Source organism: Candidatus Neomicrothrix sp., assembly GCF_035329545.1.
Classification (GTDB): Bacteria; Actinomycetota; Acidimicrobiia; order Acidimicrobiales; family Microtrichaceae; genus Microthrix; species Microthrix subdominans.
In genome coordinates, this window is record NZ_DAOLGP010000003.1 from 57,360 (window position 1) to 115,030 (window position 57,671).

Genomic DNA, 57,671 nt, shown 5'->3' on the forward strand with positions numbered 1-57,671 from the left:
ACCGGGCTCGACCACACCCTCGATCGGGTGATCGAGTTGGCGGTTGTCCATGCCGATGGACTCGGCGCCCTGACCGACACCTTCACCTGGCGCACCCGACCCGAGGACGGCCGACACGGGGCCGAGCACATCCACCACATCAGCGAGGCCGACCTGGCCACCGCTCCGCCGTTCTCCGCAGTCGCCGACGAGGTCAGCAACGCGCTGCGCGGCCGGACGCTGGTGGCGCACAACGCACCCTTCGACACCCGCTTTCTGTCTCGCGAATACCGGCGGGCCGGGCGGCCCATCCCCGCTCCGCTCCTGCGACCGTTGTGCACGCTGGAGTTGGCATCCCGCTTGAGCATGGCCCCCCTTCGTCTGTCCGAGGTGGCGCGGGCCCTGGGTTCGCCTCAACCCGGCACGGCGCATCGGGCCGCCGACGACGCCGTGGCCACCGCCCAGTTGCTCGCTCCTCTGCTCAACCGGGCCGGCATCGCCCAAGCCAGCGAGCTACCGCTCGTGGACGGCAGCGCGCCGCGCTCCGCCTCGCTCCGCAGCTCGCGCCCGGCCGGTCGACGCTCCGCAATCTGACGACCCGTCAGCTCTTGGTAACCTGCCCCCGAGCACGGCCGGCCGGTTGCCCAATTCCGCCGGCGCCGCCCGGGAGGCCCCATGGATCTGGAGTTTACGACCGAGGAGCGAGAGTTCCAGGACCAGGCTCGCACCTGGTTGCGCGAGCACCTCCCGACCGAGGCGCGCCCACCGATGGGGCAGCCGATGCGCGACTTCGATCTCGCCTGGCAGCGCACGCTCTACGAGGGAGGATGGGCGGGCATCAACTGGCCAAGCTCCTACGGTGGCCGGGGTCTCTCCGACATCGAGCAGATGATCTGGTACTCGGAGTTCGCCCGGGCCGATCCCCCGTTCACGCTCAACAACAGCTGCACCTTCGTCGGCAACAACCACGGCGGCCCGACGATCATGGCGTCGGGCTCCGACGAGCAGAAGGCCGAGCACCTGCCCCCGATCCTGCGCGGCGAGGTGGTGTGGTGCCAGGGTTTCTCCGAGCCAAACTCCGGTTCCGACCTGGCCAGCCTCTCGACCAAGGGCGTCGTCGATGGCGACGAGCTGGTCGTGACCGGCCAGAAGATCTGGACGAGCTACGCCGACGTGGCCGACTACCAGGAACTGCTGGTGCGCACCGACCCGACCGCCCCCAAGCACAAGGGCATCTCGTGGGTGATCTGCGACATGTCCACGCCCGGCATCGAGGTACGCCCGATCGACACGATGGCGCACCACACCGACTTCGCCGAGGTGTTTTACGACGAGGTCCGCATCCCGCTGACCAACGTGGTCGGTGAACTCAACGATGGCTGGCGGGTAGCGATGAGCACGCTGAGCTTCGAGCGGGGCACCGCCTTCATGGCCGACCAGATCGAGCTGGCCGCCACCGTCGAGGAGCTGATCGTCGAAGCCCGCAACCGCTGCGACGCACGCGGCCGGGCCCGCATCGACGATGACGAGATCGCTCGTCGTCTGGCCACCGCTCGGGCCGAGGTTGCTGCCCTGCGATCGATGACGGTCGCTGGCATCAGCCGCACCCGGCGATCCGGCATGCCGGGGCCGGAGGGTTCGCTGATTCGAGCGTTCCACGGCGAGCTCCACCAGCGGGTGTACCAGCTGGGTATGGAGATCATCGGAACCGACGCGCTGGGCCTCACCCCGATCGACGGCGACGGCAACTGGACGGGCCCATATCTGCAGAGCTTCGCCTACACGATCGGCGGTGGCACCACCGATATCCAGCGCAACATCGTTGGCGAGCGGGTGCTCGGCCTGCCCAGACCACCCCGCTGAGGCTCCGGCCTCCTCCGCCCCTAGCCCTACGCACCCCGACGAACTGTTCGAGAGGACCCCCAGTGGACCTGCTTCCCACCGATGAACAAGCCGAGATCGCCTCGACCGTGCACAACGCGCTCGAGGCCGCCTTTCCGCTCAACGACCGCGACCGTTTCGATGTGATCGGAGCGCAGGAGACGTTGTTGTCCGGCGAGCGACCCGGTGGGGGCGATCCGCTCATCGACGACGCCCGCTGGGCCGGTTTCGGGGAACTGGGCTGGTTCAGCCTCGGGCTCGCCGAGGCCGACGGAGGCGTGGGTTACGGGCTGGCTGAGGAGGTGCTGTTGGCGGAGGAACTCGGTCGCCAGGTGGCGCCCGGCCCCTTCGTCGCCCAGATCGTTGCCTCCCGTCTGGCCGCCGCAGCGCAGCTCGATGCCGCAGCCGATCTGGCGGCTGGCACCCTCCGGGCGGCATGGGGCGAACCGGTGGTGTCCACCGAGGGTTCACCCGCCGTCATCGGCGACCGAACGACCGCCGACCTGTTGGTCCAGCACGCCGAAGGCGCTGCTTGGATCGTGGTGGTCTCAGGCGACGAGGCCGTCCTCATTTCGAGTGAAGACGTCGAGGTTCTCGCCGACGTCGCCCCGCTCGATCCGTCAACCCCGCTGCGACGGGTTCGAGCCAACGCAGTCATCCCAGGTGCGAGCGACCCGTCGGGAGCCACCGCCCGTTGGGCGACCACGTTGGTGTCCGCACAGATGGCCGGCCTGGCCGAGGCCACCTGTGCGATGTCGGTTGAATACGCCAAGGAACGCGAGCAGTTTGGGCAGCCGATCGGCTCGTTTCAGGCGGTGAAGCACCGCTGTGCCGACATGGCGGCCCGAGCCGAGGCCGCCATCACCCAAACTCGATGGGCCGCACTCACCGTCGACGCTAGCGGACCCGACGGCGCATTCGAGGTGGAAGCCGCTCGCGTGATGGCTACACGTGCCGCTCTCACCAACTCTGAAGTGAACGTGCAGAACCACGGCGGGATCGGCTTCACCTGGGAGCATCCCGCCCACCGCTACGTCACCCGGGCACGGCTTCTCGAGCTCACCGGCGGTTCGTTGGCCGATCACCAAGCGAAGCTGCTCACCGCCCCCACTCCCGCAGGCTGAGACGCTCCCGACTACGCAACCCCTCCCAACTGGGGAGCCCGGAGTGCCGTCCGGGCGCGCTCTGAACTCCCGACTTGGCAGCGTCCGAGCGTCAGCTGCGGGGCAGGTTCTTGAACACCTCGGTCTTGTCGGGCCGGGGCTCGGCAGGTAGCTCAAGCACCCGGTCGCCGATGATGTTGCGCTGCACCTGATCGGTACCGCCGCCAATCCGTGGGGCCCACTGCGACAAGAAGACGCCGGTGTACACGCCTCGGTTGGGATCACTGTCGGACCACAACGTGCCGTTGGGCCCCTGCAGACCCATCAGCACGTTACCGACGTCCTCGTAAAACGCAGAGACGGCGAGCTTCATCACCGAACTCTCCGGCCCGAGCGGATCGCCCCGAGTGATCGCCGTGCGCACCCGGTAGCCGAGGAAGCGAAGCAGCTCGAGCCGGGTCCACAGCCGAGCCAGATCCTGGCGATCGAGCGGACCGGCGCCACGTTCACGCGCAAGATTCATGATTTGAGGCCACTCGATCATGCCGCCCCCACCGATCGCCGACCGTTCGAAGTTCAACATGGTGAGCGCGACCCCCCACCCGGCATTGAACCCTCCGAGGAGGGCCCCGGCCGGCACCCGCACCTCGTCGAAAAACACCTCGTTGAAATGCACCGCTCCATCGATCTGGCGGAGTGGTCGCACCTCGATGCCTGGCGAGGACATGTCGACGAGGAAGGCGGAGATGCCACGATGCTTGGGGACGTCCGGATCGGTGCGGGCCAGCAGAATTCCGAACTCGGCCAGGTGCGCGCTGGTGGTCCACACCTTCTGTCCGGAGACGATGTACTCATCCCCGTCGGCGACGGCCCGAGTCGCCAACCCGGCGAGGTCAGACCCCGCTCCTGGCTCCGAGAACAACTGGCACCACATCTCTTCGCCCCGCAACAGGGGGCTGACGAAGCGCTCCAGCTGCTCGGGTGAGCCGTGGGCCATCAACGTCGGGCCGACCATGGCGAGCCCAACCTGGAAGTAGCGTGCCGAGACGTCGTAGTGGGCCTCCTCCTCGGCGAAGAGAGCGGCCAGATGCGGGCTCAGGCCCCGACCCCCATGCTCGATGGGCCACGACGGTGCTCCCCAACCGCCGTCGAGCTTGGTGCGCTGCCACGCGGCGGCCCGGGCCCGATGCTCGCGATCGGCGGCGATGCTGGCCGGACGATGGTTACCCAGATGGGAGCTGTCGTGGTCGGCTCGCCTCGTGGCATGAGCGTCCAGAAAGCGGCGAGCCTCCGACCGGACGGCTGCTTCTTCCGGGGTATCGTCGAAATCCACAGGATCGCCTTTCGGGAACAACTGGTCGTGCCCGATTACCGGCACCGTCTCGGGCTCCGGCCAAGAGTTGGTCGGAAGACACGATGGCCGCCGGATCGATGCTGATTCGGGGAGTACAGTTTGACATCGTGACTGAGCGGCGCCCGTACTCGAGCTCCTTCGAGACCGATACTTCGGATCAGGCCACCGCGGACGAGTTTTTTTCGGAGGACGAGCCGACGCCACCGCAGGGCACCGATGTCGTCGACCTGCCCTTCGACGTACCCCCTATGCCCGACCGGTCTGTCCTGCAGCCCCCCGAGGTGGTTCCCCACGAACGGTCCGATGGTCCGTCCAGCGAGGACACCGCCGTGCTTCCGGTCGTCAAGGTTGACTTGGCTGCGGACGCCGAAGGCCCCTTGGAGGATCTACCGGTACCCGCCGGAAGAATCAGCCCGATCAACCCGATCAGCCCCGATCCGCCGGACCCGTCGGCGTTTGCCAGAGAAGACCCCAGCGGTTCGCCGAGGCCAACCGAGGCGTCGACACCTACCGGACAGATCGATGCGCTGACCCCGGAAGCGATCGCCGCCTTCGCCTCAGCGACCGACGACTCTTCCGGTCCTTCCGAACGGGCCAACCAGCACGGCGTGCTCCCCAGCGACGCTGACCCGACTGCGGTCACCACCGTCGTCGACGCCGTGCTCGCTGAGGATGATCTCGCTCCCCTTGACCCCGACGACGGCGCCCAGACGCCCCCCACCATCGGCCAACCCGAACCGGATGCTGAGGCCGGGCGGCCGCCCGTCGCTCCGACCCGGAAACCAGCAGCGCCCGCCACGGCCGAGTTTTCCATCTCCGACATCCCCTCCCAGGGCGAGCCCGATCGAGCGGGGGACACACCGCTGCCTCCCCCGTCCTTGGGCAACGAACCGTGGCGGCTCGACGAGGACGCGCCGCAGCCCGAGACCGCCCAGATCGAGGCCGTCGAGATCCAGCCCGTCGAGCCTGAGACCGCCCAGATCGAGGCCGTCGAGATCCAGCCCGTCGAGCCTGAGACCGCCCAGATCGAGGCCGTCGAGATCCAGCCCGTCGAGGTAGAGGCTGTCCAACTCGAGGCCGCCGATCTCGAACCTGCACGCATCGAGGGCGTCGAGCCCGGCACCATTGACCTCGAATCGGACAAGATCCAGTCCGACGAGATCGAGTCCTCGGAAATCAAGCCCGAGATCGAATCCTCCGAGATCGAGAACGAGTCGTTCAAGTTCGAGTTCGAGTTCGAGTCCCTCGAGTTCGCAACCGTCGAGCCCGAAACCACTCAGTCCCGGGCTGAACCGCCCAAGGTCGAGGGTCCGAACGACGCAACGGCCCCCCCGAAACAACGTGGCCTGTTCAGACGTCGACGCGATCGTCGTCGTGCTGCGCTCAACGAGGCGGCCGATCGGGGGCGGCTGGACGCCGTTCGCGAGAAACCGACGACCGAGGACGAGCCGGTCTTCATCTCTGCCAGGGAACCGTTGTTCACCGAGCCCGAGCCGGACAGCGCGCCAGCCGACGAGCCGCGCCCCCGCCGGAATGTCACGCTGCCGCCCGACATCACCCCACCCGACTCGTGGGTCGAACCGACCCAAGCGGAACCAAACGAGCCGCTAGACGGGCCAACGGTGGCAGCTACGACACCGTTTGACACGGACGAAGGCCTCTTCGCCGATCGACTGCCGCCGTCTGACAGCCCCGCTAGGCCCAACCACGAGGAGACGATCGGTTGGAGGAGCGACGAACCGGAGACGGCGCCTTTGGGGCAGCGCTTCGATCTCTTCAAGGAAGAACACGAACCGCAGGTCGATCCTGAGGACGAAACCACGCCGACCTCCACGGCTGAAGCGATCACCGGCCCACCGACCGAAGCCGAAGACCATGTCGACACCGAGACCGAGAATCACGCCGACCCCAGCCCGATAGCCGACCCCGTTCAGCAAGTCGACACCGACGCCGGCCCGCCAACCGAAGCCACCCAGCAAATCGACACCGACGCCGATCCAACGACCGAAGCCGAAGACCACACCGTCACGGCCGCCAACATCGGGGACGACGACACCGGCCCGCCGATCGAAGCCACCCAACAGATCGACACCGACACCGGCCCACCGACCGAAGCCGAAGACCATGTCGACACCGAGACCGAGAATCACGCCGACCCCAGCCCGATAGCCGACCCCATTCAGCAAGTCGACACCGACGCCGGCCCGACCGAAGCCACCCGGCAGATCGACGCCGGCGTCGACACCGGTGACGCACAGGACGACGGCCCCCCGACCGACACCGAAGACCACACCGCCACTGACCACGACATCGGTGACCACGACATCGGTTACGGCGACATCGGTCCGCCGAACGGAGCCATCCAGCAGACCGACACGGACACCGACACCGACACGGACACGGACATTGGTGACGACGACACCGGCGCGCCGACCGAAGCCACCCGGCAGATCGACGCCGGCGCCGACACCGGTGACGCACAGGACGACGGCCCCCCGACCGACACCGAAGACCACACCGTCACTGACCACGACATCGGTGACCACGACACCGGCCCGCCGACCGAAGCCACCCAGCAGATCGACACCGACACCCCCGATCCCCACCCGGTCGACGACGATTGGGTTTCCGAAGGGGCTGACGGTGGCTGGAGCGAACTCGATCAGGCCCATACCGACCACGACGAGGATCCCGGCAGCGAGACGGATTCGAACCTCGTGCTCTTTCCAGACGAGTTTCCGCCGCTGCCGCTCGACGATTCCAGCCCTTCGGCAGCGGGGCTCACCTCCGAGCTCAACACCGATTGGGCGAGCATTCCCCTCGACGATCAATCGGCGTTGGATTCACCGGACAACCTTTCGCTGTTCACCACCGACGAACCGCCCAGCTCGGATGCCGACCGCCTCGACCCCCAACCACGGTTCAGGACCGACTCCGAGTTCTTCAGCTTGGAAACGATGCTGGCCGGGCTACCCGAACCGGATGAATCCGCCGGCCTCCCGCTGACGTCAGATCGAACCGATGTCGCGCCAGACCACCAACGCGATCGCACCCCCGACCCAACCGAGTCGGTCGCCACCACCCGGCCGCCGGCTGATGACTTCGTCGAGCTCCCGGTGCCGTCAGGTCAAACCGACGTCGTGCCAGAACACCATCGCGATCGCGCACCCGACCCGACCGAGTCGGTCGCCGTCACCCGGTCGCTGGCAGACGACTTCGTCGAGCTCGCCGAGCTGCCTGAGGAACCCGGGAGGTTGCTCGAAGGAGCGACGACCAGACCTACCCCCAGGGATGACGTCTTTGGCGAGCTCGCCGAACTCGATGACCGTTTCATCGACGATCGCACGGACGACGAACCCGATGAGGACCGGGTCGGCGAACGGGTCGAACGTCACGATTGGTGGGACTACGACGACACAACCCAACGCAACGACGACCGCGGTGGCTTTCGTGCAGCGGCCAACGCCACCGAGGCGGTCGACCTCAATGGTACCGAGCAGATGCGACTCGAGGCCTCGGACCTGGCCGCGCCACCCACCTCTACCAAACCGAGCGACCTGGATGCGCTCGACGGGCCCGATTCCGACGCCTACGAGGCAGCGCTGTACGCGTTCTTCGACGCCCCCAACCGGGATGAACACAGCGCCGATGAAGCCGGCGACAGCGAGATCGACCCGGAATACGACGACGGGCCGACGCCGAAGGCTCGGGGCAAAGGTGAGCGCAAACGCAAGCGCTCCAAGACTCCGAAGGCTGAGGACACCTCGCCGGTCGAGACCGACCTTTTCGTCGAGGACCAGGCGTTGGTCGAGGACGATCGCGACGACGTCGACCGATGGGTCGAGGGCACGACGGACACCCACGCCGACTGGCTGGAGCGATCCAAACGATCGACCTTCGCCAACCTGTTGGGCCTCCTGATCGCCTTGACGGCCGTCATCGGCGTCGTGCTGGCCACCATATGGGTCGTCAGCAACATCTAGACCGGCGCAGCGGTCGCTACCGCTGTGCGATGACACGGCTTCGGCGCTGCTGCTTCGTCACGGCGTCGAGCAGGGCGACCCACTAGCGTCTGGCTCGCCCCCGCCCGAAGATCCACTCACTCCTTCAGGGACACAAATGCGACGTTGGACCACCTTGATGATCAGCGCCGTCTTTGCGACGAGCATGTGCCTGAGCGGCTGCGGAGGATCGATATCGAAAGAGGACTTCGCGTCCAACTTCGCCAAATCGACCGGCAGCCAATCGTCCCTGAGCGAGGAACAGGCCATCTGTATCGGTGAGAACATCTACACCGAGGCCGGTGAGGAACAAATCACCGAGATGGACGGCCAGCTCAGCGAAAGCACGACGATTCCGAAGGAGCTCATCGCACCGGTCGCCAAGGCCGGCCCTCGATGTGCCGGAGCCGGCGACGTGTTGAGAGAGCAGCTGGAGACCCAGGACATCACCGCCGAACAGGTGGATTGCATCGTTGAGGCGATCAACAGCGATGAGGAGCTGAACCAGCAGGTCTGGGATGCACTCGCCGCTTCCTACGGTGGCGACCAGTCCAAGGCCGCTGCGCTCAAGGAAACGATCGCCAAGACCGCCACGTCCTGCGTCGTCGGCTGAGGCCCATCTCCGCTCCTCGGCATCACCACGCCCGCGCCACCCGCCTTCGCATTGTGGTGGCCTTGCTCACGGCGAGACCGGTCCGGTCGACCGTCCCGAAGGTCCCGTTGCATCGGTGGCCGGGGTGACCGATGGTGACACGCTGAGCGTTGAGGTCGATGGCACACTCGAGCGGGTGCGCCTGATCGGCATCGATGCCCCCGAGCACGGTGAGTGCCTGGCCGACGTCGCCTCCGAGCGGCTGACAGAACTGCTGTCCGGGGGCAAGGTGCGCCTAGCCGCGATCCGGCACGTTTCTTTGTTGGTGGCGGTCTGAAGCCTGTTTTGGTGTGATGGCGGGTGGGTGTGGGTGTGCTGGAGTGCTCGGGGTGGGTTTGGGTGTTGGTGGCTGCCTGTTTGGTGAGGTGAGGGCCATTCGGGCTGGTCTGTGGGGTCGGTGAAGCAGCCCGGCGGGGTGTTCCCGGTGGGCGACAGGTTGCTCGGAGCGGCTGGCGGTCAGATCCGGAGGGGTGTGGGGGTGTTCATGGTGCGGAGTCGTCGTCCGGCGGTGCGGAGGTGGGGGTTCCATGGCCAGTGTTGGGGCCAGAGGGTCCAGGTTTGCCGGTTGCGGACGCGGAGGATCGCCGGTGTGGCGAAGAGGCAACGTCTCAACTTTTTGGGGTGGGCGTGTTCGAACTCGGTGCCGGCGAGGAGGTCGAGTTGGAACCAGCGGCAGAGGGTGTGGGCCCAGCCGACCAGGTCCAGACGCGGTTGCGGGCGGTGTCGGGGAACGGGAACCGCTCCAGGCCGGTGGTCTTGAGCCGTTTGATGTTCTCCTCGACGTGGGCGTGTTCGCGTTGGAGCCGGTCGATCTCCAACGGGCTGTCGTCGGGGAGGTCGCAGATGATGATGGTGTGACGCCAGCCGTTTGTGTCGAACATCCGCTGTTGGGCTCCGGGGTGTAACGGTTCGCGTCGGATGACGATCCGGGTGCCTGGCGGGTAGTGAACATCGAGGTCGTCTTTGGGTCGCTTCTTGGGGCCGACCCATTTCGCGATGGCCGGGTAGTTGGTGACCTCGACCACCTGCGCAGCACGGGCGTCGACGTCAGGATCGTTGCCGTCCAAGTCGACGTTGTGGGGTCGCAAAGCGTTCTCCCAGCCGGTGTTCTCATCGAATCCGAGGATCACCGAACTCAAGATGTTGTTCGACCGTCCGGTCACACAGAACCGCAGGTTGCGGTTCCACATGTCCCACAAGAATCCGAGGGTGTGCCCGGCCGAATCGGAACGAACGAGGATCTCGTTGGCCGCGTCAGCAGCCATAGCCCCGGGGCGATGGGACCGGGCGACGGTTGCGGGGAGCGCGTCGAGGCCGGCGTCGATGATCCCAACCAGATCCGCAATGGTGTTTGCGCCGGCGTTGCCGGGCCGGTGCTCAACGGCGAGGGCTTCGCCGGAGCAGTCAGCGAAACACGCGACCGGGTGGAACCCGAACCCTCGTTTGTAGTTGCCCTTGGCGTCTTCCTTCTCCGAGTGCACACGGGTGAGGGTGGCGTCGATGTCCAAGGTCACCCGACGGCCGGGATTAGACCAGCCGTGCTCTGCCCACACCTGGGTGCGGACCTGCCGCATCACGTCGTCGATGGTGCTGGTCGACCCGGGTGTCTCCGCGAAGTCGGCGACCATCCGCCGGAACGTCGTGTCTGAACCAACATCACCCAACACGCCTTCGGCGGCTTGGAGCATCCCGAGGTCGGTGCAGCAATCCCCTCCGGCGTTCAACATCAACAGGCTATGGACCAACAAGCCGCCCCGGTCAACGACCGGTATCCCCGGTCCCCGATAGGGCACAGCGTCTGCGAATCCGCCGGTGAGCCCAAGCCGGTCGGCGTACTCGGCGACCGGTCCCAGCCCGCCCAACGCGACGATCTTGTCGGTCTCATCGTCGCCGTCATAGCGCACCGATTCCGACGCGCTATGTTGCACCTGACAGATGCGTTCCATCCCAGCCTCCTTGTGGTTCTCAACACCCTCAAGTTTGCTGGAACGGAGCGCATTTGTCGCGTCCGAACCCAATTCTTCACGGTCTCAGCGTGCCGGATCGAGGCTAGAGACCGACACCACCGATCGCGATCGATACGGCCGCCTACTGCGCTACGTCTACGTCGGTGACACCTTCGTCAACGAGGTGCTGGTCCGCGACGGGTTGGCGATCGCCCGCCGCTACCCTCCCGACGTCGCTCGTGCTGACGCGCTGGCCTCGGCCCAGGCCCAGGCCGACGCAGAGGCTGCGGGTCGTGGCATATGGAACCACCGCGCCTTAGCCGACGCCGCAGGGCTTGAGCTGTCGGCGCTGCCGGCCGATCCACCCGGCGTCGACAATGACGACCTCAACGGCGAATGGGTGGAACTCACCAACACGGGCCACTCGACCATCGACCTGACCGGATGGGGTCTCAAGGACGAGTCCGCGTCGCACCGCTACGGGTTCCCCGACCGCTTCGAACTGCCGGCGGGGGCCGCCGTGCGCGTGGCCAGCGGATGTGGCACCGACCGGGCGGACCACCTGCACTGGTGCATGTCCAACTCGGCGGTGTGGAACAACTCCGGAGACACAGCCTTCCTCCTCGACCCAAACGGCAACATCTTCGACACGTATCGCTACGACGCCACCGGGAGCCGCCGCTGAGGGTCAGGTGAACATCGGCCGCTTCTTCTGGGCAGCCCAGGTTCGCGGAAAGCGCGCTTCCAACGGTGCCCCGCCTGCGATCAACACGGCGTAGTGACCCTCCGGTCGATCGACGAGGCGGACGGCCTGGTAACCGATCTGGGCCGAGACCAGCCCGGCCCAGCGGTCGCCGGCCTCGGGCGGCTCGCTGACCACCACCAGCCCGCCGCGGCGCACCAGCCCGGCGGCGCACTCGGCGGTGGGCGCCGGCCCAGCAAAGCTGCGCGCCACCACGACGTCGCAGCTTCCCCGCCACTCGGGGTCCTGACCAGCCTCCTCGGCGGGCCGGGCCACCACGCTTACCCGGTCGTCCACCCCGAGGCGGTAGGCCGCTTCGCTCAACCAATCGGTCCGACGAGTCTTGTTGTCCACCAGCACCAGGTGGGCCTCGCTCGCCATCGCCAGCACCAGGCCCGGCACCCCCCCGCCAGAGCCCACATCGGCGATCCGCCTCGGGCTGCGGTCGGCTCCCATTGCCATCGTCGGGTCGACCTCAGCCCAGGCTGCGGCGAACCCCAGACCATGGGAGACGTGGCGCTCCACCGGCCCCCGCCCCAGAAACCCGAGCCGCTGAGCGTCGTTGAGCACCTCGAGCAGGCGTCCCTCCCCCTCGTCGTCGAGCACGGGCGGACCCGGTTGCAACCGTGGCTCGTTGGCACCACTCGTCGACTCGTCGATCGGAGGGTTCATGCAGCGTCCCTGTGCGGCCGTGAGGCCTCGACGGAGTCGCGTCGACAGCGACCGTGATGGCTCATAGCGACCAGTCTTGCCCCGACTAGTCTCACGAACGGATTCGCAACCCGGGGGAGATCGATGCCTGCAGTCTTAACCGAACGGATCGGCCATGTTTTGGTCGTGACGCTCAACCGTCCCGACCGGATGAACGCCATCAACGGCGAGGTGCTGGTGCGGTTCTACGACGCCATGGTGGAGGCGGACACCGACGACGACATCCGGGTGGCGATCATCACCGGGGCCGGCGACAACTTCTGTGCGGGCGCCGACCTGAAAGAGATGGCCGGAGGTCACCAGGGCGAGGATCTCAGCGGCGTCGACGTTCAAGGTCGCTTGGCCGCCGACCCGGATCTGCCGTGGAAGGCGCTGCTGCGCACCTGGCGTCCAAACGTGCCCCTGATCACCGCCGCCGAGGGTCACGCGATCGCCGGCGGGACCGAGTTAACCGGCGCCACAGAGATTCGCGTAGCCGGCGAATCAGCCCGGTTCGGCATCTCCGAAGTGCGCTGGTCCCTTTATGCGATGGGCGGGTCGGTCGTTCGGATCCCCCGCCAGATCCCCTATACGGTCGCCGCCGAACTGCTGTTGACCGGCGATCACATCGATGCACAAAGGGCGCTGCAGTTGGGCCTGGTCGGACACGTCGTCCCCGATGGCCAGGCACTCGCCAAGGCGCTGGAGATCGCCGAGCGCATCGCCGCCAACGGCCCCCTCGCCGTCAAGGCCATCCTGCGGACCTTGCGAGAGACCAACGGCATGGTCGAGTCCGATGCCCTCGATCACGAGTTCACCTACGGCTGGGATGTCTTCGCGTCCGAGGACGCCAAGGAGGGCCCCCGCGCCTTCAAGGAGAAGCGAACCCCCAGGTTCCACGGGCGGTAGCCCACCTGACGGAAACGAGCTACCCCGGCGGGCAATGGCCGAGATCGACCACCCCCGCGTTCTCAGTGCTGTGATCTCCATGTCTTCCTCTGGTGTCAACATCAGAGCCGGGGTTCCTCTCGATTGCAGGTGTGGTCTTGGTCGACCACCAGCATTGAGAGGAACCCCACCCCTACGGGTGGATGCTCAGAGGGTGAGGAATTTCAGTAAGCAACTCTGGGGAGATCTACGTGAGCGTGGGCACCCCCACCGTCGTGTTTGACGCTCGACGTGAGTGAGAGACTGTGACTCTGCACCCCTCACCCGGAGGGGCCGATGAGGGGGACGAGACGTGGGCGACCTGGACCTAGGATTGATGTGGGGCTACTGGGGCCAGCTGCCGCCACCCAATCTGGTGGAGCTGACCCAGGAGGCGGAGCGACTCGGCTTCGCGTCCGTGTGGACCTCCGAATCGTGGGGCTCAGATGCCTTCAGCCCCCTCGCCTATCTGGCAGCGGTCACCGAGAAGATCCAGCTGGGTACCGCCGTCGCCCAGCTGGCCGCCCGCACCCCTACCGCCACCGCCATGCACGCGTTGACGATCGACCACCTGTCCAACGGTCGTTTCAACCTCGGCCTCGGCGTCTCGGGCCCCCAGGTAGTCGAGGGCTGGTACGGCCAGCCGTCGAACAAGCCGCTCGCCCGCACCAGGGAGTACGTCGAGATCATCCGGCGAGTGATCGCCCGGGAGGAGAAGGTCGACTTTCAGGGGGAGCACTATCAGCATCCCTACACCGGACCCGGCTCGGTCGGGTTGGGCAAGGCCCTCAAGCCGATCACCCACCCGCTGCGCCGACGGATCCCGATCTTCATCGGCGCCGAGGGTCCGAAGAACGTCACACAAACCGCAGAGATCGCCGACGGTTGGTTTCCGCTGTATTACTCGCCGTGGCGCCAGGACGTGTACGCCGATCAGTTGGCCGGGGCCGCCGTCGACTTCCAGGTGTCGGTGATCTGCCCGTTCGTCGTCACCGGGCCGAGCGAGGCCGAGATCGCCGAGGGCCTGGCTGGCATCCAGATGATGCTCGCCTTCTACATCGGTGGCATGGGCGCCGAGGGGCAGAACTACCACACCAAACTGGCGGCCCGAATGGGCCTGGGCGATGCCGCCATGGAGATCCAGCGGTTGTTCCTCGCCGGCGATCAGGCCGGAGCGATCGACGCGGTTCCCGCCTCGTTCGCCGACGAGATCGCCTTGGTCGGTCCGCCGGAGCGCATCCGGGAGCGGCTGGCGGTGTGGCGGGATTCGCCGGTGACCACGCTGATGATCCACGCGTCCGAAGTCGACGGGCTCCGCACCGCCGCCGAACTGGTTCTCGACGGCTAGGCCGACCCCTAAGCTGACGAACACCCGTTCTGCCTGCCACCACCCCCGGAGGTCACCCGTGTCCGATCAGGGCGAACTGTTCACCGAGCCCCCGACGTTCGCAGCGCGCGTTCTCGACGTACCCGTCGCCGAGGAGATGTCGGAGTCGTTCCTGGCCTACTCACTGTCGGTGATCACCTCTCGGGCCATCCCCGACGTGCGGGACGGCCTCAAGCCGGTACAGCGCCGCATCCTCTACGCGATGGAGGACATGGGGCTGCGCCCCGACCGGCCGCACCGCAAGTGCGCCGGCGTGGTCGGCGAAACGATGGGCAAGTACCACCCCCACGGCGATGGGGCCATCTACGACGCGCTCACCCGCATGGGCCAGGACTTCTCCCGGGTGGTCACCCTGATCGACCCGCACGGCAACTTCGGCAGCCTCGACGATCCGCCGGCCGCCTATCGCTACACCGAGTGCCGGCTGACGCCGGCCGCCCAGGAGATGCTGGCCGAGCTCGACGAGGACACGGTCGAGTTCCGGCCCACCTTCGACGGTCAGCGCGACGAACCGGTCGTGCTGCCCGGGCGCCTGCCCAACCTGCTGGTCAACGGCACCACCGGCATCGCCGTGGGCATGGCGACCAACATGGCCAGCCACAACCTGCGCGAGGTGGCCGACCTGGTCGAGCTGGTGATGACCAAGCGGCGCCCCCAGCCGACGATTGAAGAGATCATGGCGGTGATCCCGGGGCCCGACTTCCCGTCCGGGGGAATCGTCGTCGACGACGGTCTGGCCGAGGCCTACGCCACCGGTCGAGGCACCTTCCGCATCCGGGCCACCGCCGAGATCACCAAGGTCACCAAGAACCGTCAGGGCATCGTGGTCACCGAGCTGCCGTATCAGGTTGGCCCCGAACGGGTGCTGACCCGCACCCAGGACCTGATTCGGGACGGCAAGATCAGCGGTATCTCCGACGTGAAGAACCTGTCGGATCGCACGTCGGGCCTGCGGCTGGTCTTCGAGTGCAAGGCCGGGGTCAATCCGAAGGCGGTGCTCACCGAGCTGTACCGCCAGACCCCGCTGGAGGAGAGCTTCGGCATCAACAACGTGGTGCTGGTCAACGGCGTCCCCACCACGATGGGCGTCGCCCGCCTGGCCCAGCACTACATCGACCACCGCCTCGAAGTGATCTTTCGACGCACCGAGCACCGCTTGGCCCGGGCCCAGTCCAAGCTGCACCTGCTCGAAGGGCGCATGATCGCCCTCGATGCGATCGACCTGGTCGTGTCGATCATCCGGTCCTCCCACGACACCCCCGAGGCGCGGGAGCGCCTGATGGCCGAGCTGTCGCTGTCGGAGATCCAGGCCACCGACATCCTCGAGATGCCGCTTCGCCGGCTGACCGCGCTGGCCCGCCTGGAGCTGGAGGGTGAGATCGCCGAGCTGCGAGAGGCGATCGCCGACTTCGAGCTGATTCTGAGTTCCGAGCAACGCCGCCGCACCCTGGTGCTCAAGGAGCTGCGCGAGCTGGTCGACGCCTTCGGGCGGGATCGACGTACCCGCATCGTGTCACCCGAGGCGCTCAGCGACGTCACCGCCGTCGAGGCGGCCGCTTCCGACGAGCCCGCCACCGATGAACCCTGCGTTGTCGCATTGTCCAGTTCCGGCGTGGTGGGCGTAGAGCCGGTCGGCGGACCCAAGGCGGCGTCATTCGGCCGCCACGACGTGCTGATCGATCGGGTCACCGCGTCCACCCAGGCGACGGTGTGGGGGATCACGTCGGGCGGCCGAGCCGTTTCGGCCAGCGTCGCCGAGATCGATGCGGTCGCCGGAAGGTCACGGGGTAGCTCGGTCGGCGACGCCTTCGGCCTGGAGCGCGGGGAGGTGCTGTTGCGGCTCGTCGCTCCCGCTCGAGGGGACCATCTCGGCGGGGCCTCGGCACCCCTGCTGCTGGTGAGCGCCCGTGGCCAAGCCAAGCGGATCACCATCGAGGAGCTGGTCGGGACCCGCCCGGGACAGCCGGCGATGAAGCTCAAGGACGGCGACTCCCTGGTGGACGCCTTCGAGGCCGACGACGATACCGACGTCGTCATCGTGGCCTCCGATGCTCAGGCGCTGCGCACCTCGGCTGCCAACATTGCGATTCAGGGCCGGACCGCCGGCGGGGTGGCCGGCATGAAGCTGACCTCCGGGGCGACCGTGGTCGGTGCAGGTCCGGTCGTGCCAGGAGCGGTGGTGATCAGCGTGACCGACGCCCAAACCGCCAAGGCCACCGACGTCGCCGCACTCCCGGCCAAGGGCCGGGCCACCGGCGGGGTGCGCCTCACCAAGTTCCGCGGCGAGAAGCGCCTGGATTGGGCCTGGGTCGGCCCCGAGAACGGACGCCTGGTCGTCGTCGGCCAGGAAGAGAACCCCTCCCGTCCGGACACAAGCCCCGAACCGCTCACGCTGGAGATCACCGGACGCGACCTGATCAGCCATGCGACCACCCGACGCTGGTTGGGAATCGGCACAGGCCGCTGGTAGGTGGCCCAGGCCGCTGATGGTCGGCCATCCCCCGCTGGTAGGTGGCCCAGGCCGGGGGCCGTCAACCTGCCGCTGGCCCCGGCACATGGCTACTCATGGGCACCACGGATGGGCACCACGGATGGGCACCACGGATGGGCACCACTGCACCCATCGGCCCATCGGCGTCCACGAGTCAGCCGACCCAGACGACCCTGGGACCGGCATGCAAGAGGCACCCCGCCGACTTATGCATGGCCCTCATGCAAAAGTCGGCGGTCAGACTTTCGCAGGGCGCGATGCGGACGAACAGGTTGCGGGCAGCATGCGCCATCGTGCACGGGCCCCACCCCCACTTGAAGAGGGTGTCCGTAGCCCAGTCACCTCTGGGCGTCGGTGACCGCCAGGCCACCGACGGTCGCGCCCTTGCCGTCGAGCACTGGTGGATCGGCGATCGCATCGAGGGCCGGCGTGGCCAGGTCCGAATCCAGAACGTCGGCTAAGAGAGTTCGAACCGCCCACATGCCGGCCGGAGGCCAGGCCCGGACAGCGCCATCGAGGACCCGCAGCGCCAGGCCCCAACCGTCAGCGGTGCCGCAGGCCCAGAAACCCTCGGCGCCGCATTTGGCAACGAGGCCTTCGTCACCAGCGGCCAACATCAGTTCGGTATCCAGCTGTCCTGGCCAGCGCACCAACTCAGGGTGCGCCGCCATCGCCGCTCCGCAGCGCCCCAGGGCCACCCACGCTTCGGCCTCGTCGCCCACCACAGAAGAGCGGTGAGCTCCCCCCCGACCGGTGCTGCTGGAAGGCTCCGCCCTAACCGACCGAGTGGTCGTGTGTTCAGAAGGCAGCACAAACGTCGCCCGCATGTCGTCGACGGTTTCCGCGGCGGCACGAGCCAAACGTCCGAAGGCACGGGCAGAATCAGCGAGCGCGACCCGGTAGGCCACCATGCCGCACCCGTCGGGCGCTCGCTCAGGCTCAACCCCCAGCCACCAGGTCACCCATTGGTCCATCGCCGCCTGCGCCGGATGGTCGGACTGGAGGTAGCCGTCGACCGGCCAACCGTTTGCGGCGCACCAGGCCAGCACCAGGGCATGGTTGCCGGAGCACTGGTGTTGTAAGGGCCCGCCCTGGCCGTCGTCGCCCGGGGTCAGGGCATCGTGGGGTACCGATGCGGCATCGAGGATCTCGACGACCAAGGAGGTGTGCACCTCGCTGCCGTTGTGCGAACCGCAGGCGACGGCCAAATGACGTTCGTCGAGGCCGAAGCGTTCGAGCGTGCCGTCGAGCACCGGCCCCACCGCCTGGGCGGGCTTGGCCGCCGAACGCACGAACGCCCGACGATCGGGATCGCAGCGTGGGTCCGGCAGCACCGAACCGTCCGGCCGGGTAACCGCCACGACCATCCGGTTGGCTGAATCGGGGTACACCCCACGGCACCACGTCAGTTCCATCACCACCGTGACGCTACTCATGGTCAATTGGCACTGCCGTGGTCGCTCGGCAAGGCGGCCCGGACCGGGCCGACGCGGCACCCGACAAGGCTCACGGCTGCGATGGCACGCGACGACCCCGCAGACCTCCAACTGCTCACGATTGCGTCGACGCTGCACCAACGTCACGACCGACGCAGTTGCTCACTGTGTGCGTCACCGACGAAGCGCAACGTGGGCACGCGACGCACGAAAGCGTCGGGGTCGTAAAGTGCTTGCGTGGCCAGCGCATCCCGCCAGGATCGGCTTTATCCCACCGATCGCGAACGCGCCCGGCGCTTGTGGCACCTGCTGGAACCGATCCATGCCGTGGCCTATTTCTCCCCCGAGCCACTGGCTGGGTACGCCGAAGCGGGCACCAAAGGCTTCTGGATGGGTTACGTCGCCAGCCGGGCTGCTCCGCTGGGCACGGTGACGGCCGCTCCGGTGGTCGCTCTGTTCGCCAACTTCCACCCCCGACGCATTGGCCGGGCCCTGCCCGAGGCCTGGAACCTCACTTCGCCGGAAGCGATGTTGGCAGCGCGCCGCTCTGGCTCGGCCGCCGCTCTTCGTCGCATCTGGTCGACGGACGGCAGCGGGCCCGGGATCGACGATTCAACGTTGGAATGGCTCGCCGATCAGCTCTCAGACCTGGGCGAGGGTGCACCCGTCGACGGGCGCGGGCTCTTCGCCGCCAACCTGACCGTCGATCGGACGGGCGAGCCGATCGAGGACCTGTGGCGCGGAGCCACCCTGCTGCGCGAGCACCGGGGCGACGGGCACATCGCTGCGTATGTCACCGAGGGGCTCACCGGGATTCAGGCCAACCTGTTACAGGTAGGTGTGGGTCGTATCCCCGCCGAGACCCTCCGCAGCGCCCGGGCCTGGGAACCCGAAGAGTGGCAACGCGAAATCCTTGTCCTGGCCGGCATGGAACTGCTCGATGAGAATGGTCAGGCCACGATGTTGGGGCAGGACACCTTGCTGCGGGTGGAGGCCGCCACCGATCGGGCCGCCTGGGGAGCCTTTGCCCACCGGGACCCGGCCGATCTCGACCGGCTGGAGCAGGCATTGGGGCCCCTGGCCGACGCAATCCAGCGCTCCGGCGAGGTGCCGTTTCCCAACCCGATGGGACTTGAGCGCCAACGAAGCGAGTAGCCTCGTCGACGAACACCCGTTCGTCGGCCTGCGCCCAGCTCCGGGCCGATCTCGCCCGACCGCACCCTCATCACGCCCAGGAGACCCTCGCCCCCGATGGCCGACGACACCACCCAATCCGGTTACGACGCTTCTCACATCGAGGTGCTCGAGGGCCTCGAAGCGGTCCGCAAGCGCCCGGGCATGTACATCGGGGGAACCGGATCGTCCGGCCTGCACCACCTTGTGTGGGAGCTGATCGACAACGCGGTCGACGAGGCCGCCGCCGGACACGCCAACCTGATCGAGGTCACCCTGCATCGGGATGGCTCGGTCGAGGTGTCCGACAACGGGCGGGGCATCCCCACCGGCCAGAAGGCCGACGGCCGCACCGCCGTTGAGGTCGTGTTTACCGAGTTGCACGCCGGCGGCAAGTTTGGCTCCGGCGCCTACGGATCCTCGGGCGGGCTGCACGGGGTGGGCGCATCGGTGGTGAACGCACTGGCGACGAAACTGGTCGTCGAGGTCGACCTCGACGGCGCCACCTGGCGTCTGGCCTTCGTCGAGCGACGCCCGGGTCATATCGGGCCACGCGGCGGCTTCACCCCCTCGTCCAAGCTGGAGAAGATCAAGAAGATCCCGGCCCGACGCACCGGCACGCGGGTGCGGTTCTGGCCGGACACCGACATCTTCGACCCGGATGCTCGCATCGACCACGAACGGGTGCGCGACCACGTGGCCGAGGTGTGCTTCCTGGTCCCCACCCTCAAAGTGCGCCTGACCGACAAGCGCGGCACCAACCCACCCGAACCCGAGGAGTTCTCGGCCAAGGGCGGGCTGGCCGACTTTGTCGACTACCTGTCGATCGGCGATCCGCTGTGCGAGGTGATCACCATCCGCGGCGAGGGCACCTTCACCGAGAAGGTCCCCGTCGACGGCAAGCTGACCGAGACCGAACGAACCTGCGAGGTCGACCTCGCGCTTCGCTGGGTCAAGGGCTACGACACCCGCGTCGTCAGCTTCGTCAACACCATCCCCACCGCCGAGGGCGGCACCCACGTCGCTGGGTTCGAACGAGCGCTGACCAAAGCGGTCAACGACACGCTGCTGCCCGGCCTGCGCAAGCTGGCGGCGCTCGAGAAGAAGGGCAAGGGCCGCGCCGAGAAGGGCGACGTGCAGGAGGGCCTGGTGGCCGCCCTCAAGGTGACGCTGCCCGAGCCCCAGTTTCGCGGCCAGACCAAGGGCGAGCTGGGCACGCCGGGCGTGCAATCGATCGCCTACGAGATCACCAAGGACGGCATGGTGACCTGGTTCGACGGCGGCGGCGCCAAGAGCCACATCTCGGCGGTGCGCGAGAAGCTGGCCCAAGCGGTGATCAACCGGGTAGCAGCGCGACAGACGCTCGACGCTCGGCGCAAAGCCGCCAAGCTCGGCGCAACCGGCATGCCCGACAAGTTGGCCGATTGCCGCACCCACGGGATGGACGCCGAGCTGTTGATCGTCGAGGGCGACTCGGCGGCCGGCCCGGCCAAGGCGGGGCGGAACTCTGAGAACATGGCGGTGCTGCCGCTGCGCGGCAAAGTGGTCAACGCCGGCAAGGCCACCATGAAGCAGGTGGTGGAGAACGCCGAGGCCCAGGCACTGTTCACTGCCATCGGCGCTGGGTTCGGCCGTGACTTCAACCTTGACGATGCCCGCTACGGCCGCATCATCATCCTCTGCGATGCCGACGTCGACGGCAGCCACATCCGCTGCCTGCTGTTGACGCTCTTCTACCACTACATGCGACCGCTGCTGGAGGCGGGACGGGTGTTCGCCGCACAGCCACCGCTGTACTCGGTGAAGGTGGGCGACGAGGTGCGCTACACCTTCAGCGATGCCGAACGTGACGCTCTGACCGCCGAGCTGGCCGCCAGCGGCCGCAACACCGAAAAGCTCAACTGGGTGCGCTTCAAGGGCCTGGGGGAGATGGACGTCAACGAGCTGTTCGAAACGTGTCTCGATCCCGAGAACCGGATCCTGCGTCGCCTCACGATGGAGGACGCCATGGAGGCCACCCGTGCGGCCGACCGCTTCGAAGTGCTGATGGGCAGCGACGTCGCCCGCCGCAAGGCGTTTCTGCTCGAGAACTCCGAGCTGGTCGACCCGGCCGTCCTCGACGTCTAAGCGAGGCACCCCAACAGGGCGCCGTCACCTGCGGCTGCGAAGTAGCGTCCCAAAATGGACCTGGAGTGGGAGCACAGGGTGCGTTCGCAGGTCTTCGCTTGGCTGGCCGAGCTGTCCAAAGCTCATCCCGACGCGCTCCCGGCCAAGAAGCTCCAGCAGGGTATCGACGTCGACGGTCACCGAATTGGTGTGATGTCCAGCGGCCTCGGGATCCACAAGCCCAGGTCGCTCGACGCCCCGATCTCGGTCATGACGACCGCTCCACCCGCAGGTCAACCCCCTCCCTACCTCGACCGTTGGATCGACGAGAGTCGGCTGTCCTACGCCTACCAGGGCGAGGACCCCGACCTGTGGACCAATCGGGCGCTCCGTCGGGCCTGGGAACACCGACTTCCCCTCGTGTACCTCTACGGCGTCAGCAGCGGCCGGTACCTGGCGGAGTTCCCGGTGTACGTCAGCGGGGACCACCCGGGGGAGCTCAGGGTCGACCTCGTCATCGCGGCAGCGCCGGGTGAACCTGGCGATACAGCTCAGCGCGGGGTTCCCGCCGAGATCGACGGCCGCTCCTACGCCGTGCGGTCGGCCAAGACCCGTCTGCATCAGCACGGCTTTCGTACCCGGGTGCTCACCGCCTACGACCAGCGCTGCTCGATGTGCGCGCTTCGGCATTCACCCCTGCTCGACGCCGCCCACATCGTCCCCGACGATCAGCCGGACGGGTTGGCAATCACGCCCAACGGGCTCTCGCTGTGCAAGATCCACCACGCCGCGTACGACGCCCGCTTCCTCGGCGTCCGCCCGGACCTCGTGGTTGAGGTGAACGAGGACCTGCTCGACGAGGTGGACGGGCCAATGCTCCAGCACGGGATCCAGGCGCTGCACCGCAAACCGCTGCGCGTCGTTCCCAAGAAACGGGTTGATCGACCCAACCGGGATCGCCTGGAGTGGCGCTACCAGCAGTTCCTGGAAGGTCGATAACCGCCGGTCACTCGGCTCAGTCGACCGGCGCCACCGAGGCGAACGCCCGGGCACGGTCCAACATGGCCTCCCGCTCGCCCGCGTCTGCCGAGCCGACCAACCGGTAGTCGTCAACGAACTCGGGCAGCAGCTCGCCGGAGTCATCGACCAACCACGGCAGGGCCAGGCGGCGGGGAACCCGGACGGTGTCGGGACGCTCCAAGGTGCCGAACGCCCGGTCCCACCACATGACGCTGACCCCGTGGTTGGCCATGGGGTGGCCAAAGTGGTGGTGGAAGTGATGGCGGCGCAGCCAGGTGCTGTAGGTGCCGGTGGGTGGAACGAGGTGGGCCCGGGCGTGGAAGAACTCGTAGAAGAAGTACCCCACCCCCCAGCCGACGGCCACCGACGCGGCGACCGGCCAGCTGGCACCGGCCAGGCGGGTGAGCGGTATCCAGACGGCGCACCCGACAAGGAAAATGCCCGCCCAGGCAAGCAGGATGACGGGATCGAACGACCACGACGACGTCACGTGGTGTTCGAGATGCTCCCGACTCATGATGCCCTTGCCACCCAGGGCATGCATGGCGAAGCGGTGCAGGACGTATTCGGCCAGCGTCCACCCGATCCACCCTCCGACGAAGGCGACGATCATCAACAGGATCTCGGTCATCGGTGTCTCCAGTCGTCGGCCAGGGCCTGCGCATCGACGAGTCGTTCGGCATCGGCGCCCCAGCCCCGCAGCAGGTCGCAGGTGAGCAGCCGCCCCATGGTGTGGCCGTCGGCCGGAACCCCCACGGGCAGCGCATCGACCGCCAACGCGCCGTGCAGCGCCGCCAACCAGCGCACGGCCCGCACCGTCGACGAATCGGCTGCCCCCAACATCGTTTCCGGATCGGTGGCATCGACGGCCCGAGCCTCGACGGCCTGGTCGATCAGAGCAGCGGGAACCGCCAGCGCCTCGAAGGCTGCGGGCAGTACGCCGGCCGCGTCGTTGGGGTCCTCCAGGCCGGGGCTGGCCATCAGGCGTTGCTGAAGGCCGAACTCCAGCGGGTGTTCGGTCGGTGCCCGCATGGTGAGGTCCGAAAAGGCGACCAGGCGGCCCAGCGCGACCACGTGCGGGTCGGACCCGTCGGAGGCACTCCAGGCGTCGACCGCCTCCCGGGCGGCCTGGGCCAACACCTCCAACGCATCCCGCTGCAGGGCGGCGACGATGGCGGACTTGGAGGGGAAGTAGGTGTACAGCGACGGGGCGGTCAGGTCGGCTCGCTCACCAATCGCAGCCAGGGTCAGCGCCTCGGGACCACCTTCGTCCCACAGGTCTGCGGCGATGTCGAGCAACTCCCGCCGTCGTGCCAGCCGTTTGCGGGTTCGCCGGTCTGTTTCCAATGCCACCTAGGAAACCTAATGGCATTAAGCAAAAGGGTCAACGGCGGGTTGATCACCGCTCGGATCGAAGGTCCATGGTTCCGCCGGTAATGCAGCCGGGTCGAAGCGATCGAGCAGATCGACCATCGTTGGGCACTCCCCCCTCTCGGTCAGGCCGAGGCTGCGGGCCAGCCGCCCGCGCACATCATCGGGGCTCTCGCCCAGCGCCCGCCGATCGGCCAGCGTGACCGCACCGTCCCGCTTGGCCAAGCGCTCACCCAGGGGCCCCAGGACCAGCGGCACATGAGCAAACGCCGGGGTGGGCAGCCCGAGCAGGCGACCCAGCAACACCTGTCGGGGCGTGGAGGGCCACAGGTCGTCACCGCGCACCACCTCCTCGACACCCTCGGCCGCATCGTCGACGACGACTGCCAAGTTGTAGGCGGCCACCCCGTCGCCCCGCTGCAGCACGAAGTCGTCGACCACGCTGGTCAGCGGCCCGAGCAGGCGATCGACCACGCTCACCTCTGCCTCTTGGGCATCCAGCCGAAGTGCCGCAGAGCGGAACTCAGCCCGGCGAGTCCGCTCGGCTGCGCCGAGGGACCGACACGTACCCGGGTATCGGTGCAGGTCAATTTCGCCGTGCGGTGCCGCGCCGGCCTCGCGGATCTCCCGCCTGGTGCAAAAACAGGGGTAGATACGACCGCCTGCGTCCAGCTCGGCCAACGCAGCCCGATAGCGCTCGGAGTGCTTTGACTGGTGGGTGACCGGCCCGTCCCAGTCCAGCCCGAGCGCCTCGAGATCGGCCAGCTGCTCGGCCTCGGCCACCGGCGCGGCACCGGTGGTCAGGTCTTCCATGCGCATGCCAAAGCGTCCGATAGTGCTGCGGGCGAACAACCAGGCCAGCATCGCGGTGCGCAGGTTGCCGACGTGCAGCGGGCCCGAGGGGCTGGGGGCGAACCGACCGTTGGCCATGTCCACCAGTGTCGCATCGGTGCCTCGGTTGCACGGGCACGCCCCGCTCTGGCCCTCAAGGCAGCTTCGTGTCGTCGCAACGACGAAGATCCCCTCCCACACCCGGCGCAGCAGGAGACAGGGAGACCCAGCGCTGCAACTCCTGCTGCCCGGCATCGCCAAGGCGGGCAGACTGAGGAGATGACGCCCAGCTTGGAACCGGTGGATGCCGACATGGTCGTCGTCGGCGGAGGAATCGTGGGCCTGGCGGTGGCCTGGGCTGCGCGCCAGCGGTTTCCGACTCGGACGATCATGGTGCTGGAGCAAGAGGCCGAATTGGCCCACCATCAGAGCGGACGCAACTCGGGAGTCCTGCACAGCGGGCTGTACTACCGCCCGGGTTCGGCCAAGGCCGAGCTGGCGGTGCGAGGCCAGCGGGCAATGGTGGATTTTGCCGGCGAGCACGGCGTAGCCCATCGCATCGGCGGCAAAGTGGTGCTTGCCACGCGCAACGAACAGCTGCCGGCCCTGGATGAGCTGGCGCGACGGGGCGCAGCCAACGGTGTGGCGGCCGAACGGCTCGGGCCGGCCGACATCGCCGAGCACGAGCCCCATGCCGTCGGCAAGGCCGGGCTGTTCGTGCCGGCAACCGGAGTGATCGACTACCGGCAGGTGGCGGCGACGTTGGCCGAGATCGGTCCGGACGCAGTGCATCTGGGCTGGAGGGTGCTGGAGCTGGCCGAGGAACGCGGCGGCGTGAGCGTTCACACCGACCACGGCACGGTCCGCACCGGGCAGGTGGTGGCCTGCGCCGGCCTGTGGGCCGACCGCCTCGAGCGCCGGACCCATCGACCGTGCCGGGCATCATCGGGTAGCGAAGGTTCCGACGCCGACGCCAGCCTTGGAACGGGCGCTACCACCCGGCATCCGCCTGGCAAGGCCCGCTCGACCACGAAGCGGCTGAGCATCGTGGCGTTTCGGGGGGAATACCACCGGTTGAGGCCCGGTGCCGCCGGGTGGGTGCGGGAACTGATCTACCCGGTGCCCGACCCCGAGTTGCCTTTTCTGGGGGTGCACCTCAGCCGCGGGGTCGACGACGAAGTGCACGCTGGACCCAACGCGGTGCTGGCACTGGCCCGGGACGGGTACCGCTGGGGCCGAATCGATCCGTTGGAGGTGGCTCGCCTGTTGGCCAAACCTCCGGTGTGGCACCTGGCCGGGAGGTACTGGCGGGTCGGCCTCGATGAGGTAGCCCGATCGCTCTCGCGCCGGCGCTTTGCCGCATCGGTCGCCGAGCTGGTGCCTGGCATCATGGCAGGCGATCTGGAGCCGTCCCCCGCCGGGGTGCGAGCCCAGGCTCTGCGCGGCGATGGCGGCCTGGAGGACGACTTCGTGATCGCTTCGGTCGGCCGGATCACCCACGTGCTGAATGCGCCCTCCCCGGCGGCGACGGCGAGTCTGGCCATCGGCGAACGCGTGGCGGCGGAGCTCCGCTGACTGGGCGACGGGTCAAGCCCAGGGGTCCCCGACCACACGAACGGAGGGCCGTGTGCCGAAGCGCGGGCTCCTCGGTTCGGCAGACGGCAAGGACGATCCAAAAAGACGACCGGCCCCCACTGAGGGGGGCCGGTCAGCGCTCGCACGTCACGTAAGGGGGGAGAACGGAGTGCGAACGAGATGGAGATTCGGGGACCCGAGGGGGGGGAGGGTAGGTCCCCGAACTCCAGAAATGATGGGGTAAGCCCCTTCGGACTCACCCCAGCCGATCAGGCGGCACTCTTCTTGGCGGCGCGCACGGGCTTGGGCTTGCGGTCCAGCCACTTGTTGGTGACGGGCGCAGCGGCCTTGGCCACGGCGAGGGCCACGTCCTTGGAAGTGACGAGCAGCTTGCTGGCGAAGTCGAACTGCGCGTTCAGCACCTCTTCAGGCGTCGGGAGCTTCTCGGCCATCGGGACCGGGCGCAGTGCGACCTCAACCCGCTCCTGGACGAACTTGGTCGCAGCTTCGGTGGCGCTCACGACCGGCTCCTTGACCTGGCCGATCGAGTCGACGATCTGGTCTTCAACTTCAACAACTCGGTCGAGAATGGTGGTGCTCATTTTGGTGCCTCCTGGCGGGCCCTGGCGTTTGCCGAGCCGCTTGCTCTTCGATGTAACGATGCTAACTATAGCTAGCGTGGCAACTGGAGTCAACTCAGTGCTAGCAAAAGTAAGCATGTCATGGGTCACCGGGTTTCGCCACACTCCGACGTGAGTCCGCCACCTCACCGTGACGCTCAGCCCGAAAGTCGACATATCTGGTCAAGAATTGAGATGGAGCTACTACCCGACTAACTTGGTCGACTATTGAGGCGGTCACGCCTGCGGGCGTGACCGCCGTCAGTCAGCATCCTCGACGAGGCCGACTCGCCGGGGGCTGAGGGGGAGGAGCCGTGGTGATCCGAGCGGCTTGTCGATCGGATCACCCAGCTTCAGGGCAGCACCCGACGCCACAGGCGACGCCAGCCCTTGGGTTTGACCGCCAGATCCTCCCAGGCAAGGTCGGCCGACCGCGCCCACGCTTCGGCCCGGTCGTCGCCCACCGATGTGGCGATCTCGGCCGCGCCCAACGCGACGATGGCCCCCAACAAGCGGTCGCCCGTGGGAGCCACCTGCGCCCGTGCCCCCTCCACCGCCTCGATGGCGGCGGTCGGCCGGTCGGTTCGAGCGGCCGCCACGCCAACCGACAGGAGGGCCAGCGCACCGTCGTGGTAGGTCGCTCGTTTCGAGCGGCCCACCGTCCTGCACAACGTCTCCGCCCGCTCGGGTTGATCGCCCACCGCTTCAGCCAACGCAGCAACCGCACCGATCGCGGGATAGCGGGCGGCGACCTGGAGCAGTTCCGGCGTGAGGCCGATCTCCGGCATCCCAGCGTCATCGGCGACCGAACCAAGGGACGGGGGGAGCGCGAAAAGGGGCTCGCCGAGCGGACGATCGTCGTGCCCGACCGAGTCGAAGGAATCAGCGGCTTTGACCGCCGGCACCGTGTCGCTGGGATCGGTGCCGTTGACATCGGGGTCACTGCGATCAGCGTCGTTGGCATCGGGATGGCCCTGGTCGGGGTCGAGCAGAGGGGCATCCGGCGGGTAGGGCGTGTCGGCTTCGATCAGTCGATCGACGGTCGCCGGGTCGGGGTCGCTCGGCACTCGGTGCTGGGGGTGCAACGACCAACTCGGCGGGCGCTCCATCTGGGCGCTGACCCGACGAATGTCGTCTCGGGTTCGGGCCCCGTGCACGCCACCGAATCGACGAGCCGAACCCACCTCGTGGAGTTCGCCCCCCTCGTTGCCCGCGCCGTCGAACGAAATGGTGCTGCCCTGGGCCATGCCGCGGTGGAGCTGGCCGTTGCGCAGCAACTCCAGGTCGCTGCGCCAGGGCGCCAGCGGACGTCCACCTCCCATCAAATCGCCGAGGCCCGACCCGACCGACGCGGCCACCGCGAAGCCCAGTAACTCCGAACGTGCCTCCTCGTCGGCCCCATCGCAGATAAGCGCCAAGACCGCCGCCGTCATCACCTCGAGCGAGCCGACGTTGCGAACCGCCGGCTGATCCTTCAACAGCTGCCGCGCCGTACCGGCAGCCAGATCGCCGATCAGCGCCTCGATCAACGGCTGGGCGACAAACTGATTGGTCAGCTTGTCGCCATTCTCCCGCGCAGCCCGATCGAGCTCGGCGAGCCCATGTTGGACGCGCCCGGCCATCACCAGGGCGCGGCCGAGCAACACGCGTGCCTGGGTGAGCCCGAACGGATCGCCCAGCGGTTCGAGCAGCTCGACCGCCCGCTCAGCACCCCGAACCGCCACCGACGTGCGGCCACGCCACAGCTCAACCTGGGCGAGAACGGAGATCATCATCCCCTGGGCCCAGATGTCGTCGCTGGTCTGGGCCTCCTCGAAGACAACCTCGGCCACCTCGGCGGCCTCCTCGATAAACCCGTTGTGAAACAACAGGTTGGCCTCGAGGCCCAGCGACCACATCATGCCCGCGCGGTCCCCGGCCGCCTCGAACATGCGCACCGAGGCCTCAATGCGCCGCTCGCCCTCCCCGATCCGCCCCAACATGAACGCTATCCATGCCAGGTGCTGGGTCGCCCAGGCCTCGCCCTGCGGATTGTCCAGCTTGCGGTACAGCTCCAAGGCTCGGGTAGCCGGTGCCTCGGCTTCGGCGACGGCGCCGCTGAACAACCGGATCATCCCCAGCATCCGAAACGCCTCCGCCAGCTCTGCGGTCGCCCCCACCCGCTGCAACGCCCGGCGGGCTCCTTCGGCCAAACGCTCGGCCCGCTCGAAGCGACCCCGACGTCGCTCAAGGTCGGCGCGCAACAAGTGCACCCTCGCCTCGGCCACCGGGTGGGAGTCGGTCAACGCACCGGCCTCGTCGAGGTCGGCCCCGGCCTCCTCGATCGCCCACCGCTGCAAGCGGGCGCCGGCCCGGCCGAGCAGGTAGGCCACCCGACGATCGGCCTGTTCGTCGCCGAGTACCTCCATCGCCCGGCCGAACAGCCGGTCGGCCAGCAACCAGTTGGCACCGGCCTCGGCCCGTTCGGCGGCATCCTCGGTCCAGGCGAGCGCCGCTTCGTCCAGCTCCGGGTCGACCTGGTCGGCCCCCAACAGGCTGCGCTGCAGTAGAGCCGCCTCGGTGTAGTGGCGGGCAACGGTCTCCACCAGGCCATCGTCGGCGTCGCGAGTGTCGGCCAGCGCACTCAAGTAGGTGGCGACGTCGCGGTGGCGGCGCAGCCGTTCGGTCTTCGTCAGGCGCCCATAGGCCACTTCGCGCAAGACGTCGTTGCGAAAGCACCAGTCACCGCCGGAGAGCACCAGGACATCCTTCTGGGCCAGACGCCGAAGCGTCTCCGACATCCGCTCGGCCTCGACCCCCCTGGCCCGGCCCATCTCCTCGAGCACGATGAGCGAGCCGGTCGGACCCCAGACTGCTGCGTCCTCCACCACCTCGACCTCCCCTCCTTCCAACGCGTCCATCCGGGCGGAGAGCAACCCCCGCAGCGTGTCGGGCAGCTCGGGGAGGGACTGCAGACCGTCAGAGCGCACGCCCGGCCGATCGGCTGAGGCTGGTTCCAGTTCGGCCTGACGCTGGACGAAGCGCACGAGCTCCTCAAGGAACAGCGGATTACCTCCGCTGCGCTCCAGTAGCACCGTTGCCACCTCGCCGCTGAGGTCCTGATCCCGGCTCAGGCGTCGCAACAGCGCCAGCGCGTCGTCAGGCCCCAACGGGTCGAGGTTCATCACCAGGATGTCGTGCCGACCGGCGCGGGGCGACCAGCGTCGGGTCAGCGATCGTCGACCGGTCGCCAGCACGACCAGCGGGGTGGCAGCCAGGCGCTCGACCAGCTCGTCGAGGAGTGCCAACACCGAGTCGTCGGCCCAGTGCAGGTCGGTCAGACGCACCAGGATCGGCCCCCGCCGAATGGAAGCCGACATGTAGCTGACCAGCGCCCGGGTGGCCTCGACGCGGGCACGGCTGGGCTCGGTGTCGCGCAGCGGGCTGTCATAGCCCATCAGGTGGAGCACCCCGTTGACCACGCCGTCGAGATCGTTGCCGTCGATGACCGGGTCGAGCAGCGCAGCGATCGAGCTGGTGGCGGCCTCGCTCGCCTCAGCTTCGCTCGCCTCCTCGGCAAGCCCCAGCCCCTGGCGCAGCACCTCGGCGATGGCCGACCACTGGTTGGCCTCGCCGTAGGGAATGAACCGGCCGGTGAGGACGCGGGCTCCGTTGACCCCGGCGGCGCGGTCGGCCAGCTCGTCGGCCAAGCGGCTCTTGCCGACCCCAGCATCGCCGCTGAGCAGCAGCACCATCGCCCGGCGTCGATCGATGGCGTTGGTCACGGCATCGCCGAGCAGGGCCAGCTCGGCGTGACGTCCGACGAGCGGCACGCGCGGCGACCACGGCCGCTCGCCGGGTCGGGCAACCGGCTCGAGCGCCAGGTGGGCGTCGACCGGCTGGTCGCGGCCCCGCACCAGCAACTTGCCGCGGGACTCGTAACGGATCGCGTCCTCGGTGGCATGTCGGGTGGGCTCACCCACCAACACCGAACCCGGATCTGCCGAGGTCTGAAGCCGGGCGGCGACGTTGACCACGTCGCCCATCGCCGTGTAGTCGCCGCCGGCCCGCAGGGCGCCAACCAACACCTCGCCCGTGTTCACCCCCACCCGCATGCGAACCTCGACCCCGGTCTCGGTGGCGTACTCCTCGAGGCTCGCCTGCATCCGGAGCGCGGCCCGCACAGCCCGTTCGGCGTCGTCCTCGTGGGCCACCGGCGCTCCGAACAAGGCGACGATCGCATCGCCCACGATCTTGTCCACCCGCCCACCGAAGCTGACGACATCGTGGACCAACCGTTCGAAGGCGCCGTCGACGAGGTGTTTGACCTGCTCGTGATCGAGCTGCTCGGACAGCCCGGTGAACCCGACCAGGTCGGCGAACAACACGCTGACCACCCGGCGCTCCTCGGTCGGAGCGCTGACCGACGCCCCACACGATGGACAGAAACGCGCTCCGGGTGGAACTTCGGTTCCACACGTCGGACACTGCACGGGCCCAGACTACGTTCGCACCGGCGTCGGCGTCGTTCCGGAACGTCGACCGTCCCTCGCGCCCGGTAGCGTGGCACCATGAGCTCTCCACCATCGGCCACCCCGCCGCCCGCCGCCGACGGCCCAGCGACGCCACCCGGTGCCACCGGCGGCGTTGCGACGGCCGGCGCACCCGCCGCCCACTCGCTCGGTGCGACCAAGGCGTACGGCTCCGGCGACACCGAGGTGCTCGCACTGAACGACGTGACCGTGGCCTTCCCCTCCGGACGCTTCACAGCGATCATGGGTCCGTCGGGCTCCGGCAAGTCCACCCTGATGCACTGCATGGCCGGCCTGGACACCCTGACCGCGGGGCAGGTGTTCATCGGCGACACCGACCTCTCGACGCTGTCGGACAAGCAGCGGACGCTGCTGCGTCGCGAACACGTGGGGTTCGTTTTTCAGGCGTTCAACCTGATCCCGACGCTCACCGCCTCGGAGAACATCACCCTGCCCCTCGACCTGGGCGGGACCAAGCCGGATCAGGGCTGGCTCGACACGGTGGTCAACACGGTCGGTCTGTCCGACCGGTTGTCCCATCGCCCCAGCGAGCTGTCCGGCGGCCAGCAGCAGCGGGTGGCGGTGGCGCGTGCGATGGCCACCAGACCCCAGATCATCTTCGCCGACGAGCCGACCGGCAACCTCGACTCGACCTCGGGGGCCGAGGTGCTCGGCTTCATGCGTTCGGCGGTCGACGACTACGGCCAGACCGTGGTGATGGTCACCCACGATCCGGTTGCCGCCGCCTATGCCCACCAGGTGATCTTTCTGGTCGACGGGCGGGTGGTCGGCGACCTGCAACGCCCCACCGCAGAGGCCGTGCTCGACCGGATGAAAGGTCTGGGCACCTGAGACTGGCATGCGACGCCCGACCGGACGGCGACGCTGCGGTGCCAGCTTGTGATCGACTGAATCGGCGCTCCTCCGGAGGCGTCTCCCGCCCCAAGCGATGATCCGGATCGCCCTCACCGGGCTGCGCGGGCAGCGGACCCGACTGGCGCTGTCGGCCCTTGCGGTCGTCCTGGGAGTGGCGTTCCTGTCGGGTGTGCAGCTTTTGGGCAACACCCTGACCGACACCGCCAAGGGGTTGATCTCCTCGACACTCGAGGGCACCGACGCCGTTGTTCGTTCAACCTCGGTGCAGACGTCGGCCTTCGCCGAGGTGCGACAGACCGTGCCCGCCGGACTCGTCGATGCGGTCGGCGACGTCGATGGCGTGGCAGGGGCGTCCGGCGTCGTGCAGGGCTTCGCCCGGATCATCGGCGCTACCGGTGAACCGGTCGACTCAGGCCTCATTCCCACGTTGGTCACCAACTGGGTGACCGACCCCGCCCTGACCCAAGGGGCGATCATCGAGGGTCGCGCCCCCGAAAGCCGACAGGAGGTTGTGCTCGATCCGCGCACCGCCACCGATGAGTCGATCGCACTGGGCGACACGACGGCCCTCCAGGGGGCGGTCGGGCTGCGCAGCTACACGGTCGTCGGCATCGGCGGGCTGGGCTCGACCGGCGAAGACAACATCGGCGTCCGGGTCGTCTTTCTCACCTCCGAAGAGGCGATGGAGTTGACCGGTGCCGAAGGCCAGTTCGCATTCCTCACCTTGCGGGCCGAGCCGGACATCGATCAGCAGGTGCTCACCGACCGGGTGAACGCGACGCTGCCGATCGGGTTCGAAGCGGTCACCGGCGAGCGCTACGTCGCCGACACCCAGGATCAGGCCGGCGGCGCGCTCGGCCTACTCACCCAGCTGATGGCGGTGTTCGGTTACGTGGGACTCCTGGTTGGCGGCATCATCATCGCCAATACGTTCTCGATCCTGATCACCCAGCGCACCCGCGAGCTGGCGCTGATGCGAGCATGCGGCGCCAGCCGCGCCCAGGTCCTCGGCGGCATCATGATCGAGGCGAGCGCTGTCGGAACCCTCGGGTCGCTGCTCGGGTTGGGGGTCGGCTTTCTGGCTGTTGTCTCGTTGCTGGCGCTGCTGGGAAATGTGATCACGCTGCCCGATGTGATCCCGACGCTGACGCCACTCCTCGTGCTCGGCAGCGTGACGGTCGGCGTGGTCACCACCGTGATCGCCTCGCTGGTGCCCGGCTGGCGGGCCACCCGCATCTCACCGGTGGCGGCGATGGGCGAGGTGGCCGAAGACCGCGGCCGAGGCTCCCTCCCCCGAAGGATGATCGGTGCGGGCTTGGCAGTGGGCGGCATCGGCGCCGGGCTGATCGCCCTTGCGGTGATCGATGCCAGCGCCCGGTTGACCCTGATCGGGGGCGACCCGGTGTCGGGTACGGCCGCAACGTCGGTCAGCCTGAGGACCGTCGTGTTCTCGGTCAGCGCCGCCATCACGTTGGTGTCGTTTCTCATCGTCGGTCCGCTGGTGATCGGACCGGTCGGGAGGGTGGTCGGTGCCCCGTTACGCCTGCGCGGCGGGCCGGTCGGCCAAATGGCCGCTGAGAACGCTCGGCGCAATCCCAGCCGCACCACCGCCACCGCGGCAGCCTTGGCCATCGGCGTGGCGATCGCCACCGCGCTGGCCGTCTTCGTCGCCTCACTGGTCGGCAGCGTCAAGGGCGGCTTCGAGGACCAACTGCGGGGCCAGATCGTCGTGTCGTCCGGGCTGAGCGGCACGACCGCGGGCGGACTCCCCGGCGACGTGCTGGGCGACGTCGAGGCGACCGAGGGCATCGACACCCTGGCCCGGGTTCGCTTCATTCCTGCAACCGTCACCGGCGCCGACGGCAACCCCACCGGCGGTTCCTCGGTGTCGGGGATCGACCCTGGCCCGTTCTTTTCGCTGGTCGACGTCCCGCTCATCGGTGGGGACCCGTCCAGCCTCGTACCTGGATCCGTCGCGGTCGACGCCGACACCGCCCGGGCCAACGGCTGGACGGTCGGCGACTCGATCACGGTGTTCTACCCGCAGCTCGGTTCGGTCGGCTATCCGATCTCGCTGCTGTTCGAAGGCCCGATCGGGACCGCCAGCTTTCTGATGCCGATGAGCAACCTCGACGACGTGACCGCCGTCGCGTTCCGTCAGGACGCGCTGTACTACATCTCGGTCACCCCGGGCGTCGAACCATCAGTGGTCGTCGATCGCATCGATGACGTGCTGAAGCAGGTGGCGCCGGCGGCGAAGGCACAAGAGGTTCCCGACTGGCTCGACGACACGGTCGCCACCTTCGCGCTGGCGCTCAACCTGGTGTACGTGATGTTGGGGTTCACGATCCTGTTATCGCTCTTCGGGATCGTCAACACCCTGTATCTCTCGATCCACGAACGCACCCGCGAGCTGGGTCTGCTGCGATCGGTTGGCGCCACCCGAACCCAGGTTCACCGGCTGGTGCTGGCCGAGTCGGTCATCATGGCCGGCATCGGCACGCTCGTCGGGGGTGCGCTCGGGGTGTGGTTCGGAGCCGGCCTGTTCACCGTGTTGTCGGGCAACATCGCCGCCGCCACGATCCACCTGCCGTGGCTCCAGCTGATCGTGCTGGCCGCCGGTGGTGCGCTGGCCGGTGTGGCAGCCGGGTGGTGGCCGGCGCGTCGGGCGGCTCGGCAACCGATCCTCGACGCGGTCGGATATGAGTAGACCCGGAGGGCGCCAGACGGCCGGAAGCGCCGCGGCCCGGAGCGAGTGGCGAGCTTCGGGCGGTTCCCGGCATCGACACCTGGTAGACCGCTGGACATGATCGACCCGGCAAACGTCCCCCCCGAGGCGCTGGAGTTTCTCGGCGACTACCACCTGGCGACGCTCACCACGCTGTTGCCCAACCGCTCGTTCCACTCGGTGCCGGTCGGCTTCACCTGGGATGACGAGCTTGGCCTGGCCCGGGTGATCACGTTCGCCCCCTCCCGCAAAGCGCGCAACCTGGCCGAAGGCGGGCGGGCCTCGGTCTGTCAGGTGGACGGCGGACGCTATCTGTCTCTTGAGGGCCCGGCGGTCGTCACCTCCGAACCCGACCGGGTGGCCGAAGGGGTCCGCCGGTACGCCGAGCGTTATCGCCAGCCCAAGGAGCGCGATGATCGCGTCGTCATCGAGATATCCGTCGAACACATCCGCGGCCGGTATTGAGTTGAGGTACGGCCACGACCAGTACCACACCTTGCACTCACTGCGGAGGGACGCCGAAGATACACGGCCGAGCCGAACCCTTCGAATGGGGGCGGCCAGCGGAGGAACCTGAGGAGGCAGCCTTGGCGCAACGACGACCCGCAGAGACCCACTGGCAGATGAACCCGGTCAGCCGGGCGATCTTCGACCGCATGGAGGCTGCCGCCGACGAGGCACTCGCACCGCTTCGCCGCAACGGCCTCACCGTGGTTGAGGTGGGTTGCGGTCAGCAGACCAACGTGGTGTTCGAGGGGGCCACCCGGGTGATCGGCGTGGACGTCGACCAGCCGGCACTCGTGGCCAACACGACGGTGACCGATCCGGTCATACTCAGCGCCAACGAGTTGGAGTTGGCACCGGAATCGGTCGACGCGATCAGCTCGATCTTCACGCTGGAACACGTCGAGGAGCCCGACGTCGTGTTCGGCATGCTCGCACGGGCGCTCCGCCCGGGCGGCGTTTTGGTGATCGCAGTTCCACAGGTGCGCTCACCCAAGGCGATCATCACCAAGTTCACACCCCAGTCCTTCCACGAGTGGTTCTATCGCCGTGCGCTCGGCCGGGATCCCGGCGCCCACGGCACGCCCTTCGACACCGTGCTCGACCCCGCAATCGCCCCGGAGCGCCTGCGACGCCTCGCAACGGCCCTCGGCCTCGACGTGATCGCCGAGGAATCCTTCGAGGACAACAAGCAGCGCCAGGTGCGCACCAAGGTCCACCTGAACGGGCGGGCGTGGGCAGCGACGCGTGCCATCAGCCGTGCGCTCCTTCGCCACGACGCCGCCGATACCGACTACATCGCCGTCTACCGTCGCTCCGACCGTGCGCCGTCCGGCCCGGTCGTCGACCTGCTCCAGTCGACCGATCCGGTCGACGCCGGGTAGTCGGGAGCCCAAAGCGCGCCCAGCCGGCACTCCGCACTCCCGACTTCGGAAGAGGGTTGGTAGTCGGGAGCCCAAAGCGCGCCCAGCCGGCACTCCGCACTCCCGACTTCAGGTCAGGCGACCGCGACGCCAACCTTGTCGAACAGACCGAGGGTGCGCTCGCCATCCTCGGCGATCACCGGGGCGGTCGCGTCGGCAACCACCGTCGTTTCGAACCCGAGCGACTTGGCATCGAGTGCGGTGGCCTTGACGCAGACGTCCAGTGCCAGCCCGACGACGACGACCCGCTCGATATCTCGCTCCCCGAGCAGGTCACCCATGCCCGTCGGCGATGTCGCCCCGGTCTCCGGATCGGCCATCGTGAAGCCGGAGTAGCCGTCCTCACCCCCGGTTCCCTTGCGCACCACCGGGCCGTCCACCACCAGGTCGGGGTGGAACTGCGCACCCCAGGTGTCGCGCACGCAGTGCACCGGCCACGTCCCCCCGTCGGTGTCGAAGTGAGGGGTGGCGGGCGGGTGCCAGTCCTGGGCATACACAACAAATGCGCCGGCGGCGGATGCTGCGGCGATCTCCTCGTTGGTCCGTTGGACCACTCGGGGCCCACCCTCGACAAACAACGAGCCCTCGGCATCGGCAAAGTCGTTCTGCACGTCGACAACGACGAGCGCCGTGTGGACGTCGTACCGGGGAACGGCGGCCCCATCGACCGGCTCGTCAAGCGGTGGCGCACCCTGATCGGCAATCAGGTCACCGAGCGCGTCGTCGGGATTGGTCATGTTGAAGATCTGGCCCATGAGGGGAAGGTACCCCCACCGTCGCCCCGACGGGGAGCGTCCCCCCGTAGCTTGGTTCTCATGGCACCTCAGCGCCCGGGCCCCCAGCTCACCGACGGGATCTTGTCGACCGACTTCTACCAACTCACCATGGCCCAGCTGTACTTTCGCGCCGGGTTGGCCGATCGTCCAGCTCGCTTCGAGCACTTCTTTCGGAGTTACCCGGACTACGGCCGCCACCAGGCCGGGTACTGCGTAGCGGCCGGGTTGGCCCCCTTCGTGCGCTGGATGAACTCGGTGCGCCCGACCGGCGCCGACCTCGACGCGCTGGCCGAGCATCGCAGCACGAGCGGCGGTCCACTCTTCGGCGACGACTTTCTCGGTTGGTTCGCCGACCTGGACTTTTCGGCACTCACCGTGGACGCCGTGCCCGAAGGCCGAGTGGTCCACCCCAACACGCCGATCACCGTCGTCGAGGGCCCGTTAGCTGCCGCCCAACTCCTCGAGAGCCCGCTGCTGAACCGGCTGAACTTCCCCACCCTGATCGCCACTAAGGCGTCGCGGGTGACCGAGGCGGCGCTGGGGCGTCCCGTGCTCGAGTTCGGCATGCGACGGGCCGCCGAACGCGGTGCGGATGCCGCCACACGCGCCGCCCTGGTCGGCGGCGCCAACTCCACCTCGAACACCGCCGCCGGGTACGCCGCCGGGATCGACCCCTCCGGCACCCACGCCCATTCGATGATCCAGGCCTACCTGGCCCTCGGCGAGGGCGAGCGGGCCGCCTTCCAGGCCTACTCTGACGTCTACCCGGACGACTGCTTGTTGCTGGTCGACACGGTCGACACGCTGAACAGCGGCGTACCCAATGCCATCGCCGTCTTCGAGCAGCTCCGGCGGCGGGGGCACCGGCCGGTGGGCATCCGCCTCGACTCGGGCGACCTGGCCTATCTGGCCATTCAGGCGGCCCGCCAGCTGGACGAGGCCGGGTTCGAGGACACGACGATCGTGTTGTCGAGCCGCCTCGACGAGCTGACGATGTGGCAGATCACCCACCAGATCCAGGAGGAGGCCTCCCAGGAGGGTCTCCGGGCGTCCGCCGTGATCGACCGCCTGGTGTTCGGGGTCGGATCGCGACTGACCACCAGCGACGGGTCCCCCAGCCTCGATGGTGTGTACAAGCTGGTCGCCCTGCAACGCGACGGCGCCTGGCAGCCGGCGATCAAACGCTCCGACACCCCCGAGAAGGTGCTCAACCCCGGGAAGAAGCGCCTGTGGCGGGTGACCGACCGACGGGGTATGGCCACGGCCGATGTGCTGTCGACCGTGGACGAGACCCTCGAGCCGGGGCGGGACGTTGAGCTGCACCACCACTCCCGTCCGGATGTCGGCCGTGTGCTGAGCGCTACGGACTGGGAGCAGGCCGAGGAGCTGACCGTTCGGGTGGTCGACGGCGGGCGCATCGTCTCCGATGGCGGCCAGGAGGCCCTCGACGACCTCGACGAGATCGGCGCCCGGCGGGTGGCCGATGTGGCCGCACTCGGCCCGGGGGTGAGGCGATTGGTCAACCCTCACACGTACCATGTGTCGATCACCGACGCGGTGTGGAAGCTGAAGCAGTCGCTGCTCGCCGACCTGGAGTGACCCCAAGCTCCGGGGGGCGACGGCCCATTACCGAGGTGCGGTCTCGGCTCCCGGCCCCGCCTCCGACCCACCGGGCGAACCCGATGCCCCCCAGCCGGTCGTGATACCGAGCAGTTCCTCGACGGCGGCGATGTCACCGGCCAGCTCGACGGTGAGCTTGGTCCGTAGATCGCCGTCCATCGGATCGGACGGCGCTTCGTTGCGGGGCGTTACGTCGGCCACCACATGTCGGGGCAGGCCCAAACGGTCGGTTATTTGATCGACGGTCGCCTGTGGATCGGCGTAGAACGTCTCGGCGGTCACGACCAGCATCCGATCCCGACCAAACGCATCGAACCACCGCCGCATCATCGGCGCATAGCGGCCCTGGTCGACATAGCTCTGATGGCGGTGCGGGAACGATGCGTAGGTCGGGTCGGCCAGAATGCGGGCCTCCTCCCCGGCGGTGCGCTCGGCCTCGGCCTCGATCGCCGCGGCGAAGTTCAGCGTCTCGGTGTGACGACGGCGTTCCTTCCAGTGCGAGAACGCCCGGTCGACCGGGTTGCGCAAAACTGCGACCACCAGTGCGTCGGGCGCCACCGCAGCCGCCCGCTGGGGAGCGAGCGGATGGTACAGGTCGTACGGCGACGATTCGCCGGCGACCGGGTGAAAGCCCAACCTTGCCCCGACCCGGGCGCGGGTGCGCTCGTGGGCGAAATGCGAGCGCCACCACCGCTCCCCGCGGTGCCACTCATCGGACAGGAAATAGGTGCCCTTGGAGTTGGGCGTGGGGAACTGGGCGAGCAGGCCGGGATGCTGGGACAGGTAGTGCCACAGCGAGGTGGTTCCACCCCGTTTGGCGCCGATGATCAACAGTTCGGGCGGCGGACGCCTGGACGCTGTGGCGACGCCGTAGCCGCGCAGGGCCGCTTTGGCGCCGTCGGCGAGCCGGTCCCCGAAGCGATGGCCGCGGAGGCGCTCTCGCAATGACCGTGTGATGGCCGGCTGGTCAGTCAAGTTCGCGCCTCCGGAACTCCGCAGGACGTTCCTGTACGCGGGGAGACGCGGGGGCGATCGCCGGCCCGTTTCGGTGCGTCGGCCTCCTGGTGCGGCGCTCGCCGTCGAGGCGCTCCCAGCGGTCCCGCTGCACCAGCCCGGCGGCAACCCCGACGATCGGCAGCTGCGGGAGCAGCCCGTAGAACCCGAACTGCAGCACGAAGATGAGGAAGACCACCGCCGACCACACCTCCACCTCTCGTCGCGTTCGCAGCGCGATGTTTGCCGTCCGCACCATCCAGACCAAAAACAGTGCGAGGGCGATGAACCCGTGGTTGTACATGATCCACCAGACCAGCCCGTGGGTACCGACCGGCGGGGTGTTCTCCCGGGGGGTCGGCGCACCCCACCCGGTCAGGGGCGACTCCAGAGCGCCGCCCCAAGCGTCCTCATACAGGGCTCCCCGGGACTCGTTGCTCGCCGTGGCGGTCTCGATTTTGGTGAGCGCCAAGGCGCCCAGCGGTGTCACCACCAGCGTCACCGCTGCCACCACGGTGACCGTGGCGGCCACCTTCAGGCCGGTCCAGTCGCCGCTGACCGCTCGCCGAACCGCCCAGTAGACCAGCATGAGGACGATCGACATCCACAGGCCACGGTTGAACGACAGCACCATCGGGACCGAGGCCAAGGCCAACATCACGTGTCCGAACCGCCGACGTCGGGGCACCGACGAACGGACGAAGGCCGAAAAGAAGAACGGCAGCGTCAACCCGACGGTCGAACCCCAGCCGTTGGCGTAGGCCATCGGCGCCGAAGGGCGGGCCAACGTGTACCCGAGATAGTTGGTCACCTCGGCGAGGCGCAGGCTGCTGACCGAGTCGATGAAGCCGGCGCGGCCGATCCCAGCGGGCAGCACGAGCTGCAACACGCTGGGGGCCTCGAAGGTTCCGGCGACGAGGACGAGGTACCCGAAGGCGATGAGACCGACGAAGAGGAGGCCCATCCAGCGGTGAACCACCTCGGTGGGCAGCCGCTGCCGGGGCACGTTGGCAAACCACACCAAACAGCACCACATCGAGGCCATGATCGCCCACCGATACCCAAACAGCACCAGCCCCTCGACGTTCTTCAGGTGGATGCCCGATGCCCCGACCATGACCAGGAAACCGGCGAGGGCAACCGCGCCGGTGGGCATCCGGAACCGACTTGGGCGGGCGACGATCACCAGTCCGAAGCTCACCACCGGCAGAATCCACACATACGGGTACAGCCCGAGCACCCAGAGGACGGGGAGCCCGTAGGCCCAGATCGACACCGGCCAGCCGAACGCCAGGTACCTGCGAGCACCTTGCAGGGGCGCCGAACGATCAGCGAATCGACCGCGCTGGGTTCGGGCATCAGCGGATCGACGACGTGGTGTGCCGCCATTGACCAGCTCGGCCTCGAGCGGGCGGGTGCCCTGGACTGCACCGACACCGCCCGTGTCCGTCGGGGCGACGTCATCGACAACCGGTGGGCTGGTCATGTCAGCATCGCTTCGAGCGCGCGGGAAAGGTTGGCGGCTCCCGGGCTGATGCCGCTGGTCAGCGGCGGTACGGCGAACAACCCGGGCTGCGCCAGCAGCTGGTCGAGATGGGCGTGCAGTTCGGCCTCGCTCGTCGCTGTCCGGACCATGCTGCGCTCGCTGAGCAGAGCGGCGAAGGCCACTTGATGGTCATCGACCGCCTCGTCCAGCCCACCCCGACGGGGGACGACCACCGGTCGGACCCCAGCCCGCAAGGCGTCGATCACCGTCCCCGGCCCCGCCCCGCAGACGACGGCATCCGCCTCGTTGATCAGCGCGAGCAGCTCGGCGGAGCCGAGTGCCCCATCGATCCGCTTGGCCGCACCACCCGGATCGCGAGCGGTGCCGAGCTGGATCACCATCCGGGCATCGGTGGCGTGGTCGTCGGCCCACCGCGCCGCCCAAGCGACCAGACGATCGAAGGAATGGAAGTCCGTCCCGACCGTGACGACGATCAGCGGCGCCCCCGAAGCGGACGACACCGTGCCCGGCGCCCCGACCTCGCCGGCGCACTCGTCCACCTCGTTGGCGGGTACTACCGCATCATCAAGCGAATCGGGCCAGATCGTGCCCATCACCTTCGCGTTGGGATACAGCGAGGCCTGCTCCGGCCATTGCACCCACATCGCGTCGGTGAACCGTCGCACCAGCCGACCTGTCACAGTGGCCGAGTCGATCCGGTCGTACACCTCGAGGTAGGCGGTACGGGCCCCGAGTAGGCGACCCAACCAGAAAAAGGGGACGGCAACCCCGGCCCCGGTCGACACGATCAGGTCGGGTCGCAGCCGACGCAACTCCGACCAGGCGAGGCCCAGGTTTCGCACCAGGTTGCGAAGGTTGCGCGTCGTCGGCCGATACGCCCAGGTCACCTCCTCGTCAACGAGCCGAGAGGTCACGTCCGGGACATCGAAGCTGACCCACACCCGCCGGTGGGCCCCCCAAAAATCCTTCAGCTCCAGTAGATGCGACAGGTGACCGCCCGAGGACGCCACCAGCATGATCAGCGGGTCATCCCCGATCGCTCGGCGAGCTCCAAACCACTTCGCCACCTCGATCAGCCACCGATCCGACGACGGTTCATCGCAGGACCACCACACCGGCGAGGTGAGCATCGACCAAGCGAAGTCCTTCCAGCGTCGCCGCCAGCGCGTTGCGATCGGTCAACCTCAGCTCGGCAGCGACCAGCACCCCATCGGCCTGCGGAGCCAGCGCAAGCGCGTCGGCAAACTCCGTCGCCGAGGGTGCGATCATCACGACCTCGTCGAAGTGCACACGATCGGGGTCGGCCAGCGCTTTCTTGAGCGACGAGAACCGGTGCAACCCCTCCCTGGCCTCGTCTCGAGACCCGACAGGCAAGAGCGAAAGGCCCGGACAACCCGGGATTTCGAGCACGGCATCCTCGATCTTGACCGACTCGGCCAGCACTTCGCCCAGACCGGGCCCGGGGGGCACAGAAAAATAGGCGTCCAAGGTGTCGTCCCGCGGGTTGGACCAGATGAGCAGGGTACGGGCGCCCTCGCGCCCCAGCGCAACCGAAAGGTTGGCGGCCACCTCCTCGGCCAGGTTGGCTCCGGCGGACGTGACCAGAAGATATCGAGGCCAAGGGCCTGGCCCGCCATCGAGGCGAAGTGCCAGGCGGCGATAGTTTTCCGCCTCTGGGCTGTCGACCTGGCTGATCTCTCCCGGGGAGCGACCGCGATGTGACCGGCCGAGCCAAGCCCGCGGTCCGCCGGCACCACCGTTCTTGTCGGCGATCATGTCGATCGGCGAAGGGTGGACCACCTGTTGCAGGTCCTGAGCGCTTCGGAGCTTGGGGTCGGCGGAGTCGTAGACGAGGGCGACGAGAAACCCGAGGATCGTCGCAACAGCGACCGCCCCGATCAGCACCACCCCTGCGGTCAGGGCGCCGCTGGCATCCGGCAGCGAGGCGGGCGTGACCACGTAACCCGGCGTCACGTCCAGCGCCTCCCATGCGGACAGGTCGGCCAGTGTCTTGCTCTGCTGTGCAAGTTGTGAGGTCAGCCGGGCGTTGAGCACGGACCCGGTCCCTTGACCCCCTTGGGGGTCGATCCCCTCGAGTTGTTCGGTTGTGTTCTCGATCAGCTTGTCGAGGTTGCTGCGCTGTTCGTCGAGGGCGTCGACCTTCTCGGCCTTACGAGACTCCTCCTGATCCGTTCGTACGTCGAGATAGCTGTCGACCAGTGCCTGGGCACCGGCCTGGGCACGTGCCGGCTTGTCACTCTGATAGGTCACGTCCAGCGTCAAACTGTCGGGTACCACCTCGACCGTCGAGGCATCCCGCAGCCCGCTCATGGTCGTCCCGTCGTCCAGCTCGTTGGCCGCCCGCCGCGTCACCTCGTCCGAGCGAAGGATGCTCTTCTGGGTGGCTGTCAGCGTGGCCGCCGTGACGGCTCCCCCACCGACGGCTTCCGGGCTGTCGCTCACCTGTCTGAGCACCAGGCGTGCCGTCGATTCGTAGCTGGGTTGAGCCAAGGCAAGGTAGGCGCCTCCGGCCACAGCACCGAGCACCGCTGCGAGCACGATGATCCAAAGCCGTCTCCGGACCACACTCAGGTAGTCCGCCAGCGTCATGGTTTCGTCACCGTCCATCGGTGCCTCCCGGCATTGTGGGGAATTGGCGACGAGAATCGTCGCTCAGGTCGAGTAGCGGGGCACTGCCCGCGCTGCCGGCGGGGTGTTCCGCTCGTCCGGCGATGTTGGCCGCCGGCCCGACCGGACTCAGTTGAGCAGGGTCAGCCATCAGATCGTCCAGCCCGGTCTCGCTTCGGAAGCGCCACATGCCGGCCCCAAACGCACCGAGACCGACGAGAGTGGCCAGGAACAGGCCGGTCGGCGTGGCGCCCGCGACCACCCGGAAGAACGCGGCCGGCACACCGACCGTCACCGTGGCGATGCCAGCGGCCCACAGGGCGGTTCTGCTGACCATGTCGACCTGCATCTGCCGGTGGGCCTGCGAAGCCGGCAAGGCGGCGGACAGGACGAGCGTCAACGCCCAGACGACGCCGGCGCCGGTGATCCCCAGCCACGGGATCAACAACAGGTTGCCGACGACGTTGAACGTCACGGCGGCCGCCGCGTTGCCCATCGCTTGCGAGCTGCGACCCCCCATCAGAATCACCGAGGCGGCCGGACCGCACAGCGAGAACACCATCAGCCCGAGCGACAGGGCGAGCAGCGCCCCCTCGGCGGCGAGCACCTGCTCGCCGAAGACGCCGAGCAGCACCGGGGCGAACGCGATCACGAGCAGGTACATCGGCCAGGTGATCGCCGTCTGCCATCCGGCGGCGGTCCGCACCAGGTGGGAGGTGGCCCGATAACGATGTCGCGTCATCAGACCGGACACCCTGGGGCCGACCACCTGCATGAGCGCTTCCCCGACGAACGCGCCGATGAGGACATAGCGGGTGCCCGATGCGTAGATGCCCGCAGCGCTGGTCGAGATGAGCGCGCTGACCAGCAGCGTGTCGATCCAGGCGATCGACACCTCGAACGTTTGTCCGGCGGCGCGCGGTGCGCTGAAGGCCCAGAAGGAACGGGTGGTCGCCAACCACGCCGCACGATCGAGGCGCTGGGCGCCCAGGTGCGCCGACGTTCCCGCGGTCGCCGACGCGGCGCCATGCTTTTCCGGAACGATCGGCGTTTGGCAGGCCCGTTGCATCAGGCGTCGGGTGACGATAACCGCTGGGACGAGGGCAACCAGGTTGGTCGCCGCCCAGGCCCGGGCCACCGCAACCACGTCGCCACCCAGACGGGTGGTGACCAGGACGACGATCGGCAATAGCGCCGCCCGGCCGATCTTCTCGATCGCCGCCTGGGGCCACATCACGTCATAGCCACGCGTCGCCGACACCAGAACGGTCTCGAACACAGCAAAGGGAAGAAACGGTGCCAGCGCGGCAAGGACCTTGGACAGTTGCCCCACCGTCTCGCCGTCGGCGAACAGTTGGGCAATGCTGTCCGAATGGGTGCCGAGCACCCAGGCGAAGCACACGCTGATCACCGTGACCGGAACGAGGCCAACCCACATCGTGGGGGCGATCAGGTCGGGCGTGCGCTCGGCCCGAAGGCGCGAGACCCACCGGATGAGGCCGGTGGCGGCGCCCAGTTCGGCCACCCGAGCCAGGATGTTGAATGCGGCGATCGCCACGAGGGCGACGCCGGCGGCGGTGATGCCGAGCTCGCGGTTGAGCACCCAGAGCAGTGCGAAGTTGGAGGCGCCGTACACGAGCGCTCCGACGAGGTTGAGTGCGCCCCCTCGGGCGACGCCGCCGAGGTGGTTTTGGTCGGATGAACCCTCGTCCGGTTCTGCGCTACCCGAGCGCGCTGTGGCGTCGCCCTGCGGGACCTCGCTCATCGCAGCGGATCCGCTCGTCTGGAGCGGGCGACCAACGCCTCACACAGGGCGGGGAGGTCGTCCAACAGCCGTTCGGCACCGGGCGCCCCCAATCGGGAGGCATTCACCGAACGAGCCGCCAGCTCCAACACATGGGCGGCGGCGATCACCGGATCGGTCTCGCGGCCGACCCCCAACGAGTCCAGGTGGTGTGCACCGTGAAGGCACGCTGCGTCGAGCGCTGCCACCACGCCGGCCCCTTCGACGATCCGGGCCTGTTGGTAGTACCAGTGATACGCGTCGAGGCCGACGGGACGGTCGGCCCCCGAGTACTCCCAGTCCCAGACCCACAGTTGGCTGACGGTACGGGCGACGTTCCACGGCACCCAGTCACCGTGCCATCGACCGAGCAGCACGGCGCTCGCTCCGAGTTGGTCGCTCGCCATCGCCCAGGCGTCCGCGAAGAGCGTGTGCGCCCAACTTGGCACCCCGCCGGGGTCGTCGACGAGCCGATCGGCCCAAGCGGCTCCGCCGGAGGAACCGAACGCCGCCATCCGCACGGGTCCGTCCAGGCCGGCCACGTCGGCCAACGCCTGCGGAAACGGTCCGTCGTCCTCGGTCACGCGGGTCACGTCGGGTGGCATCGGGGCGGTCACCGACACCACGGTGTTGCGCCAGCTGAAGCGGTCGATCGCCAGTGGGCTGACAAAACTGCGATCCGGGAGACCCGCCAGCTGAGTGACGGCGTCGGCCTCGGCCGTCACCTGCGTTCGGGTCAGGTCGGTCCACCCCACCTTGGCGTAGCCCACCGGGCTTCCGGCCCGGTCGAACAGCTGAAGCGTTGGAGTCCAGAACGGGTCGACCACTCGCGGCGACGTGGCCGCGCAGAGCTCGTCGTATCCGAGACGGCGAGCGAGCTCGTCGACCAGCGAAGCCGGGGGGTCGCCCTCGGACGCTGCGAACCGGCCGGATGGAGTGCCGCTGGTCATCGGGGTGCCCCGCATCCGCTGCACGAGGCCGAACCGCAGGCCCCAACCGACCGCAGCGCGACGACGGGCGATCGACGGGGGACGGAGCCCGTTGTAGGCCAGGCAGCTGGCGACCGCCGCCTTCCGGTGGGTCACCGGCACGTAGAACTTGGGGTTGGTGGCGTTGGGAAGCGCGAGGTGGGTCACCGCATCGCCCGCGGCTGCCCGTCGAAGGCCGAGCAGTTCGCCGAGCACGGCCACCGCCTCGTCCACATCCGCCGCATCGGCGGAAGGGGATGGTTCGGTCCGGGCCGCGAACGAACGCCTGCCGGCTGCAAGGTTGCCGGTCATATGCCCCGCCCTCGACGGTTGAGCGCCGCCACCACGCGGTCGGGTGGCAACAGGCGAGCCCACACGCCGAGCGCCAAGTAGGCCCGGGGCTGACGCCAGTCGGCCCTGAGGGTGTCACCGATGAGCGAGCGGGCCCGCGGATCACGCACCGCAGCGGCGGCGAAGGCTCGCTGGCCGAGCACTCTGGAGTGGCCTCGAGGATGCTCGACAAACTCGGGGAACGCATCCAGCAGGTAGCCCAGTGCGCTGTCGATCGTCCTCCAGCGCTCGGCGAAGGAAGAATGTCCGCCCCAACCAATACGCACCAGCGCAGCTCGGCTGGTCGGCAACGGGTGGCGGCGAGCCGCCCGGAGCACGAACTCGTAATCCTCGGCGTAGCCGCCGGGGATGTGCTCGTCGGCACCGCCCAGGCGGTTCGGGTCCAGAAACGCCTCACGCCGCACCATGGCGGTGACGAAGGCCACCTCCATCACACGATCATCGAGCAGATCACCCAAGCTGATCTCGTCGGTCTTCAGCGGCCGGGGAATGAGCTCGCCCCGATGGTCCACCTCAAGGCCGCACACCACGACGTCAGCGTCGGGTCGCTCCTCGAGCAGGGCCACCTGTGCCTCGGTCTTGCCGGGAAGCCAGGTGTCGTCGTCGTCGCAAAAGCCCAGGTACTCGCCGGTCGCAGCCGCCGCACCGCAGTTGCGTCCGCCGGGCAGTCCCTTGCGGTGTGTGTTGGCCATCACGGTGACCGGCCGCTCGGCATCGTCGGAGTTCAGCGACTGATCCGGTGCGGTTCCGTCGAAGACGACCACGGTCTCGATCACCCCGTCGTATCGCTGTTCTCGCATGGAACGGATCGCCTGACGCAAGAGCACCGGACGGTCGACGGTGCAGATGACCGCCGAGACGGTCGGGCGGCGCAGGGCCAGCGGTGGGTCTGCGGGCTGCCCGTGAGCGTTGGTTTCCATCGTGCGGCCGCCTCTCAAACGTAGCGGCCTCACCTGTTCCGCCATGTCCATCCCGCTACGTGCTCACGACTGCTGTCCCGCCTAGGACTCCTTGATGATAGCCCAGCTTGTCGTCATTGTTTCTGTCGGAAGACCGGCACCGCCAGGCCACGAGTCATCGGTCACAAACCCCGGCGCAACCCCGCCGTCGGGTGGGACCTGACCGACGACCTCAGCGGGCGCCGGCGGCCATCGCTGCGGCAACCGAGGCGGCCACGTCGGTGGTCCGGTCGATGTCGGAGTCCTGATGGGCGAGCGACGGGAACATCACCTCGTAGGGGCCGGGTGCCAGGGCGATGCCGGCGTCCAACATGCCGTGGAAGAACTGCGGGTATCGACCGAGCGACACCGACGCCCGCGCCCCCTCAAAATCGAGCGGCAATTCCGGCCCGAAAAACAGGCCGACGAGCGGCCCGACCCGAGGCACCCGCGCCTCCACACCGGCGTCGGCAAACGCCCGGCGCAGCCCTTTGGCGAGGCGTTCCGCCGTCCGCTCGAGCTGCTGGTAGGCATCGACGGTCAACAGATCCAGCACTGCGAGCCCGGCGGCGGTGGCCAGCGGGTTACCGGACAGCGTACCGGCCTGGTACACCGGCCCGAGGGGGGAGATCTGAGCCATCAGCTCCGTTGACCCGCCGTAGGCGCCGACCGGCAGCCCGCCGCCGATCACCTTGCCGAAGCACCACAGGTCGGGATGGACCGACAGGAACTCGCTGGCGCCCCCTCGCGCCAGGCGGAACCCGCAGATCACCTCATCGAACAACAGCAGTGCACCGACCCGGTCGCACTCGGAGCGCAGGCCTTCCAGAAAGCCGGACCGGGGGGCGATCAGGCCCATGTTGGCGGCGACCGGCTCGACGATGACGACGGCGACGGACTCATCGAGCGTCGGTACGACGTTGTAGGGAACCACGATCGTGTCCGCCACCGCACCGGCGGTCACACCGGCCGAATCGGGCGTTGCGGTCTCGCCCAGGTCAAGGCCCTCGATAACACCCGACCCGGCGGATGCCAACAGCGCGTCCGAGTGGCCGTGATAGTTGCCGACGAACTTGACGATCTTGTCGCGGCCGGTGGCGCCTCTGGCCAGCCGGATCGCCGACATGGTCGCCTCGGTGCCCGACGAGACCAGCCGTACCTGCTCCATGCCGTCGATGCGATCGACCAGCGCTTCGGCCAGGTTCACTTCACCGGCGGTGGGCGCCCCAAACGTCGTCCCCCGCTTGGCGGCGTTCTCGATGGCGGCGATCACCACGGGGTGAGCGTGGCCGAGGATCGAGGCCCCGTAGCTCTGCACGTAGTCGAGGAACACCGTTCCCTCGATGTCGGTGACGAAGGCGCCCTGGCCCTCGGCGATGAAGTTGGGGGTGCCACCCACCGATCGGAAGGCCCGCACCGGCGAGTTCACGCCGCCGGGCATCACCTTCAATCCGCGCGTGAACAGGTCGTGGTTGGTCGTCATCAGGCCTCCGGTTCTTCGACGCGGCTCAACGCTGGGCGAACAGCTCGGCCACGCGGCGGGCAAAATAGGTGAGGATGAAGTCGGCGCCGGCGCGTCGGATGGCCAGCAGTTGTTCAAGCGCTGCGGCGTTCAGGTCGAGCCAGCCCCGCTCGGCGGCGGCGTGCAGCGCGGCGTACTCGCCCGACACCTGATAAGCGGCGAGGGGCACGTCGACCTGGTCCCGGACTCGGGCGATCACGTCCAGGTAGGTGAGGGCGGGCTTCACCATCACCATGTCGGCACCCTCGGCGATATCGAGGCGGATCTCCTCGGCGGCCTCCCGGGCGTTGGCCGGGTCCTGTTGGTAGCCCCGCCGATCGCCACCGTCTGCGATCGTCACGTCGACCGCATCCCGGAAGGGGCCATAGAAGGCCGAGGCGTACTTGGCCGAGTAGGCCAGGATGGCGACATCGGTCGCTCCGTCGCCGTCGAGCGCCTCCCTGATGGCTCGGACCTGGCCGTCCATCATGCCGGACGGGGCGACGACGTCCACCCCGGCGGCGGCCTGGGCGCTGGCCACCCGACGGTACAGATCGACGGTGGCGTCGTTGTCCACCCGACCAGCTTGATCGACCACCCCACAGTGCCCATGGTCGGTGTATTCGTCGAGGCACAGGTCGGCCATCACCACCATCGAGTCACCCACCTCGGCCTTCAGGTCGGCGATCGCCAGCTGCACGATGCCGTCGGGATCCCATGCGCCCGAACCGGTGGCATCCTTGCGCTCGGGCACCCCGAACAGGATCAACCCGGGGACGCCCAACTCGGCCAGGGCCACCGCCTCAGCCCGCAGCGAATCCCGGGTGTGCTGAACCACTCCCGGCAGGCTTTCGATCGGCCAAGGGGCTTCGATGCCCTCCCGCACGAACAACGGTGCGACGAGATCGTCCACGCCCAGCCGGGCCTCGGCAACCAGGCGGCGCATCACCGGTGTGGTGCGCATCCGGCGAGGGCGGCGGCCGGCGAGAGCGGGCGAGTCAATGTCCACGCCGACCATGGTACCGCCGCCTTCCCGGTCGCCGCCTCGGCCGCCAACGGTGGCCGGCGTCAGCCTGGTGGGCGGTCGTAGTTGTCGTCGTGGACATGGCGAAAGGTGAGCGACACCCGGGGGCCCACCGGACGACGCGTCTTGGGCACGCAGTGCTGCCACCGGTGCTGGCAGGCGCCACCCATCACCAACAAATCACCATGGCCGGCGGTCAGCGTGACCGGCGCCGGCCCGGCTGCGATCGGACGAAGCCGGAAGCTGCGACGCTCGCCGAGCACGACGATGGCGATCGTGGGGTGACGCACCTCACGACGGTTGCGATCGGCGTGCCAGGCGACCGAGTCGTCACCGTCGCGATAGAAGTTGGCCCCCATCGAGATGAATCGGCGCTCGTAGCGACGCTCGAGCACATCCCAGGCGGAGCTCAGCGACGGGTGCGGCAGCTCATCGCTCAGCCCCCACCAAGCGGTCAGGCGGGGTTCGGCGACCATGCGGTCGTACATGCGCACCCGGCGCTGACGCCATCGCACGGTGTCCAGCAACTCGGCCAGCAGCTCGTCGGCGCCGCTCATCCAGCCGGGCGCCACTTCAACCCACGACGACTCGTCCAGCGCCCGCCGTTCACAGGATGCGAAGCCCAGGTCGGCGGCCGGCGCACCGGTGTCGAACAACGTCAATTGGAGGGTTTGCCCCCCACTCACGAACATATGTTCGTACTCTACTCGTCCATGCCCTCCGTCGCAGCCGCATTTTCAGCGTTCTGCGATCTGATGCTCTTGGCGTGAACCGGGACGGTCACGACGACGGTGCGCGGGCGGGAGCGCAAGCGGCGGCTCAGCGCCAAGGCACTCTGGTTGTGCAACATGTTGTCCCACCAATGAGCCTCGACATAGTCCGGGATGATGACGGTGGTCACCCCGTTGTGGTCCCGCGACTCGATCTTCTCGATGTGGTTCAGCAGCGGGGCGGTCAGCTCCCGGTAGGGCGACGGGATCACCTCGAGTGGGAACCCCGGCCGACGCTTGTCCCACTCCCGTCGCACCCGCTCGGTGGCCACGGGATCGACCGACACGTGCACCGCATGGAGGTGGTCCGGCTTGAGCGAGCGGGCATAGGCCAGCGCATCGAGTGTGCCGCGATGGACGCCACCCACCAACAACACGACCGAGTTTCCCCCCACGTCGGGGCGGTAGCCCACCGGGGGGCGCAGGTCCTCGCCCACCCGCCGGTAGTGCTCGGAAACCATCCGGAACCCGAGCACCACCATGGGGATCATCACCACCGGGACCCACGCGCCGATCGTGAACTTGGAGACGACGACGACCGCGAGCACCACGGCGGTCATGACCGCTCCCACCCCGTTGACGACGGCCTTGCGTTTCCAGTTGGGCTCCTTCAGCTTCAGGTGGTGGCGCACCATGCCGGTTTGGGAGAGGGTGAACCCGGTGAAGACGCCCACCGCGTACAGCGGGATGAGGGCCGAGGTGTCCCCCCGAAACACGATGAGCAGCGCGATGGCCAGCCCGGCCAGCATCAGGATGCCGTTGGAGAAGACCAACCGATCGCCGCGGCTGACGAACTGGCGAGGTAGGAACCCATCTCGGGCCACGATCGATGCCAGCCGCGGGAAGTCGGCGAACGCGGTGTTGGCGGCCAGCACCAGGATGGCGAACGTCGCGAACTGGAGGATGAGATACGGGGGGGTTCCGTTGCCGAACACCGCACGTCCCAGGATGGACAGCAGCGTCTCGTCGGGCGTGATCGTCGGCTGCAGGCGGTGGGCCAACAGCGCGGTGCCGAAGAACCCGACCCCGAGGATGACCCCCATCCAGGTGAGCGTGGTGGCGGCATTGCGCGACTCCGGCTTCTTGAACGCCGGCACCCCGTTGGAGATCGCCTCGACACCGGTCAACGCCACCGCCCCGGACGAGAACGCCCGTAGCAACAGAAAGGGCGTGAGCATCCCCAGCGTGGAGCCGTTGTCGGTCAACTCGGCAAGCGCACCCACGTTGGGTGGGAGCGGGGCGAGGTTGCCGGTGTAGGAGCGGATCAGGCCGGCAGCGATCAGCGCACCGAGGGCCAGCATGTACATGAACGTCGGCCCGGCGAAGAGCCGGCCCGACTCGCGCAATCCCCGAAGGTTGCCGACCGCTATCAGGGCGACGAACCCGACACAGATCTCGACGCGGAACGCAAACAACGCCGGGTAGGCCGAGGTGATGGCGGCGACGCCGGCCGACACCGAGACGGCAGCGGTGAGCACGTAGTCGACCAGCAGCGACGCTCCGGCGACGAGGGCCGGGGTGACGCCCAGGTTCTCCCTGGACACCACATAGGAACCGCCGCCGTTGGGGTAAGCGTGGATCGTCTGGCGGTACGAGGAGATCACGACGACGAGCAACACGCACACGACGATGGCGATGGGGATGAGGTCCTCGAGGGCCGCCAGCGCCACGACCGGCACCAGCACCCGCAGGATCTCCTCCGAGGCATACGCGGTCGACGAGATCGCATCCGAGGCCAGCACCGCCAGCGCTGTCGGTTTGCCCAACCGTTCGCGGCTCTCTGCGAACGAGGGGATCGGGCGTCCGACGAGGCGCCGCTTCAGCTGAGCGTATGAACGAGGCATCGCGGTGCGACCTCAGGTTGTGAGAAGGATTAGCTCGCTGGTTCGAGGAGTCGATGGCCAGGGCGCTGAAAGGTCACCCTACGCCCGGCAGGGGCCCACCGGTCTGCCTATCCCCGTGGTTGCCGTGCGGTCAGCTCGCGGAACAACGCCACCTCAGCAGGGTCGTACGCGGTGCCGTCACCGTGCAGCAGGTCGTGAAACCAGGGTGCGCCCTCCGGGGTGGACCGAACCCAGGACGCCCACGGGAACCTGGTCTGGGTGCGGCCATCGACCAACCCCCAGCAGTAGGCGCTCACCCCGTGCCGTTGGAAGGTGGCCAGCTGGGACGCCGGCGACTTGGGCCGGGCGAGCCACTCGGTGCATACCAGCGGCCGACCCGACCGGGCCAGGCCCGCGATCGTCGCTTCGAGTGCGTCGTCGCCCACGTAGGCGTGAAAGGAGATGACGTCGGATCGCTCCAGCGCGATGCGAGCCACCCGCGAGGCCCGCTCGGGGTGCCGGTCGGGGAACAGGAACACCCCGACGGTGAGGGGCTGAACAGGATCGACGGCGGCGGCCCAGTCCCACACCTGGTCGAGCAGATCGGCGACCAACGCCGACTTACCCGCCGGGTCGCGTCCTGCCCAGGCCGGGTTGGGTGAATCAGGCTCGTTGAACAGGTCCCAGGCGATCACCCGATCGTCGTCGCCAAAGCGGCCCACCACCGCCTCGACGTAGGCCCGCAGAGATCGCCAGCGGCTCCGGTCGGCCAGCACGGTGGCCCCCGGCCCCTGCACCCAGGTGGAATTGTGCACGCCGGGGCGAGGGTGACGCTGCTCACCGGGCCGGGGATCGGGATCCCAGACGCCGTCGAAGAGCACGGGCATCACCGAAATGCCGTGACCGGCGGCCAGGTCGAGCACCCGATCGATGCGGTCAAGGAATGCGTCGCCCTCCAGCTCCCACATCAGGTCGTGGAGAAACAGGCGGATGCTGTTCATGCCCAGCGCTGCGGCCCATCCGAGCTCCCGGTCGATCGTGGCCGGATCGAACGTGTCCAGCTGCCACAGCTCGAGCTGGTTGGAGGCGGTCGAGGGGGTGAAGTTGCAGCCGACCAGCCAACCGGCGCAATCCGCCCATGCCTGCGAACGCTCGACACCCCAGCGGGCACGGCTTCTCAGCCTGGGGTGGCGACCGATACCCCGGGTGCGCAACGCTGCCCCGACGAACCCACCGATCATGCCCAGGTGGTTACCCACGGACCCTCCCCGTGCCGTCGAGCCGGCCTATCTCGACGGGGAGTAGCCGGCCCGGTCGAGCGCCCAAGCCAGGTAGTGATCGGGCAGCTTGGCCAAACCCTCGGCGGTCGGGGAATCGAAGCCGGCGAGCAGGTCGGCCGCCCGCCCGTTCCAGTCCCGAGCGGCGTCAAGGGCCAACCGCACCCCGTCGGAGCGACGCACCAGCTCGTTGGCCTCGGCCACCGCGGCATCGTCGGTTCGCCGCTCGAGCAGTTCGGCCAAGCGCTCGCCCTCGGGACCGTCGAGCGCGTAGATCACGGGAAGCGTAAACACGCCCTCACCGATGTCGTTCCCGGCGGGCTTGCCCAACTTCTCGCTGCTCGCCACCACATCCAGAACGTCGTCGACGATCTGAAAAGCCATCCCAAAGCCCTCACCGAACGCAGCCAGAGCGTCGACCTCCATCAGGCTCATTCCGGCCGCCTGGGCGCCCACCGTGGCCGAGCAACGCATCAGCGCCGCGGTCTTCCCCCGGATCGACGCCTCGTAGTCGGCGACACTGCGGTGCGGATCGCCCTGACGGGCGACCTCGCGACCTTGGCCGGCCGCCAAGTCGGCGATGGTCCGGGCCAGGCTGTGGGCCACCTCCTTCGACACCGACGCCGCCTGGATGCCGGCGACAGCCAGCAGATAATCGCCCACCAGGATCGCCCAGTTCAGCCCCTCGCGGGCGTTCACCGTCTCGACGCCCCGACGGGTTTTGGCATGGTCCATCAGGTCGTCGTGCACCAACGAGCCCACCTGCACCAATTCGACCGCAACACCGGCAGCGGTGACGTGATCGTTGGCGGGAGCGCCGCCCACCGCAGCCGCAGCGATCGTCAACGTCGGCCGCAGCCGCTTGCCGCCGCCGGTCACCACCCGAATGCCCGGCTCGACCAGCTCGTCGAGGGTCCCGTCCCGGCGAAGCACGTCGACCATCGTCGACTCGAGCGCATCGAGATCGGCGACCAGCGACGGCAGGGCCAGCAGCTCAGACAGCTCGTCAAGGTCCATGGGTCAGGAGCCTACGGTTGTTGCCGGGCGGCTCCCAGACCGCACCCAACCGTGTTCACAGCCAAGCGAGCGCTGCCGGTGTTCACGGCGACGCCGCACGTTGCTCGCTCACTCGGTGACCGCGGCACCCATCCGACGGCGGCGCGATTGGTACTCGGCCACCGCCGAGTACAGATGCCAGGCGCGGAAGTCGGGCCAGAGCGTTTCGGTGAACACGAACTCGGCGTAGCTGGCCTGCCACAGCAAGAAGTTGGACAGGCGGTGCTCGGCCGACGTCCGCACGACCAGGTCCACGTCCGGCATCTCGGGAAGATAGAGGCGGGCCTCCAGGTCGGCCTCGGTCATCGTCTGGGGATCGACGGCGTCAACCATCAACGTCCGGACAGCATCGATGATCTCGGCCCGGCCGCCGTAGTTGAACGCGATCACCAACTGAAGCTTGGAGTTGTGGGCGGTGCGGGCGGAGATGTCGTTGAGGTAGTCGCGCGACCGTTGCGGGATGCGTTCGTCATCGAGCCGACCGACGAAGCGGATGCGCACGCCGAGCTCACGAAGCTCCTCGACGCGGGTCTCGTGCAACAGCCACTCGGAGAAGTCCATCAGAAAGCTGATCTCGGCCGGATTGCGCCGCCAGTTCTCGGTGGAGAACGCGTACAGCGACAGCCATTCGACACCCAGGTTGAGGGCGCCGTGCACGGAGGAATAGACGGCGGCCTCGGCGGCGCGATGCCCTTCGGTGCGCTCGGTCTGGCGCATGAGTGCCCAGCGGCCGTTGCCATCCATGATCGCACCGACATGGCGCGGGATCTCACCGCTGAGAACCCGTTCCAGCTCGGGCTGCTCGATAATGCGCATAGCCCGGACGCTACCGGTTGGGCGTCACCCAACCACACACGCCCACAGCAGGCGGGCACCAAGGCACAACCGCACACCGTGGCGGCCCGAGCGCTGAAGGGGACGGGCTACGCCGGCCCGAGGCAGCCGATGAGGGCGGCGGTGAGGCCGGGAAGGGTGTGCGGGTCGGCCTCGGCGTCAACGTCCACCCCTAGATTCCGGGCGGTCGTGGCGCTGATTGGCCCGATGCATGCGACGACCGGAGGCATCGCATCGATGCCGAACCGTGACAGGAAGCCGGTCACAGTCGACGACGACGTGAAGGCGACCGCGTCCGCCTGGGCCACCTTGGCACCCAAGTCGGGGTCGGGCGGGGGCGTCACCGTGCGGTAGGCGGGGGCGTCGTCCACCGCCCACCCCCGAGCACTCAGGCCCTCGGGCAGCACGTCGCGACCCACCTCCGCTCGTGCCAACAGCAGCCGAGCCCCGGAGCCCGGCGGGTCGCCCAGCGCCTCGAGCAGGGACTCGGCGACCGCCCGGTCGGCCACGAGGTCGACGTCCAGGCCACCCTCGGACAACGCCGCCTCGGTGCCCGGTCCGATCGCCGCCAAAGCGATTCCGGCGGGCATCACGGCCCCGCCTGCGGGCAGCGAACCGCCGCGATTCGGCGCAACCTGGTCGCGATCAGTCGGTCGACCAACACCATTCGTCTGTGCATCGGCAGCGTCGAGCTCGGCGAGAAAGCGCCGAGCGCCGGTCGGAGAGGTCAACACGACGGTGGCGTAGTCCTCGAGGTGGCGCACCGCAGCAGCCAAGGCTGCGCCCCCGTCGCTCGGTGGTTCGGTGGCGATGCAGGGCGCAACGATCGTTGTCGCCCCAAGCGCCCCCAACGCCTCGCACAGCTCCTCGGCGGTCTCCGCCGACCGGGTGACGACGATGCTGCGGCCGTTCAGCGGCAGGGCAGCGTCCTGCGGCTCCCCCGGGCCGGAGCGGTTCACGACCGGCCGGTCGCCAGCAGCTTTCGGGCGAGCTCG

At 68.3% G+C, this 57,671-nt stretch carries 45 protein-coding genes (2 of these 45 cut by a window edge); 19 read left to right on the plus strand and 26 right to left on the minus strand.

Annotated features, from left to right (window positions below; translation table 11 throughout):
• The 3 genes from PKD89_RS02725 to PKD89_RS02735 form a co-directional block, all read left to right on the plus strand.
• On the plus strand, window positions 1–573 hold the 3' portion of the coding sequence (locus tag PKD89_RS02725) for a 3'-5' exonuclease (protein ID WP_287379964.1). 327 nt of this gene lie to the left of the window's left edge; 573 of the gene's 900 nt are visible here — the last part of the coding sequence; its start codon lies beyond the left edge, outside the window; the stop codon is at window positions 571–573.
• Window positions 574–654: 81 nt separating this feature from the next.
• Complete coding sequence (locus PKD89_RS02730) at window positions 655–1,842, plus strand: acyl-CoA dehydrogenase family protein (RefSeq protein WP_287379963.1); 1,188 nt, start codon at window positions 655–657, stop codon at window positions 1,840–1,842.
• Between the two features lie 62 nt (window positions 1,843–1,904).
• Complete coding sequence (locus PKD89_RS02735) at window positions 1,905–2,984, plus strand: acyl-CoA dehydrogenase family protein (RefSeq protein WP_289011324.1); 1,080 nt, start codon at window positions 1,905–1,907, stop codon at window positions 2,982–2,984.
• Between the two features lie 91 nt (window positions 2,985–3,075).
• Here PKD89_RS02735 and PKD89_RS02740 read toward each other — a convergent pair whose 3' ends face one another.
• Window positions 3,076–4,296 carry an acyl-CoA dehydrogenase family protein gene (locus tag PKD89_RS02740; protein WP_287379961.1) on the minus strand — a complete coding sequence of 407 codons (1,221 nt, stop codon included), beginning with the start codon at window positions 4,294–4,296 and terminating at the stop codon, window positions 3,076–3,078.
• 128 nt (window positions 4,297–4,424) lie between these two features.
• Between PKD89_RS02740 and PKD89_RS02745 the strand changes: the two genes are divergently transcribed.
• The 3 genes from PKD89_RS02745 to PKD89_RS02755 all read left to right on the plus strand — a co-directional run bounded on the left by PKD89_RS02745 (window position 4,425) and on the right by PKD89_RS02755 (window position 9,247).
• Entirely contained in the window at window positions 4,425–8,300 is a 3,876-nt protein-coding gene (locus PKD89_RS02745) for a hypothetical protein (protein ID WP_324332262.1), read from the plus strand.
• Window positions 8,301–8,457: 157 nt separating this feature from the next.
• A complete protein-coding gene (locus PKD89_RS02750) occupies window positions 8,458–8,931 on the plus strand; it encodes a hypothetical protein (RefSeq protein ID WP_289011326.1) in 474 nt (157 codons plus the stop codon).
• Between the two features lie 124 nt (window positions 8,932–9,055).
• Window positions 9,056–9,247, plus strand: coding sequence for a thermonuclease family protein (locus PKD89_RS02755; RefSeq protein ID WP_289011327.1), 192 nt, complete (start codon window positions 9,056–9,058; stop codon window positions 9,245–9,247).
• Between the two features lie 331 nt (window positions 9,248–9,578).
• Here PKD89_RS02755 and PKD89_RS02760 read toward each other — a convergent pair whose 3' ends face one another.
• Entirely contained in the window at window positions 9,579–10,916 is a 1,338-nt protein-coding gene (locus tag PKD89_RS02760; RefSeq protein WP_289011328.1) for a transposase, read from the minus strand.
• Here PKD89_RS02760 and PKD89_RS02765 point away from each other — a divergent pair.
• Window positions 10,906–11,601 (plus strand): lamin tail domain-containing protein, encoded by a 696-nt coding sequence (locus PKD89_RS02765; protein WP_289011329.1) that lies wholly within the window; start codon window positions 10,906–10,908, stop codon window positions 11,599–11,601. The genes PKD89_RS02760 and PKD89_RS02765 overlap by 11 nt on opposite strands.
• Before the next feature lie 3 nt (window positions 11,602–11,604).
• On the opposite strand, the gene PKD89_RS02770 is transcribed toward PKD89_RS02765, so the two are convergent.
• On the minus strand, window positions 11,605–12,330 hold the full coding sequence (locus tag PKD89_RS02770) for an RsmG family class I SAM-dependent methyltransferase (RefSeq protein WP_289011330.1): 726 nt from the start codon (window positions 12,328–12,330) through the stop codon (window positions 11,605–11,607).
• A gap of 123 nt (window positions 12,331–12,453) precedes the next feature.
• Between PKD89_RS02770 and PKD89_RS02775 the strand changes: the two genes are divergently transcribed.
• From PKD89_RS02775 to PKD89_RS02785, 3 genes are all read left to right on the plus strand, one after another.
• Entirely contained in the window at window positions 12,454–13,257 is an 804-nt protein-coding gene (locus tag PKD89_RS02775) for a crotonase/enoyl-CoA hydratase family protein (protein ID WP_287394103.1), read from the plus strand.
• A gap of 331 nt (window positions 13,258–13,588) precedes the next feature.
• Complete coding sequence (locus PKD89_RS02780) at window positions 13,589–14,623, plus strand: LLM class F420-dependent oxidoreductase (RefSeq protein ID WP_289011331.1); 1,035 nt, start codon at window positions 13,589–13,591, stop codon at window positions 14,621–14,623.
• A 58-nt stretch (window positions 14,624–14,681) separates the two neighbouring features.
• The gene (locus tag PKD89_RS02785; RefSeq protein WP_289011332.1) at window positions 14,682–17,132 is read left to right on the plus strand and encodes a DNA gyrase/topoisomerase IV subunit A; all 2,451 of its coding nucleotides are present in this window, start codon (window positions 14,682–14,684) and stop codon (window positions 17,130–17,132) included.
• Between the two features lie 359 nt (window positions 17,133–17,491).
• On the opposite strand, the gene PKD89_RS02790 is transcribed toward PKD89_RS02785, so the two are convergent.
• Window positions 17,492–18,589 (minus strand): asparaginase, encoded by a 1,098-nt coding sequence (locus PKD89_RS02790; RefSeq protein ID WP_289011333.1) that lies wholly within the window; start codon window positions 18,587–18,589, stop codon window positions 17,492–17,494.
• 237 nt (window positions 18,590–18,826) lie between these two features.
• Here PKD89_RS02790 and PKD89_RS02795 point away from each other — a divergent pair, with 237 nt between their 5' ends.
• The 3 genes from PKD89_RS02795 (at window position 18,827) to PKD89_RS02805 (ending at window position 22,867) form a co-directional block, all read left to right on the plus strand.
• Window positions 18,827–19,744, plus strand: a complete 918-nt coding sequence (locus tag PKD89_RS02795; RefSeq protein WP_287379952.1) for an SCO6745 family protein — start codon at window positions 18,827–18,829, stop codon at window positions 19,742–19,744.
• Window positions 19,745–19,840: 96 nt separating this feature from the next.
• Entirely contained in the window at window positions 19,841–21,889 is a 2,049-nt protein-coding gene (locus PKD89_RS02800; protein WP_289011334.1) for a DNA gyrase/topoisomerase IV subunit B, read from the plus strand.
• 54 nt (window positions 21,890–21,943) lie between these two features.
• The gene (locus tag PKD89_RS02805; RefSeq protein WP_289011335.1) at window positions 21,944–22,867 is read left to right on the plus strand and encodes an HNH endonuclease; all 924 of its coding nucleotides are present in this window, start codon (window positions 21,944–21,946) and stop codon (window positions 22,865–22,867) included.
• Window positions 22,868–22,883: 16 nt separating this feature from the next.
• On the opposite strand, the gene PKD89_RS02810 is transcribed toward PKD89_RS02805, so the two are convergent.
• Genes PKD89_RS02810 through gluQRS form a run of 3 tightly spaced genes read right to left on the minus strand, consistent with a single transcriptional unit; the run spans window position 22,884 to window position 25,189 of the window.
• Window positions 22,884–23,519, minus strand: a complete 636-nt coding sequence (locus PKD89_RS02810) for a sterol desaturase family protein (RefSeq protein ID WP_287379948.1) — start codon at window positions 23,517–23,519, stop codon at window positions 22,884–22,886.
• On the minus strand, window positions 23,516–24,241 hold the full coding sequence (locus PKD89_RS02815; protein ID WP_289011336.1) for a TetR/AcrR family transcriptional regulator: 726 nt from the start codon (window positions 24,239–24,241) through the stop codon (window positions 23,516–23,518). Before PKD89_RS02815 ends, PKD89_RS02810 begins: the two co-directional genes overlap by 4 nt.
• Before the next feature lie 18 nt (window positions 24,242–24,259).
• Window positions 24,260–25,189 (minus strand): tRNA glutamyl-Q(34) synthetase GluQRS, encoded by a 930-nt coding sequence (gluQRS, locus tag PKD89_RS02820; RefSeq protein ID WP_287379946.1) that lies wholly within the window; start codon window positions 25,187–25,189, stop codon window positions 24,260–24,262.
• Between the two features lie 180 nt (window positions 25,190–25,369).
• On the opposite strand from gluQRS, the gene PKD89_RS02825 reads away from it, so the two are divergent.
• Window positions 25,370–26,665, plus strand: a complete 1,296-nt coding sequence (locus tag PKD89_RS02825) for an FAD-dependent oxidoreductase (RefSeq protein ID WP_289011338.1) — start codon at window positions 25,370–25,372, stop codon at window positions 26,663–26,665.
• A gap of 269 nt (window positions 26,666–26,934) precedes the next feature.
• Here PKD89_RS02825 and PKD89_RS02830 read toward each other — a convergent pair whose 3' ends face one another.
• A complete protein-coding gene (locus tag PKD89_RS02830; protein WP_287379944.1) occupies window positions 26,935–27,267 on the minus strand; it encodes a hypothetical protein in 333 nt (110 codons plus the stop codon).
• Between the two features lie 371 nt (window positions 27,268–27,638).
• Window positions 27,639–31,757, minus strand: a complete 4,119-nt coding sequence (locus tag PKD89_RS02835) for an adenylate/guanylate cyclase domain-containing protein (protein ID WP_324332263.1) — start codon at window positions 31,755–31,757, stop codon at window positions 27,639–27,641.
• Window positions 31,758–31,835: 78 nt separating this feature from the next.
• Between PKD89_RS02835 and PKD89_RS02840 the strand changes: the two genes are divergently transcribed.
• From PKD89_RS02840 to PKD89_RS02855, 4 genes are all read left to right on the plus strand, one after another.
• Window positions 31,836–32,648 (plus strand): ABC transporter ATP-binding protein, encoded by an 813-nt coding sequence (locus PKD89_RS02840; RefSeq protein WP_287379942.1) that lies wholly within the window; start codon window positions 31,836–31,838, stop codon window positions 32,646–32,648.
• Between the two features lie 97 nt (window positions 32,649–32,745).
• Entirely contained in the window at window positions 32,746–35,382 is a 2,637-nt protein-coding gene (locus PKD89_RS02845; protein WP_289011339.1) for an FtsX-like permease family protein, read from the plus strand.
• 96 nt (window positions 35,383–35,478) lie between these two features.
• On the plus strand, window positions 35,479–35,865 hold the full coding sequence (locus PKD89_RS02850) for a pyridoxamine 5'-phosphate oxidase family protein (RefSeq protein ID WP_287379940.1): 387 nt from the start codon (window positions 35,479–35,481) through the stop codon (window positions 35,863–35,865).
• Window positions 35,866–35,987: 122 nt separating this feature from the next.
• Window positions 35,988–36,788 (plus strand): class I SAM-dependent methyltransferase, encoded by an 801-nt coding sequence (locus PKD89_RS02855; RefSeq protein WP_289011340.1) that lies wholly within the window; start codon window positions 35,988–35,990, stop codon window positions 36,786–36,788.
• A gap of 113 nt (window positions 36,789–36,901) precedes the next feature.
• Here the strand turns inward: PKD89_RS02855 and PKD89_RS02860 are convergent, their stop codons facing one another.
• A complete protein-coding gene (locus PKD89_RS02860; RefSeq protein ID WP_287379938.1) occupies window positions 36,902–37,582 on the minus strand; it encodes an isochorismatase family protein in 681 nt (226 codons plus the stop codon).
• 60 nt (window positions 37,583–37,642) lie between these two features.
• On the opposite strand from PKD89_RS02860, the gene PKD89_RS02865 reads away from it, so the two are divergent.
• Window positions 37,643–39,202 carry a nicotinate phosphoribosyltransferase gene (locus tag PKD89_RS02865; RefSeq protein ID WP_289011341.1) on the plus strand — a complete coding sequence of 520 codons (1,560 nt, stop codon included), beginning with the start codon at window positions 37,643–37,645 and terminating at the stop codon, window positions 39,200–39,202.
• Window positions 39,203–39,229: 27 nt separating this feature from the next.
• On the opposite strand, the gene PKD89_RS02870 is transcribed toward PKD89_RS02865, so the two are convergent.
• The 16 genes from PKD89_RS02870 to hemC all read right to left on the minus strand — a co-directional run.
• On the minus strand, window positions 39,230–40,198 hold the full coding sequence (locus tag PKD89_RS02870; RefSeq protein WP_324332265.1) for a sulfotransferase: 969 nt from the start codon (window positions 40,196–40,198) through the stop codon (window positions 39,230–39,232).
• On the minus strand, window positions 40,191–41,702 hold the full coding sequence (locus PKD89_RS02875) for an O-antigen ligase family protein (RefSeq protein WP_287379935.1): 1,512 nt from the start codon (window positions 41,700–41,702) through the stop codon (window positions 40,191–40,193). Before PKD89_RS02875 ends, PKD89_RS02870 begins: the two co-directional genes overlap by 8 nt.
• On the minus strand, window positions 41,699–42,853 hold the full coding sequence (locus tag PKD89_RS02880) for a glycosyltransferase (RefSeq protein ID WP_287394080.1): 1,155 nt from the start codon (window positions 42,851–42,853) through the stop codon (window positions 41,699–41,701). Before PKD89_RS02880 ends, PKD89_RS02875 begins: the two co-directional genes overlap by 4 nt.
• Complete coding sequence (locus PKD89_RS02885; protein WP_287379933.1) at window positions 42,819–44,351, minus strand: Wzz/FepE/Etk N-terminal domain-containing protein; 1,533 nt, start codon at window positions 44,349–44,351, stop codon at window positions 42,819–42,821. The genes PKD89_RS02880 and PKD89_RS02885 overlap by 35 nt, the downstream gene beginning before the upstream one ends.
• Window positions 44,341–46,116 (minus strand): oligosaccharide flippase family protein, encoded by a 1,776-nt coding sequence (locus PKD89_RS02890; RefSeq protein WP_289011342.1) that lies wholly within the window; start codon window positions 46,114–46,116, stop codon window positions 44,341–44,343. Before PKD89_RS02890 ends, PKD89_RS02885 begins: the two co-directional genes overlap by 11 nt.
• Window positions 46,113–47,414: a hypothetical protein gene (locus PKD89_RS02895; RefSeq protein WP_289011343.1), complete on the minus strand. Its 1,302-nt coding sequence runs from the start codon at window positions 47,412–47,414 to the stop codon at window positions 46,113–46,115. Before PKD89_RS02895 ends, PKD89_RS02890 begins: the two co-directional genes overlap by 4 nt.
• On the minus strand, window positions 47,411–48,373 hold the full coding sequence (locus PKD89_RS02900; RefSeq protein WP_289011345.1) for a glycosyltransferase family 2 protein: 963 nt from the start codon (window positions 48,371–48,373) through the stop codon (window positions 47,411–47,413). Before PKD89_RS02900 ends, PKD89_RS02895 begins: the two co-directional genes overlap by 4 nt.
• A gap of 211 nt (window positions 48,374–48,584) precedes the next feature.
• The gene (gene hemL / locus PKD89_RS02905) at window positions 48,585–49,874 is read right to left on the minus strand and encodes a glutamate-1-semialdehyde 2,1-aminomutase (RefSeq protein ID WP_287394073.1); all 1,290 of its coding nucleotides are present in this window, start codon (window positions 49,872–49,874) and stop codon (window positions 48,585–48,587) included.
• A gap of 25 nt (window positions 49,875–49,899) precedes the next feature.
• On the minus strand, window positions 49,900–50,910 hold the full coding sequence (hemB, locus tag PKD89_RS02910) for a porphobilinogen synthase (protein ID WP_425591223.1): 1,011 nt from the start codon (window positions 50,908–50,910) through the stop codon (window positions 49,900–49,902).
• 50 nt (window positions 50,911–50,960) lie between these two features.
• Window positions 50,961–51,602 (minus strand): alpha-ketoglutarate-dependent dioxygenase AlkB family protein, encoded by a 642-nt coding sequence (locus PKD89_RS02915; RefSeq protein ID WP_289011347.1) that lies wholly within the window; start codon window positions 51,600–51,602, stop codon window positions 50,961–50,963.
• 17 nt (window positions 51,603–51,619) lie between these two features.
• Entirely contained in the window at window positions 51,620–53,530 is a 1,911-nt protein-coding gene (locus PKD89_RS02920; protein ID WP_287379926.1) for an APC family permease, read from the minus strand.
• Window positions 53,531–53,637: 107 nt separating this feature from the next.
• A complete protein-coding gene (locus PKD89_RS02925; RefSeq protein WP_289011348.1) occupies window positions 53,638–54,768 on the minus strand; it encodes a cellulase family glycosylhydrolase in 1,131 nt (376 codons plus the stop codon).
• 27 nt (window positions 54,769–54,795) lie between these two features.
• Window positions 54,796–55,803 (minus strand): polyprenyl synthetase family protein, encoded by a 1,008-nt coding sequence (locus PKD89_RS02930; protein WP_287379924.1) that lies wholly within the window; start codon window positions 55,801–55,803, stop codon window positions 54,796–54,798.
• A 108-nt stretch (window positions 55,804–55,911) separates the two neighbouring features.
• Window positions 55,912–56,658, minus strand: coding sequence for a polyprenyl diphosphate synthase (uppS, locus tag PKD89_RS02935; protein ID WP_287394067.1), 747 nt, complete (start codon window positions 56,656–56,658; stop codon window positions 55,912–55,914).
• A 107-nt stretch (window positions 56,659–56,765) separates the two neighbouring features.
• Entirely contained in the window at window positions 56,766–57,635 is an 870-nt protein-coding gene (locus tag PKD89_RS02940; RefSeq protein ID WP_289011349.1) for a uroporphyrinogen-III synthase, read from the minus strand.
• Window positions 57,632–57,671 carry the 3' end of a hydroxymethylbilane synthase gene (hemC, locus tag PKD89_RS02945; protein ID WP_287394064.1) on the minus strand. It continues 854 nt past the right edge of the window, so 40 of the gene's 894 nt are visible here — the last part of the coding sequence; its start codon lies off the right edge, out of view; it ends in the stop codon at window positions 57,632–57,634. The genes PKD89_RS02940 and hemC overlap by 4 nt, the downstream gene beginning before the upstream one ends.

Bases quoted from the DNA above. Each gene is read 5' to 3' on its own strand.
- uppS (WP_287394067.1), bottom strand. From the start codon at position 56,658: ATGCGCATTATCGAGCAGCCCGAGCTGGAACGGGTTCTCAGCGGTGAG.
- PKD89_RS02880 (WP_287394080.1), bottom strand. From the start codon at position 42,853: ATGCTCACCTCGCCGGTGTGGTGGTCCTGCGATGAACCGTCGTCGGAT.
- PKD89_RS02920 (WP_287379926.1), bottom strand. From the start codon at position 53,530: ATGCCTCGTTCATACGCTCAGCTGAAGCGGCGCCTCGTCGGACGCCCG.
- PKD89_RS02770 (WP_289011330.1), bottom strand. From the start codon at position 12,330: ATGAACCCTCCGATCGACGAGTCGACGAGTGGTGCCAACGAGCCACGG.
- PKD89_RS02890 (WP_289011342.1), bottom strand. From the start codon at position 46,116: ATGAGCGAGGTCCCGCAGGGCGACGCCACAGCGCGCTCGGGTAGCGCA.
- hemL (WP_287394073.1), bottom strand. From the start codon at position 49,874: ATGACGACCAACCACGACCTGTTCACGCGCGGATTGAAGGTGATGCCC.
- PKD89_RS02800 (WP_289011334.1), top strand. From the start codon at position 19,841: ATGGCCGACGACACCACCCAATCCGGTTACGACGCTTCTCACATCGAG.
- PKD89_RS02790 (WP_289011333.1), bottom strand. From the start codon at position 18,589: ATGAGTAGCGTCACGGTGGTGATGGAACTGACGTGGTGCCGTGGGGTG.
- PKD89_RS02865 (WP_289011341.1), top strand. From the start codon at position 37,643: ATGGCACCTCAGCGCCCGGGCCCCCAGCTCACCGACGGGATCTTGTCG.
- PKD89_RS02810 (WP_287379948.1), bottom strand. From the start codon at position 23,519: ATGACCGAGATCCTGTTGATGATCGTCGCCTTCGTCGGAGGGTGGATC.
- PKD89_RS02850 (WP_287379940.1), top strand. From the start codon at position 35,479: ATGATCGACCCGGCAAACGTCCCCCCCGAGGCGCTGGAGTTTCTCGGC.
- PKD89_RS02860 (WP_287379938.1), bottom strand. From the start codon at position 37,582: ATGGGCCAGATCTTCAACATGACCAATCCCGACGACGCGCTCGGTGAC.
- PKD89_RS02775 (WP_287394103.1), top strand. From the start codon at position 12,454: ATGCCTGCAGTCTTAACCGAACGGATCGGCCATGTTTTGGTCGTGACG.
- PKD89_RS02885 (WP_287379933.1), bottom strand. From the start codon at position 44,351: ATGGACGGTGACGAAACCATGACGCTGGCGGACTACCTGAGTGTGGTC.
- PKD89_RS02765 (WP_289011329.1), top strand. From the start codon at position 10,906: ATGCGTTCCATCCCAGCCTCCTTGTGGTTCTCAACACCCTCAAGTTTG.
- PKD89_RS02805 (WP_289011335.1), top strand. From the start codon at position 21,944: ATGGACCTGGAGTGGGAGCACAGGGTGCGTTCGCAGGTCTTCGCTTGG.
- PKD89_RS02930 (WP_287379924.1), bottom strand. From the start codon at position 55,803: ATGGACCTTGACGAGCTGTCTGAGCTGCTGGCCCTGCCGTCGCTGGTC.
- PKD89_RS02875 (WP_287379935.1), bottom strand. From the start codon at position 41,702: ATGACCAGCCCACCGGTTGTCGATGACGTCGCCCCGACGGACACGGGC.
- PKD89_RS02840 (WP_287379942.1), top strand. From the start codon at position 31,836: ATGAGCTCTCCACCATCGGCCACCCCGCCGCCCGCCGCCGACGGCCCA.
- PKD89_RS02760 (WP_289011328.1), bottom strand. From the start codon at position 10,916: ATGGAACGCATCTGTCAGGTGCAACATAGCGCGTCGGAATCGGTGCGC.
- PKD89_RS02895 (WP_289011343.1), bottom strand. From the start codon at position 47,414: ATGACCGGCAACCTTGCAGCCGGCAGGCGTTCGTTCGCGGCCCGGACC.
- hemB (WP_425591223.1), bottom strand. From the start codon at position 50,910: ATGGTCGGCGTGGACATTGACTCGCCCGCTCTCGCCGGCCGCCGCCCT.
- PKD89_RS02825 (WP_289011338.1), top strand. From the start codon at position 25,370: ATGACGCCCAGCTTGGAACCGGTGGATGCCGACATGGTCGTCGTCGGC.
- PKD89_RS02845 (WP_289011339.1), top strand. From the start codon at position 32,746: ATGATCCGGATCGCCCTCACCGGGCTGCGCGGGCAGCGGACCCGACTG.
- PKD89_RS02750 (WP_289011326.1), top strand. From the start codon at position 8,458: ATGATCAGCGCCGTCTTTGCGACGAGCATGTGCCTGAGCGGCTGCGGA.
- PKD89_RS02900 (WP_289011345.1), bottom strand. From the start codon at position 48,373: ATGGAAACCAACGCTCACGGGCAGCCCGCAGACCCACCGCTGGCCCTG.
- PKD89_RS02730 (WP_287379963.1), top strand. From the start codon at position 655: ATGGATCTGGAGTTTACGACCGAGGAGCGAGAGTTCCAGGACCAGGCT.
- PKD89_RS02830 (WP_287379944.1), bottom strand. From the start codon at position 27,267: ATGAGCACCACCATTCTCGACCGAGTTGTTGAAGTTGAAGACCAGATC.
- gluQRS (WP_287379946.1), bottom strand. From the start codon at position 25,189: ATGGCCAACGGTCGGTTCGCCCCCAGCCCCTCGGGCCCGCTGCACGTC.